At 62.8% G+C, this 57,671-nt stretch carries 47 protein-coding genes and 2 tRNA genes (2 of these 49 cut by a window edge); 19 read left to right on the top strand and 30 right to left on the bottom strand.

The annotated features are described in order from the left end of the window. From V2L18_RS18955 to thpR, 3 genes are all read left to right on the top strand, one after another. On the top strand, window positions 1-546 hold the 3' portion of the coding sequence (locus V2L18_RS18955; RefSeq protein ID WP_336179882.1) for an arylesterase. 90 nt of this gene lie to the left of the window's left edge; only the last 546 of its 636 coding nucleotides appear in the window; its start codon lies off the left edge, out of view; the stop codon is at window positions 544-546. Between the two features lie 113 nt (window positions 547-659). Beyond that, complete coding sequence (locus V2L18_RS18950; protein ID WP_336179967.1) at window positions 660-1,712, top strand: aldo/keto reductase; 1,053 nt, start codon at window positions 660-662, stop codon at window positions 1,710-1,712. 157 nt (window positions 1,713-1,869) lie between these two features. Then, window positions 1,870-2,409: an RNA 2',3'-cyclic phosphodiesterase gene (gene thpR / locus V2L18_RS18945; protein WP_336179881.1), complete on the top strand. Its 540-nt coding sequence runs from the start codon at window positions 1,870-1,872 to the stop codon at window positions 2,407-2,409. Here the strand turns inward: thpR and V2L18_RS18940 are convergent. Both V2L18_RS18940 and V2L18_RS18935 read right to left on the bottom strand, forming a co-directional pair. Next, window positions 2,391-2,747 (bottom strand): DUF6665 family protein, encoded by a 357-nt coding sequence (locus V2L18_RS18940; protein WP_336179880.1) that lies wholly within the window; start codon window positions 2,745-2,747, stop codon window positions 2,391-2,393. The genes thpR and V2L18_RS18940 overlap by 19 nt on opposite strands. Window positions 2,748-2,768: 21 nt before the next feature. Continuing rightward, the gene (locus V2L18_RS18935) at window positions 2,769-3,152 is read right to left on the bottom strand and encodes a DUF2794 domain-containing protein (protein WP_336179879.1); all 384 of its coding nucleotides are present in this window, start codon (window positions 3,150-3,152) and stop codon (window positions 2,769-2,771) included. A gap of 619 nt (window positions 3,153-3,771) precedes the next feature. Between V2L18_RS18935 and htpG the strand changes: the two genes are divergently transcribed. Next, complete coding sequence (gene htpG, locus V2L18_RS18930) at window positions 3,772-5,793, top strand: molecular chaperone HtpG (RefSeq protein WP_336179878.1); 2,022 nt, start codon at window positions 3,772-3,774, stop codon at window positions 5,791-5,793. Window positions 5,794-5,868: 75 nt separating this feature from the next. Here htpG and V2L18_RS18925 read toward each other — a convergent pair whose 3' ends face one another. Beyond that, complete coding sequence (locus V2L18_RS18925; RefSeq protein ID WP_336179877.1) at window positions 5,869-6,687, bottom strand: aldo/keto reductase; 819 nt, start codon at window positions 6,685-6,687, stop codon at window positions 5,869-5,871. A gap of 197 nt (window positions 6,688-6,884) precedes the next feature. Beyond that, window positions 6,885-6,971, bottom strand: a tRNA-Leu gene (locus tag V2L18_RS18920). A 147-nt stretch (window positions 6,972-7,118) separates the two neighbouring features. Between V2L18_RS18920 and V2L18_RS18915 the strand changes: the two genes are divergently transcribed. The 4 genes from V2L18_RS18915 (at window position 7,119) to V2L18_RS18900 (ending at window position 9,063) form a co-directional block, all read left to right on the top strand. Further along, a complete protein-coding gene (locus V2L18_RS18915) occupies window positions 7,119-7,697 on the top strand; it encodes a YqaA family protein (protein WP_336179876.1) in 579 nt (192 codons plus the stop codon). Window positions 7,698-7,714: 17 nt separating this feature from the next. Next, window positions 7,715-8,245: a disulfide bond formation protein B gene (locus V2L18_RS18910; protein ID WP_336179875.1), complete on the top strand. Its 531-nt coding sequence runs from the start codon at window positions 7,715-7,717 to the stop codon at window positions 8,243-8,245. A gap of 114 nt (window positions 8,246-8,359) precedes the next feature. Then, window positions 8,360-8,617, top strand: a complete 258-nt coding sequence (locus V2L18_RS18905) for a hypothetical protein (RefSeq protein WP_336179874.1) — start codon at window positions 8,360-8,362, stop codon at window positions 8,615-8,617. A gap of 35 nt (window positions 8,618-8,652) precedes the next feature. Further along, complete coding sequence (locus V2L18_RS18900; RefSeq protein ID WP_336179873.1) at window positions 8,653-9,063, top strand: metallopeptidase family protein; 411 nt, start codon at window positions 8,653-8,655, stop codon at window positions 9,061-9,063. Window positions 9,064-9,116: 53 nt separating this feature from the next. Here the strand turns inward: V2L18_RS18900 and V2L18_RS18895 are convergent, their stop codons facing one another. The 6 genes from V2L18_RS18895 to urtA form a co-directional block, all read right to left on the bottom strand. Next, window positions 9,117-11,819 (bottom strand): AsmA family protein, encoded by a 2,703-nt coding sequence (locus tag V2L18_RS18895; protein WP_336179872.1) that lies wholly within the window; start codon window positions 11,817-11,819, stop codon window positions 9,117-9,119. 170 nt (window positions 11,820-11,989) lie between these two features. Beyond that, window positions 11,990-12,679 carry an urea ABC transporter ATP-binding subunit UrtE gene (gene urtE / locus V2L18_RS18890; protein ID WP_336179871.1) on the bottom strand — a complete coding sequence of 230 codons (690 nt, stop codon included), beginning with the start codon at window positions 12,677-12,679 and terminating at the stop codon, window positions 11,990-11,992. A gap of 13 nt (window positions 12,680-12,692) precedes the next feature. Further along, window positions 12,693-13,445 (bottom strand): urea ABC transporter ATP-binding protein UrtD, encoded by a 753-nt coding sequence (urtD, locus tag V2L18_RS18885; protein ID WP_336179870.1) that lies wholly within the window; start codon window positions 13,443-13,445, stop codon window positions 12,693-12,695. Window positions 13,446-13,449: 4 nt separating this feature from the next. Then, window positions 13,450-14,637, bottom strand: coding sequence for an urea ABC transporter permease subunit UrtC (urtC, locus tag V2L18_RS18880; RefSeq protein WP_336179869.1), 1,188 nt, complete (start codon window positions 14,635-14,637; stop codon window positions 13,450-13,452). Next, a complete protein-coding gene (gene urtB / locus V2L18_RS18875; protein WP_336179868.1) occupies window positions 14,634-16,274 on the bottom strand; it encodes an urea ABC transporter permease subunit UrtB in 1,641 nt (546 codons plus the stop codon). The genes urtC and urtB overlap by 4 nt, the downstream gene beginning before the upstream one ends. Before the next feature lie 137 nt (window positions 16,275-16,411). Continuing rightward, window positions 16,412-17,743, bottom strand: coding sequence for an urea ABC transporter substrate-binding protein (urtA, locus tag V2L18_RS18870; protein ID WP_336179867.1), 1,332 nt, complete (start codon window positions 17,741-17,743; stop codon window positions 16,412-16,414). 334 nt (window positions 17,744-18,077) lie between these two features. Here urtA and V2L18_RS18865 point away from each other — a divergent pair, with 334 nt between their 5' ends. Further along, entirely contained in the window at window positions 18,078-21,515 is a 3,438-nt protein-coding gene (locus V2L18_RS18865; protein WP_336179866.1) for an ATP-binding protein, read from the top strand. Next, window positions 21,505-22,434: a response regulator transcription factor gene (locus V2L18_RS18860; RefSeq protein WP_336179865.1), complete on the top strand. Its 930-nt coding sequence runs from the start codon at window positions 21,505-21,507 to the stop codon at window positions 22,432-22,434. Before V2L18_RS18865 ends, V2L18_RS18860 begins: the two co-directional genes overlap by 11 nt. Window positions 22,435-22,619: 185 nt before the next feature. Here the strand turns inward: V2L18_RS18860 and V2L18_RS18855 are convergent, their stop codons facing one another. The 6 genes from V2L18_RS18855 to V2L18_RS18830 all read right to left on the bottom strand — a co-directional run bounded on the left by V2L18_RS18855 (window position 22,620) and on the right by V2L18_RS18830 (window position 28,948). Beyond that, entirely contained in the window at window positions 22,620-22,907 is a 288-nt protein-coding gene (locus tag V2L18_RS18855) for a hypothetical protein (RefSeq protein ID WP_336179864.1), read from the bottom strand. A 170-nt stretch (window positions 22,908-23,077) separates the two neighbouring features. Beyond that, window positions 23,078-24,202, bottom strand: coding sequence for a DUF1513 domain-containing protein (locus V2L18_RS18850; protein WP_336179863.1), 1,125 nt, complete (start codon window positions 24,200-24,202; stop codon window positions 23,078-23,080). Further along, on the bottom strand, window positions 24,183-25,301 hold the full coding sequence (locus V2L18_RS18845; RefSeq protein WP_336179862.1) for an imelysin family protein: 1,119 nt from the start codon (window positions 25,299-25,301) through the stop codon (window positions 24,183-24,185). The genes V2L18_RS18850 and V2L18_RS18845 overlap by 20 nt, the downstream gene beginning before the upstream one ends. Before the next feature lie 13 nt (window positions 25,302-25,314). Next, window positions 25,315-26,886, bottom strand: coding sequence for a di-heme oxidoredictase family protein (locus tag V2L18_RS18840; protein ID WP_336179861.1), 1,572 nt, complete (start codon window positions 26,884-26,886; stop codon window positions 25,315-25,317). A 185-nt stretch (window positions 26,887-27,071) separates the two neighbouring features. Then, window positions 27,072-28,358 carry an imelysin family protein gene (locus V2L18_RS18835; RefSeq protein ID WP_336179860.1) on the bottom strand — a complete coding sequence of 429 codons (1,287 nt, stop codon included), beginning with the start codon at window positions 28,356-28,358 and terminating at the stop codon, window positions 27,072-27,074. Between the two features lie 83 nt (window positions 28,359-28,441). Then, complete coding sequence (locus V2L18_RS18830) at window positions 28,442-28,948, bottom strand: hypothetical protein (protein ID WP_336179859.1); 507 nt, start codon at window positions 28,946-28,948, stop codon at window positions 28,442-28,444. A 519-nt stretch (window positions 28,949-29,467) separates the two neighbouring features. Between V2L18_RS18830 and V2L18_RS18825 the strand changes: the two genes are divergently transcribed. The 7 genes from V2L18_RS18825 (at window position 29,468) to V2L18_RS18795 (ending at window position 38,878) form a co-directional block, all read left to right on the top strand. Next, entirely contained in the window at window positions 29,468-29,974 is a 507-nt protein-coding gene (locus tag V2L18_RS18825) for a TerB family tellurite resistance protein (protein ID WP_336179858.1), read from the top strand. A 226-nt stretch (window positions 29,975-30,200) separates the two neighbouring features. Beyond that, on the top strand, window positions 30,201-30,950 hold the full coding sequence (locus tag V2L18_RS18820) for a glutamine amidotransferase (protein WP_336179857.1): 750 nt from the start codon (window positions 30,201-30,203) through the stop codon (window positions 30,948-30,950). 869 nt (window positions 30,951-31,819) lie between these two features. Then, a complete protein-coding gene (locus V2L18_RS18815) occupies window positions 31,820-35,047 on the top strand; it encodes a helicase-related protein (RefSeq protein WP_336179856.1) in 3,228 nt (1,075 codons plus the stop codon). A 44-nt stretch (window positions 35,048-35,091) separates the two neighbouring features. Then, window positions 35,092-35,493 carry an RNA-binding S4 domain-containing protein gene (locus tag V2L18_RS18810; protein ID WP_336179855.1) on the top strand — a complete coding sequence of 134 codons (402 nt, stop codon included), beginning with the start codon at window positions 35,092-35,094 and terminating at the stop codon, window positions 35,491-35,493. 244 nt (window positions 35,494-35,737) lie between these two features. Beyond that, the gene (gene fdxA, locus V2L18_RS18805) at window positions 35,738-36,076 is read left to right on the top strand and encodes a ferredoxin FdxA (protein ID WP_336179854.1); all 339 of its coding nucleotides are present in this window, start codon (window positions 35,738-35,740) and stop codon (window positions 36,074-36,076) included. A 516-nt stretch (window positions 36,077-36,592) separates the two neighbouring features. Then, window positions 36,593-37,198, top strand: coding sequence for a CarD family transcriptional regulator (locus tag V2L18_RS18800; RefSeq protein ID WP_336179853.1), 606 nt, complete (start codon window positions 36,593-36,595; stop codon window positions 37,196-37,198). Window positions 37,199-38,008: 810 nt separating this feature from the next. Beyond that, a complete protein-coding gene (locus tag V2L18_RS18795) occupies window positions 38,009-38,878 on the top strand; it encodes an RNA polymerase factor sigma-32 (RefSeq protein ID WP_336179851.1) in 870 nt (289 codons plus the stop codon). A gap of 103 nt (window positions 38,879-38,981) precedes the next feature. Here the strand turns inward: V2L18_RS18795 and V2L18_RS18790 are convergent, their stop codons facing one another. Together V2L18_RS18790 and V2L18_RS18785 are read right to left on the bottom strand one after the other, a co-directional pair. Further along, window positions 38,982-40,412 carry a M48 family metalloprotease gene (locus V2L18_RS18790; protein ID WP_336179850.1) on the bottom strand — a complete coding sequence of 477 codons (1,431 nt, stop codon included), beginning with the start codon at window positions 40,410-40,412 and terminating at the stop codon, window positions 38,982-38,984. Between the two features lie 97 nt (window positions 40,413-40,509). Next, a complete protein-coding gene (locus V2L18_RS18785; protein ID WP_336179849.1) occupies window positions 40,510-41,391 on the bottom strand; it encodes a hypothetical protein in 882 nt (293 codons plus the stop codon). A 198-nt stretch (window positions 41,392-41,589) separates the two neighbouring features. Here V2L18_RS18785 and V2L18_RS18780 point away from each other — a divergent pair. Next, window positions 41,590-41,666 (top strand) — tRNA-Arg (locus V2L18_RS18780). A gap of 25 nt (window positions 41,667-41,691) precedes the next feature. On the opposite strand, the gene V2L18_RS18775 is transcribed toward V2L18_RS18780, so the two are convergent. From V2L18_RS18775 to V2L18_RS18720, 12 genes are all read right to left on the bottom strand, one after another. Further along, window positions 41,692-43,716, bottom strand: a complete 2,025-nt coding sequence (locus V2L18_RS18775; RefSeq protein WP_336179848.1) for an ATP-binding protein — start codon at window positions 43,714-43,716, stop codon at window positions 41,692-41,694. 449 nt (window positions 43,717-44,165) lie between these two features. Next, window positions 44,166-44,900, bottom strand: coding sequence for an ABC transporter ATP-binding protein (locus V2L18_RS18770; protein WP_336179847.1), 735 nt, complete (start codon window positions 44,898-44,900; stop codon window positions 44,166-44,168). Window positions 44,901-44,929: 29 nt separating this feature from the next. Then, complete coding sequence (locus V2L18_RS18765; protein WP_336179846.1) at window positions 44,930-45,688, bottom strand: ABC transporter ATP-binding protein; 759 nt, start codon at window positions 45,686-45,688, stop codon at window positions 44,930-44,932. A gap of 9 nt (window positions 45,689-45,697) precedes the next feature. Continuing rightward, window positions 45,698-46,834 carry a branched-chain amino acid ABC transporter permease gene (locus V2L18_RS18760; protein WP_336179845.1) on the bottom strand — a complete coding sequence of 379 codons (1,137 nt, stop codon included), beginning with the start codon at window positions 46,832-46,834 and terminating at the stop codon, window positions 45,698-45,700. Between the two features lie 3 nt (window positions 46,835-46,837). Continuing rightward, window positions 46,838-47,854 carry a branched-chain amino acid ABC transporter permease gene (locus V2L18_RS18755; protein ID WP_336179844.1) on the bottom strand — a complete coding sequence of 339 codons (1,017 nt, stop codon included), beginning with the start codon at window positions 47,852-47,854 and terminating at the stop codon, window positions 46,838-46,840. A 179-nt stretch (window positions 47,855-48,033) separates the two neighbouring features. Next, window positions 48,034-49,374, bottom strand: a complete 1,341-nt coding sequence (locus tag V2L18_RS18750) for a substrate-binding protein (RefSeq protein ID WP_336179843.1) — start codon at window positions 49,372-49,374, stop codon at window positions 48,034-48,036. Between the two features lie 362 nt (window positions 49,375-49,736). After that, on the bottom strand, window positions 49,737-50,693 hold the full coding sequence (locus V2L18_RS18745) for a D-2-hydroxyacid dehydrogenase family protein (protein ID WP_336179842.1): 957 nt from the start codon (window positions 50,691-50,693) through the stop codon (window positions 49,737-49,739). Window positions 50,694-50,834: 141 nt separating this feature from the next. Then, window positions 50,835-51,473: a GntR family transcriptional regulator gene (locus V2L18_RS18740; protein WP_336179841.1), complete on the bottom strand. Its 639-nt coding sequence runs from the start codon at window positions 51,471-51,473 to the stop codon at window positions 50,835-50,837. Window positions 51,474-51,571: 98 nt separating this feature from the next. Then, entirely contained in the window at window positions 51,572-52,894 is a 1,323-nt protein-coding gene (locus V2L18_RS18735; RefSeq protein WP_336179840.1) for an aspartate aminotransferase family protein, read from the bottom strand. Between the two features lie 49 nt (window positions 52,895-52,943). Then, window positions 52,944-53,375, bottom strand: coding sequence for a universal stress protein (locus V2L18_RS18730; RefSeq protein ID WP_336179839.1), 432 nt, complete (start codon window positions 53,373-53,375; stop codon window positions 52,944-52,946). An 11-nt stretch (window positions 53,376-53,386) separates the two neighbouring features. After that, window positions 53,387-56,020: a TRAP transporter permease gene (locus tag V2L18_RS18725; RefSeq protein ID WP_336179838.1), complete on the bottom strand. Its 2,634-nt coding sequence runs from the start codon at window positions 56,018-56,020 to the stop codon at window positions 53,387-53,389. Window positions 56,021-56,172: 152 nt separating this feature from the next. Further along, entirely contained in the window at window positions 56,173-57,138 is a 966-nt protein-coding gene (locus V2L18_RS18720; protein WP_336179837.1) for a TAXI family TRAP transporter solute-binding subunit, read from the bottom strand. A gap of 117 nt (window positions 57,139-57,255) precedes the next feature. Between V2L18_RS18720 and V2L18_RS18715 the strand changes: the two genes are divergently transcribed. Continuing rightward, window positions 57,256-57,671, top strand: partial view of a MurR/RpiR family transcriptional regulator gene (locus tag V2L18_RS18715; RefSeq protein WP_336179836.1) — the beginning only. It continues 466 nt past the right edge of the window; 416 of the gene's 882 nt are visible here — the first part of the coding sequence; it begins with the start codon at window positions 57,256-57,258; its stop codon lies beyond the right edge, outside the window.

Genomic DNA, 57,671 nt, shown 5'->3' with positions numbered 1-57,671 from the left:
GCCTTCGGAGACAGCCTGACGGCCGGCTACGGCCTCGATCCCGGAGAGGGCTTTCCCGATCAGCTGCAGCAGGTCCTGAGGGCCAAAGGTCATGACGTGAACGTGATCGACGCGGGCGTTTCCGGCGACACGACCGCGGGCGGCCTGGCGCGGCTCGACTGGTCCATCGGCGACAATGCGGACGCGGTGATCCTGGAACTCGGGGCCAACGACGCGCTGCGCGGGGTCGCGCCTGAGGAAACCCGCAAGAACCTTGCCGCCATGCTGGAGAAACTGAAGGAGCGCGGCCTGCCCGTGCTGCTCGCCGGCATGCTGGCGCCGCCCAACATGGGTCCTGAATACGGCCGCGCGTTCAATGCGATCTACCCCGACCTTGCGAAAGAATACGGCGTGCCGCTCTATCCGTTCTTTCTGGACGGCGTTGCCGGCGACCCGGCGCTCAACCTTGGCGACGGCATGCATCCGACCGGCGCGGGTGTCGCCGTCATCGTGAAAGGCATCCTGCCGGATGTCGAAGCGCTACTGGCGGAGGCAAACGCGCGGTAACCCTCGCATTCTCAGACTGAAAAGCGATATTTCCTCTCCGATACGCCTCCTTTCTCTCAAACGGGACAAAGATCCCGTCCTCCCATCCGACCAACTCAGGAACTTCCCATATGATCGAAATGCGCAAACTCGGGCGAACCGGTATCGAGGTCAGCAGCGTCTGTCTCGGCACGATGACCTGGGGCGAGCAGAACACCGAGGCCGAAGGTCATGCCCAGATGGACATGGCACTGGAGCGCGGCATCAATTTCTTCGACACCGCCGAACTCTACCCGATCCCGCCGAAGGCCGAGACGCAGGGCCGCACGGAAGAGACGATCGGCACCTGGTTCAAGGCACGCGGCACCCGTGACAAGGTGATCCTCGCCTCCAAGGTGGTCGGACGGACCGGAAACACCTGGTTCCGCAACGACGGCTCGGAAGGCCGGCTGACGCGGATCCAGATCGAAGAGGCTGTCAACAAGAGCCTGAAGCGGCTCCAGACCGACTATATCGATCTCTACCAGATCCACTGGCCCGACCGCATCGTCTCGCAGTTCGGCACCAACCCGACGATCTGGCAACCGCAGGATCCCGCGCCCGACGAGACGCCGATCGAGGAAACGCTCTCCGTGCTCGCCGATCTGGTGAAGGCTGGCAAGATCCGTCATGTCGGCCTTTCCAACGAGAGCGCCTGGGGAACGATGCGCTATCTGCAGGCAGCCGAGACCAGCGACCTGCCGCGCGTCGTCTCCATCCAGAACGCCTATTCGCTGCTGAACCGCACGTTCGAGACGAACCTTGCCGAGATCCATGCGCGCGAGCAGGTTGGGCTCCTGGCCTATTCGCCGTTGGCGCAGGGCTTCCTGACCGGCAAATACCGCGGCGGCGCGCGGCCGGCAGGTTCGCGCTGGGCGCTCTTCGACCGTCAGCAGCGTTACCAGACGCCGGGAGCGGAACCGGCGGCGGAAGCCTATTTCGATCTGGCCGAAAGCCTCAGCCTGACGCCGACAGAACTGGCACTCGCCTTCGTTCATTCCCGCCCCTTCGTGACCTCGATGATCATCGGCGCCACCAATCTCGACCAGCTCGCGCAGGACATCGACGCCGCCGACATCGATCTCGGTGCGGAGGCGATGGAGCGGATCAATACCCTCTACCAGGTGCACGGCAGCCCCTGCCCCTAACGCTCTCTCATGCAAAAGCGCCGGGCCACCTCGGTGGCCCGGTTGCATCGCGGCGACAAAATGTGCCGCGCACAGGCAGCGTCTTCTTGATTGGCTCTTGCCGAATCCCTTTCGCCGCAGCCACACTGACCGAAACTCAGCAACCGGGAGTTCCGCCATGCCGCGTCTCTTCACCGGCCTGGAAATTCCAGCCGAAATCGGCATGAGGTTGTCGTTGCTGCGGGGCGGCCTTCGCAATGCGCGATGGATCGAGCCGGAGAATTATCACATCACCTTGCGCTTCATCGGCGACATAGACGACCGGCTGGCCGACGAGGTTGCCGACGCGCTCGACCGCATTCACCGCGATCCGGTCGAGATCCGTCTCGACGGCCTCGGCGCCTTCGGCAAGGACAAGCCCCACTCGATCCATGCTCATGTCGAGCTGACCCCGGCGCTGAGCGAGCTTCAGGCCGAGCAGGAGCGCATCATCCAGCGGCTCGGCCTGCCGGCCGAACGACGCAAGTTCACGCCGCACATGACCATCTGCCGCCTGCGCGGCGGCACCAGCCCGGCTGAGGTCGCGAACTGGCTCGCCATGCGTGGCGACTTCCAGGCCCCACCGTTCATCGCCGGCCGTTTCGTGCTGTTTTCGTCGAAGGCATCGACCGGCGGCGGCCCGTACGTGATCGAGGAAACCTATCCGTTGGCTGCGTGAGGCGCCGGCCGTCGGGCCGGCCCCATGCGGTTGATCACCGCTTTCGGCACCTGAAATGTCCGATAGAAGGCCGCATCCACCCGCAGACCGCACAGGTCGCGCTGGATAGCGACATACCACAGAGCCTCGCCAGCCTCCTCCAGAAGCCGCTCATGGCGCTCCGTGTTAGCCTCAGCGCTCCCTTCGCATTCCGATACTAGTGCCAGCGCGCGTTCGAGCTTGCCCTGCAGCCGGCCGAGCGTGGAGGCCTTCTCAGCCAGCACCTCGTATTCCAGTGCCTTCTCGACCGGATCCAGGTCGGAAGCGTTGGCAAAGCGTCGGGGCGGTCGCAGCGACATCAACTCAAGCCGTGGATTGCGTCAAACCAGTGTGAGGTGGCGCTTCTTCTCAAAGATGCGCAGCACCTTGTCCAGCTCGTGGCCGCGTTTCAGGATCATGCCGCCTGCGGCCACCACCGAATAGGCCCCCTGCCGGCGGGCGTTTTTCGGCTCCTTCTCGATCCGGTAAAGCGGCATTTCGGATGTGCGCCGAAAGATCGAGAAGATGGCTTTGTCCTTGTGGAAGTCCATGGCGTAATCCCGCCATTCGCCTTCCGCAACCATTCGTCCGTAGACCCGGAGGATCTGGTCGAGTTCGCGCCGATTGAACGACACGACCGCCGGGGCAGGCTTGCCTGGCGCGGCGGACAGGGACGAATAAGGGGTTCCGCCGCGCAGCGATAGACTTTCTTCGGCCTCGCTCATGACGCCTCCTCTTTCTGGCGTGTGCGTATCCAGGCTGACGTTTGCATTTCCAGGCGATGCGAAATCTCCGCAATGCGGTTTGCTCGCAGCCCACGCACAACCTGAGCCGTCGCACCAACATGATTGCGCCCATGGCGGCATGTGGCAAGCCGGAAGGTACCGGATAGCGCTCTCAGTGCGTGTTTTCTGCTCAAAAGCGCGGAATCCAACGGATTTCGGGCAGAAACCGGAACGAGTCGCGGCGCGAAGGGCTGCCTGCCGAAAATTCTTATTTTCGCCTTAATGCCGCCCTTGCGACGACACTTTGGGCATCCATATTCCCATCGTTGCCTCAGACGGCCCGGTTCCGCCGAGACTTCGGATTTTTCAGCCCCCCAGCCCCCCGGGGACTTGGCTCAGAACCGGGCCACCTGGCAGCGATTGAAGGTCGGCTCCGCCGGCCTTTTTCTTTGTCCGGCTCCCCCCGATTTTCTCGTTTCGCATTCCCTGCGCTCGCCCGTCCCCTCGCGCGATTGCCGCGGGGAGCTTGAACCTGCCCGCAAAACCACCGATATCTGCCCCGCTCCGCCGCTTCTTTTTGCATCGGAGCGAGAATTTCATTTCAGGACGGGTTGCGAACATGACGAGCAAGACGAAGAAAGCCGCCACGAAGCCCGCGGCCGACAAGGCTGGCGATGCGTCTTCCCAGACCCCCGAAAAGGAAGCCCACGAATTTCAGGCGGAAGTCGCCCGGCTTCTGCACCTGATGGTGCATTCGGTCTATTCCAACAAGGACATCTTTCTGCGCGAGCTGATTTCCAACGCCGCGGACGCCTGCGAGCGCCTGCGCCAGCGCGCGCTGACCACGCCAGACCTGATTGCCGGCGACGAGACGTTCCGGATCCGACTGGAAACGAACAAGGCCGGAAAGACCCTGACCGTCTCCGACAACGGCACCGGCATGAGCCGCGAGGAGCTGATCGACAATCTGGGCACGATCGCCCGCTCCGGCACCCGCGCCTTCCTTGAAGGGCTCGGCGAGGCCAAGGACGGCCAGGCGCTGATCGGCCAGTTCGGCGTCGGCTTCTATTCAGCCTTCATGGTGGCGGGCGAGGTCGAGGTCGTCAGCCGCGCCGCAGGCTCCGACGAGGCCTGGACATGGCGCTCCGACGGACAGGGTAGCTTCACCGTCGAGCCCGCCGATCCAGCGGGCGCGCCGGCGCGCGGCACACGCGTGGTGCTGCATCTTGCCGACGACGCGCTCGACTATGCCGAGGCTCCCGCGATCGAGCGCATCGTGCGCGAATACTCCGCACATGTTCCCGTGCCGATCGTCCTCGCCAGCGAAGTGGAGGCGGAAGAAAGCCACGCGGAGGGCGATGAGGAAAAGTCGGGTAACGATACGGCAACGGCCATCGAGGAACGCGAGATCGCCGATGGCTCCGCGCTGTGGACGCGCAACAAGTCCGAGATTACGGAAGAAGAGTACAAGGAATTCTACGGCCACGTCTCTCGCCAGTTCGACGAACCGGCGTTGACGCTGCACTACCGCGCCGAAGGCCGGCACGAATATTCAGTGCTGCTTTTCGTGCCCTCCGTTACGCCGTTCGATCTCTTCGATCCCGACCGCAAGGGCCGGGTGAAGCTCTATGTCCGGCGCGTTTTCATCGCCGACGACGTGGACCTGCTGCCGGCCTATCTGCGCTTCGTGCGCGGCGTGATCGATTCGCAGGATCTGCCGCTCAACCTCTCGCGCGAGATGCTGCAATCGAACCCGGTGCTGGACGCGATCCGCAAGGGCGTCACCAACCGCGTCCTGTCCGAACTTCAGAAGCTCGCCGACAACGAGAGCGAAAAGTATCTCCGGATCTGGGAGACCTTTGGCCCGGTCATCAAGGAAGGCCTCTACGAGGACTTCGAGCGCCGGGACAAGCTTTTGGGGCTCGTCCGCTTCAAGACGACGAAGTCGGGCGAGAACTGGCGCACCCTTGCCGAGTACGTCGCAGATCTGAAGGAGAACCAGACCCAGATCTTCTACGCCATCGGCGACAACCCGGCCGCAGTGAAGGCCAGCCCGCAGCTCGAAGGTTACCGGGCCCGTGACGTCGAAGTGCTGCTGCTCTCCGATCCGGTCGATGCCTTCTGGGTGCAGGTGGCGCTGGGCTTCGACGGCAAGCCTTTCCGCTCGGTGACGCAGGGCGCGGCCGACCTCGATGCCATCCCCCTGCCCGAGGAGGAAAAGGACAAGGACGCGGAAGACGCCAGGGACAGCAAGACGGACGTCGCATCGCTCGTCACCTACGTGAAGGAGACGCTCGGTGACGCGGTGACCGACGTGCGCATCTCCTCCCGCCTTGCCGAAAGCCCGGTCTGTCTGGTGGCGCCCGAACACGGCCCCGACCGTCAGTTCGAGAAGCTGATGAGCCGGCGCGAAGGGGCCCCCGGGGGGGCGGGATCAAAGCCGGTGCTGGAGATCAATCCGCGCCATGCGCTTGTGAAATCGCTCGCCGCCCATCTTGGCGACGACACGGCAAAGGACTTCACGAAGGATGCCGCCTGGCTGCTTTATGACCAGGCCCGCATTCTCGACGGCGAACACCCGAGCGACCCGACCGCCTTCGCCGGCCGCCTTGCCCGCGTCATGGAAAAGGGCCTCGCCTGATATTTGGCCCGGGAAAGACCGAACCTGCATTCGCAGGATTGCGCGTTCAGGGAGATCCCCTGAACGCGCGTTGCGTCAGTCCCAGTCCGGCGCGAAATCCGGATCGACGTAGCGCACATCCTTCGGCAGCGCCGCGATGAGAGCGCGGTCCTCGTCGTCGAGGCGGATCGAGAGCGCATCAAGGTTTGCCTGCTGGGTTTCGTTGCGCGACGCCTTCGGGATCGCGGCCACGCCCGGCTGGTCCATCAGCCAGGCGAGCGCGATCTGCGCCGGGCTCGCGTCGTGCTTCTCCGCGATCGCGACAAGCCCCTCCTCGTCCGCCAGCCGGCCCTGGCCGAGCGGCACGTAGGCGACGAGCGGAATGCCCTTCGTGGTCAGATATCCGAGCAGCTTCGACTGGTCGAGCTTCAGGTGGTACTCGACCTGATTGCAGGCGATCGGCGCACCGATTTCCTCAACGGCGCGCTTCATCAGATCGACCGTGAAATTGGCAACACCCATCGCCTTGATCAGCCCCTCCTCCTTCAACGCCGCCATGGTCTCGAAAACCTCCCCCATGTCCATGTCGGGCGCTGGCCAGTGCACGAGATAGAGATCGACATAGTCCGTCTTCAGCTTTTCCAGACTTGCCTCCAGCGCACCGCGAATGCCGTCCCGCGTCAGATGATCGTGCCAGACCTTTGTGGTGAGGAAAATGTCGTCGCGGGCGACGCTGGAGGCAGCAAGCCCGGCCCCCACGCCGTCCTCGTTGCCGTACATCTCGGCCGTGTCGACATGGCGATAGCCCAGCGACAGGGCATGTTCCACCGCCCTTGCGCAATCGTTGCCCGTCATGCGGTAGGTGCCGAGACCGAGGCGCGGCATTGCGAGGCCCTGTGTGGAGAGGGTTTCCATGAAATATCTCCCGATCTGAAAACGGATGCCCGGACGGGCGCGAACGTAACGCGCAATGGATCTGCGCCGCGAGATTGTGTTCAGATGGGGAAACTAGAGCAAAGAAACGGCGCGTAAACCGCCAGCGTTGCGAACCAGCCGGACGCCGTGCCGACGCCATGTGCATCGGGCGCCGTAGCCGTGAAAGCGCGGTGTAATGGTGCCCCCGGCCCGACTCGAACGGGCACGTCCGTTAAGACAACGGATTTTGAATCCGTCGCGTCTACCAATTCCGCCACGGGGGCCTTCAGCGCGGCTCGAAAGCGAGCGCGACTATAGCGACGGCACCGCGCGCGTCAATCGGTCAGACGCCCCCGAGCTCACAGGACTGTTGATCGCACTCACGATGATGGCAATGGACTTGCCTTCTCGCCCTCGCTAAAGAGCAGACCATGTTGCGCCGCCTCTACGACTGGACCATGTCTCTCGCTGCCGGACCGCGCGCCACCGTGGCGCTTGGGGCGGTTTCCTTTGCCGAGAGTTCCATCTTTCCCATCCCGCCGGATCTCCTGCTGATCCCGATGGTTCTGGCCGAGCGCGCCCGCGCCTGGGCGCTGGCATTCCTGTGCACGATCACATCCGTCATTGGCGGAGTGGCGGGATATGCCATCGGCGCACTGCTTTTCGTCCAGATCGCCGAACCGATCCTGGCCTTTTACGGCTATCTGGACGCCTTCCAGAAATTCCAGACCGAGTACAACGCCTGGGGCGCATGGGCTGTGCTCATCGCCGGCGTCACGCCGTTTCCCTTCAAGGTGATCACCATCGCCAGCGGCGCGACCGGGCTCAACCTCGGTGTCTTCATCCTCGCCAGCATCGTCGCACGCGGCTTGCGTTTCTTCGCGGTCGCCGGATTGCTCTACCTGTTTGGCCCTCCGATCCGCACCTTCATCGAAAAGCGCCTCGGCCTCGTTTTCACCGTCTTCGTGATCATGCTCTTTGCCGGTTTCGCGGCAATCAAGCTGCTCTGAACAAAACGGATCTTCATATGGCGCCGCAATACTCTCCCTCCTCTCTGCTCGCCCGCCACAGAACAGCCGCCGCGGCCGGCCTCGTCTTTCTTGGCGGAGCCGCCGTGGTGGCGGGCGCCTGGGGCTTCCAGCTCATTGGCGGCTATGTCCCCTGCAAGCTGTGCCTGGAACAGAGGGTGCCCTACTATGTCGGCCTGCCCCTAGCGCTGATCGCATTCCTGATCGCGCGCTTCGCGCCGCACCGAATGACGATTGCGAAACTCGCCCTCGTCGCATTCGCGATCCTCATGATCTACGGCGGCGGCATCGGCGTCTACCAGTCCGGTGCGGAATGGAAGTTCTGGCCCGGACCGGTCGATTGCGGCGGCGGCGGTTCGCTTGCAAACGATTCCGGAAACCTGCTCAATTCCCTGCAGAACCTTCATGTGGTGAGTTGCTCGGAAGCAAGCTGGCGGATGTTCGGCCTGAGCTTCGCCGGCTGGAACGCGGTTGCCTCTGCGGGTCTCGCCATTGTGGCGCTTTGGGGCGCGATGGCAAGGCGCCCCTGATCCTGCCACCGGGACGCCAAGCGGCCGGAGGAGGATCACGGGCACGGGAACATCTTGAGGCAGGCGGACGCAAGTCGCCCGTCCTTGACGGCGTCCTGACGATCGGGAGACGGTATGAACCGGCGAGAAGAACAGGACGAGGAGCGTCGCCGAGAGGCGCAACGCACGCTCGATCGGGCTGGCCGCGACAGCGAAACCGTCGGCGCCTCCTCCTTCGCCCGCGTCGCCCGGCGCACTCGCGATCACTTCGCCGCAAGCGACAAGCACGCGGAACATGATCCCATCGAGATATGGGGAAGCCGGGTCGGCCGGGCCGCCGGGCTCGTCTTCGCGGTGGCTCTGGTGATCTATCTGGCGGCGACCTACCTTTGAGACAACGTGTATCTCATTGCGCCGACGGGTCACCCATGAACGTTTCCGACTGGTCTTCCGCCACCGCTCCCGACCTTGCGACGTTTCGCGATATCGCACATCAAGCGTTTGCCGACCTCCCCGACGCGTTCCGTGAACGCTGCGACGGCATCGTCATCGCCATTGACGAGTTCCCAAGCGACGCGATGCTCGAAAGCGTCGGCGCCGAGGGCCCCTTCGATCTTCTGGGACTATTCGAAGGCTTAGGCCTCGCCCAGACCGGCGGCAATGTCTTCACCGGTCAGCAGCCCAACCGCGTCTGGCTCTTCCGCCGGCCGATCCTCGACTATTGGGCCGAATACGAGGACAGCCTCGGCGAGATCATCACGCACGTGCTGATCCACGAAATCGGCCACCATTTCGGCCTCTCCGACGAGGATATGGAGGCGATCGAGGCAGAGGGCTGACAACGGGCGCCGCAACAGGGAGGAGCGGTCAGGCGGAAACAGTCCCTCGCCCGCTATTCCTTCTTCTTTTTCTTGCCCAGGCCAAACAGGTTCGGCGCGACCTTGAACCCCTGTTCGATGGATTTCAGGACCGCGTCGTCGTCCGCCTCGCCGTTCAGCACCTTCTTGATGTCGATGCCATCGCCGCCAAGCTGCTTGACGGTCTCCTCCAACGCCTTGCCAGGGTTTTTCTTCATGATGTCGAGAAGCCCGCCGCTCACAGCCTGCAGCTTCTTGTAGGCCTCGCCCGGATTTTCCAGGATGCCGGCAATGTCGGGATAGATCTGCGGCTTGCTCCAGGGACCGCGGATGACGACGGGGACCCCGAGACCAACCATATCGCCCGACGCCCCCTGCCCTTTCAGGGAAGCAACGATCTGCGGCTCCACGCGCCAGTCGAGCGTGCGCTGGCCGATATCCGTCTTTCCGCCGCCGCTCACCCGCACCAGCGGGCCGACGAGCTTGAGGTCGGACGTGGTCGCGACGCCCTTTTCCACCACGAAGTTTGCCGAAAGCTCGCTGAAGTCCGTGGATTGCGCATCATCCTTCTCGCCCCAGCCCAGGAGGGTGGAGACGGAAAGATTGCGCACCATCTGCGGAATGTTGATGCCGCGTATCGAGCCGTTGGTGAACTTCACCAGCGCCTTGCCGGAAAGCGATGAGGCAAGCGCCGCCTGACTGGCGCCAGCCGCGGTGAGATCGAAGGTGATGGCGGTCTTGCCGTGCAGGGCACGGAAATCGGCAAGATCCGTCAGGAACGGATGCGCCTCCAGCCCTCTGAGATCAAGCGAGGACATGACGGCCGGCACCGGTTGCGTGCCGTCAATCGTCACGACGCCGTTGGCAGAACCGCCGTAGAGGCTGAGCGGATCGAGATCGGCGCGCAACTTGCCCCCGGCAATGGCGACCGTCAGCCGGCTCTTGTCGATCTTGAGCTTGTCCCAATGGATCTCCTTTGCGGAAAGCGTCAGATCGGCATCGATCGCCTTCAGGCCGGAAAAATCGATCGGATCCGCGCTCCAGCCGCCGGAACGCTGTCCTGCGCTTCCGGCCGCCCGAGAGGAACTGCCATCCCCGCGCGAGCCGGCGGACGCCTCTCCGCCGAGATAGGGATCGAGCACGAGCGCATCGAGAGCCAGAGAAGCGGTGATTTTCGGCACCGCACCGGCCAATATCACCTCGCCGGCTCCCGTGCCGGTCGTCCCGTCAAGGGCGATGGAGGCATCCTTGAAACCGATGCGCTGAGAGCCGACGTCTATGCGCCCGGAAACCGCAAACCGCTTCAGACCGCCACCCGGCGGCAACGGCGTGCCGGCCCAGGCGAGCAGATTGCGCAGGTTCGCCGTTTCAAGCGACAGACGCCCGTCGAACGCCCCGCTCAGAGAGCCGGTGCCATTTGCACCGAGCTTGAAATGGCTGCCGGAAACGGAGGCCTCGACCGGAGCCGGCTTGCCGGCAAGAAGCGGCTCGGGCGCGGCGGAGGCGGCCAGATCGAAGCGCTCGCCATTCCACGTCAGTCCGCCCCGTGCCGTTGCCGGCCGGCTCAATCCGTCAAGAGAAACCTGCAGGTTGACGGCTTCAATCCGTTCAGCCGCCGGATCGCCGCCGCCGAAGCCGAGACGTCCGAGATCGACGGCATCAATCCCGAGATCCGCGGACACAACCGGCTCCGCCTTGCGCGTGTCCGCCACGAGACGCCCCGTCAGGGTGCTTCCCATGGCAGATGCGGACAGATCCTCCAGCGCGATCTGGCCTCGGGCAAGATCGGCCGTCGCGGCGATCTTGTAGCCTCCGGCATCCTTGAGCCCCTTCGCGGCAACACCGAAGGCCGCCAGCGCCTTGGGCAGGGAATCGCCGGAGATACCAATGCGCAGGTTCCCGCCCAGCGGCTCAGCCGCAAGCGTTCCGGATACGGTCGCCTCCCCGAAACCCCCGGAAATCCGCGCGGAAACCTCGCTTGTCTTGTTCTGCAAAAGCCCCAGCGGCGAACCGAGTTCGGCTTCGATATCGAAAGCTGTCCCCTGCCAGACGAGCGAACCCTCCAACGTCGCCGCCTCTTCAGACGACGGCAGGAAAAAGCTCGTGTTGATCTTCTGGAGCGAGATGGCCTGTCCGGAGCGCTTATCGGTGAAGGAAAGCGATCCGTCGCTGATGGTCAGTTCGTCAATCTGGACCCGGCGCACAAGATCCGCGAGATCCTGTCCCGCCTCGTCAGCAGGAACAGGGGCCTTGGGAGCGTCTGCCTTCTCGCCCGGAACCGGAGGCAGAACGCCTGATCCCGCATCCTCACCTTCTGTCGACAGGGATTCATCGATCAGGTCGCTCAGGGTCTTGCGCGGCGCCCAGCTCGTATGCCCCTCCGCATCTGTCTCCAGCAGGATCTGCGGCTTGTGGAGCGCGATCCCGGTCACGCGGACGGTCCCGCCAAAGAGCGCACTCAGTGACAGGCCGAAGTCGATCTCCTCGACCTTGGCGAATTCGATACCATCCGCCCCGGCTTCGCCCGACAGCCCGACGTCGCGGGCACTGAGGGAGAAGGTGGGCAAAAGCCCGAGCCCGACCGGTCCGTCAAGCCGCAGGCGCCAGCCTGTCGCCGTTTCGACCTGCGCCACGATCTGCCGCTTGATCGCGTCCTTCGGCAGGAAGAACGGCACCACCAGCGCCACAACGGCGACGAGCACCAGAACACCGGCAAGGGCGATGAGGATACGTTTCACGCGAGGCTCCATCGGATACGAATCTGATGGAAGTTTACGTTAATGCTGTGCGGAAATGGTGACGAATTCGCCTCACGGGCGCAAGACTTGCGCAGGCCGAGCCGGCGGCCCGGCACGAACGGAGTACCACCGGGCAGTGCCCCCTTGCGAATGCGGCTCCCGAAGGGGCCTCACACCGTCAGATGCGCCCGCATTTCGCTTTCGATCATGCTTTCTCGCGTGCCCTGCATCACGATCTCGCCGCGATCCATCACTGCGAAAGTGTCGGCAAGATCGCGGGCGAACTCGAAATACTGCTCCACCAGCACGATCGCCATGGTGCCCTGATCACGCAGCCATTCGATGGCACGGCCTATATCCTTGATGATGGAAGGCTGAATGCCTTCGGTCGGCTCGTCTAGCACGAGAAGCTTCGGCCGGGTCACCAGCGCTCGGCCGATGGCGAGCTGCTGCTGCTGACCGCCGGACAAATCACCGCCGCGCCGGCGCAGCATGTCCTTGAGCACGGGAAAAAGCTCGAACACGCTTTCGGGGATCGTGCGTTCCTTCGTGGCGGCAAAGCCCGTCTCCAGGTTCTCCTTCACGCTCAGAAGCGGAAAGATCTCGCGGCCCTGGGGCACGATGGCGACGCCCTTCCGTGCGCGCTGGTGCGGCGCCATGGCGTTGATCAGCTCGCCTTCAAGCGTGATCGTTCCGGCCGAGACCGGATGCTGACCAACGATGGCGCGCAAGGTGGACGTCTTGCCGACGCCGTTGCGCCCCATCAGGCACGTCACCTTGCCGGCTTCCGCGGTAAGCGAGACGCCCTTCAGCGCCTGAGCAGCACCATAGTGGAGATCGATGTTTTCGACGCTCAGCACGTTGCGTACTCCTTCACCGCCCAAGATAGACTTCGACCACGCGCGGGTCGGCCGAGACGTGATCGAGCGCACCTTCGGCCAGCACCGAGCCCTCGTGCAGCACGGTGACCTTCACGCCGAGATCGCGCACGAAGGTCATGTCGTGTTCCACGACGACGACCGAGCGGGTCTTGTTGATTTCCTTGAGCATGGTCGCCGTCTCTGCCGTCTCGGCATCGGTCATGCCGGCGGCCGGCTCGTCGACCAGCATCAGCTTCGGATCCTGCGCGAGCAGCATGCCGATCTCCAGCCACTGCTTCTGGCCGTGGCTGAGATTGGCAGCGAGCTCATCGCGCCGTTCGCTTAGTCTGATCAGCTCCAAAAGCTCGTCGATACGCGCTTTCTCGGGCTCACTGCGGCGATGAAACAACGTAGAGAACGGTCCGCGCGGCGCCTTCAGCGCCAGTTCCAGATTGTCCAGAACCGTCTGGCTTTCGAAGACCGTCGGCTTCTGGAATTTCCGCCCGATGCCAAGTTCGGCGATATCGGCCTCGTCGAGCCGGGTGAGATCGACCGCACCGTCGAAATAGATTTCCCCCTCGTCGGGCCGGGTCTTGCCGGTGATGACGTCCATCATGGTCGTCTTGCCCGCCCCGTTCGGCCCGATGATCGCCCGCATCTCGCCGGGCTGAAGGACCAACGACAGCGAGTTGAGCGCCTTGAAGCCGTCGAAGGAGACCGAGACGCCGTCGAGATAGAGAACGGAATTGGAAGCCTGTTCGACCATCGTCCTACTCCGCCGCCTGATGGTTCATCTCGTCCGCGATCTCGCTTTCGCGCGGGTCTTCATCGGTCCCGGCCTCGGCGCGCGCCGAGGCCCGCCGATCGCGCAGCGCATTCCAGTGGTGGCCGATCGTGCCGACGATGCCCCTTGGCAGAAACAGCGTTACCGCAACGAACAGACCACCCAGCGCGAACAGCCAGAATTCGGGAAAGACGCCGGTGAACCAGGTCTTTGCGAAGTTGACGAGAACGGCGCCCAGAACGGCACCAACCAGCGTGCCGCGTCCGCCGACCGCGACCCAGATGACCAGTTCGATGGAATTGGCCGGCGCGAATTCGCCCGGATTGATGATACCGACCTGCGGCACGTAGAGCGCACCGGCGACCCCTGCCATCATCGCCGACAGCACCCAGACGAACAGCTTGTAATGCTCCACCCGGTAGCCGAGGAACCGGGTGCGGCTTTCCGCATCGCGCACCGCGATCAGAACCTTACCGAGCTTCGATCGCGTCACCGCCCGGGCGATGACGAAGCCGATGGCGACCGCCGCGACGGAGGCGAAGAACAGCGCCGCGCGCGTGCCGTCCGCCTGCACGGAATAGCCGAGAATGTCCTTGAAGTCGGTGAGCCCGTTGTTGCCGCCAAAGCCCATGTCGTTGCGAAAGAAGGCGAGCAGCAGCGCGTAAGTCATCGCCTGCGTGATAATGGAGAGATAGACGCCGGTCACCCTTGACCGGAAGGCGAACCAGCCGAAGACGAAGGCGAGCAGACCGGGTACGATAAGCACCATGAGCATCGCAAAGAGGAAAGTATCGAAGCCGTACCAGTACCAGGGCAGCTCCTTCCAGTTGAGGAAGACCATGAAGTCGGGCAGATCCGGATTGCCGTAGACGCCGCGCGCGCCGATCTGGCGCATCAGGTACATGCCCATCGCATAGCCGCCGAGCGCGAAGAACGCGCCGTGGCCGAGCGAGAGGATGCCGCAATAGCCCCAGACCAGATCAACCGACAGCGCCAGCAGCGCGTAGCACATGTACTTGCCAAGAAGGCTGACGACATAGACCGGAACGTGGAGCGCGTGGCCGGCGGGAAACAGCAGGTTTCCGGCCGGGATCGCCACGGCCACGGCAGCGAGAATGGCGAGGAAGACAAAGGCCTTGCCGTCGAAGGCACGCAGAAGAAACGAGGTGATCATGCTTCGACCGCCCGGCCCTTGAGAGCAAAGAGGCCCCGTGGACGCTTCTGGATGAACAGAATGATGAAGACCAACAGCAGGATCTTGGCCAGCACGGCACCTGCATAGGGTTCCAGGAACTTGTTGACGACGCCGAGCGTCATCGCGCCGACCAGCGTGCCCCACAGATTGCCGACCCCGCCGAACACCACGACCATGAACGAGTCGATGATGTAGCTCTGGCCGAGATTGGGCGAGACGTTGTCGATCTGGGAGAGCGCAACACCTGCAATGCCGGCGATGCCGGAACCGAGGCCAAAGGTCATGGCGTCGACCCAGGGCGTGCGGATGCCCATCGAACTCGCCATGCGCCGGTTCTGGGTGACGGCGCGGGTGTAGAGCCCGAAGCGCGTGCTTTTCAGCACCGTGATGAGCACGCCGAACACCACCAGCGAAAAGATGATGATCGAAAGCCGGTTGTAGGTGATCGTCAGCCCGCCGACTTCCGTCAGCCCCGACATCCACGATGGCGTACCGACCTCGCGGTTGTTGGCGCCGAAGATCGAGCGCACCGCCTGCTGCAGGATCAGCGAGATGCCCCAGGTCGCCAGCAGCGTTTCCAGCGGCCGGCCATAGAGGAAGCGGATGACGAAGCGCTCCAGAGCGACGCCGACGGCCCCCGCGATAAGGAAGGCAAGCGGAAGCGCGATGGCGAGCGAGGCGTCGAACAGCCACGGCGCGGAGGTGCGGATGATTTCCTGCACCACGAAAGTGGTGTAGGCGCCGATCATCACCATCTCGCCATGCGCCATGTTTATGACGCCCATCACGCCGAAGGTGATGGCGAGCCCGATGGCGGCGAGCAGCAGCACCGAGCCCAGCGACAACCCGTACCAGACGTTCTGCGCCGCGTTCCACAGGCTGAGGATCTGTTCCACATGGCCCTGCGCGCGGGCGGCCGCATCATGCAGGGCGGTCTCCCCGGAGCCGGCGCCTGCTTCCGCCGTTGCCGCCAGAATCGCCCGGGCCTCCTGGTCGCCGCGCGCCTTGATCACCTCGACGGCGGCGAGCTTGTCTTCTTCCGAGGCATCGGAATTGAGGATCGCTGCTGCGCGCGCCTCGCGCAGCAGCGTCGCGATGCCCGGATCCGTCTCCGCTGCAAGCGCCTCGTCGATCGTCTCGATGGCCTCCGCGTCGCGTGCCTTGAAGACCTGTTCGGCGGCACGGCGGCGCCGGTCGGGGTTCTTCGACATCAGGGTCAGTTCGCCGAGCGCCGCGCGAATGGACCGCCTCAGGCGGTTATTGATGCGGATGCGCTCCATGTCGCGCCGACCGGCCTCGCCCGCGACATCGCCGGTGAGCGGATCAATGAGCTGATAGCCGCCGCTCTTTTTCCTGACGATGAAGACCGCACCATCGGACTTGCGCGCCATCAGGTCGTTGGAGCCGAGCGCCTGCAGGGCCGGCACCGCAGCCTCGTCACCGGTCGCCGCGATCGCCGCGATCTGGGCCTCGGTGTCCTCGTAGCGGCCTTTGGCGAGTTCGTTGATGAGAGAGCGCAGATCGCCGGCCCCTTGCGCGTTGCCCGCCGCGTGAACGAGCGGCAGCGCGAAGAAGGCAAGTGCCAGGACGAGAAGGGTGGATCTCAAACGGGACATGGCTGCGCAGCTTTCGTCGAAAGCAAATGGGAAGGTATCGGAAAATTCGGGGACAGACTGCGCTTCGCGTCGGCCCGCTCGCGTGGCGGCGCGGAGGAAAAACCCGCGCCGCCGAACGGTTCTGCCTTGGGCGCGACCTATTCGCCCTTGCCGCCGCACTTGCCCGTGGCGACGTTGAAGTTGCCGCACGACATCGGGGCGCGCCAATCGGCGATCAGGTCTTTGGAGTCCGGCAGGTAGTCGGACCAGGCATCGCCGGCGACGAGACCGGGCGTCTCGTAGACGGTCTGGAACTGGCCGTCGTCCTGGATCTCGCCGATCAGAACGGGCTTGGTGATGTGGTGGTTCGGCATCATCGCGGAGTAACCGCCGGTCAGGTTCGGCACGGAGATGCCGACCATGGCGTCGATGACCGCGTCGGGATCGGTGGTGCCGGCCTTCTCGACCGCCTTCACCCACATGTTGAAGCCGATGTAGTGAGCCTCCATGGGATCGTTGGTGACGCGCTCGTCGTCCTTGGTGAAGGCGTGCCAGGCGTCGATGAACGCGGCATTGGCGTCGGTGTCGACGGACTGGAAATAGTTCCACGCGGCGAGGTGGCCGACGAGCGGAGCGGTGTCGAGGCCGGCGAGTTCCTCCTCACCCACGGAGAAAGCCACGACCGGGATGTCCTCGGCCTTGATGCCCTGGTTGGCGAGTTCCTTGTAGAAGGGAACGTTGGCGTCGCCGTTGATGGTGGAGACGACGGCCGTCTTCTTGCCGGCGGAGCCGAAGGTCTTGATGTCGGACACGATCGTCTGCCAGTCGGAATGACCGAACGGCGTGTAGTTGATCATGATGTCTTCGTCCGCGACGCCCTTGGACTTCAGGTAGGCCTCGAGGATCTTGTTTGTCGTGCGCGGATAGACATAGTCGGTGCCGGCCAGAACCCAGCGCTCCACGCCTTCCTCGTTCATCAGGTAGTCGACGGCCGGAATGGCCTGCTGGTTCGGCGCGGCACCCGTGTAGAACACGTTGCGCTGGCTTTCCTCACCCTCGTACTGGACGGGGTAGAACAGGATCGAATCCAGTTCCTCGAAGACCGGCAGCACGGACTTGCGCGACACCGACGTCCAGCAGCCGAAGACCGCCGCAACCTTGTCGACCGAGATCAGCTCGCGCGCCTTTTCCGCGAAAAGCGGCCAGTCGGACGCGGGATCGACAACGACCGGCTCCAGCTTCTTGCCGAGCAAACCGCCCTTCTTGTTCTGCTCCTCGATGAGCATCAGCATGGCGTCTTTCAAAGTGGTCTCCGAAATCGCCATGGTGCCGGAAAGCGAATGCAGGATGCCGACCTTGATCGTGTCTTCCTGCGCCGCCGCGCCGGTGGTGAAGCCCGCTGTGATCGATGTCGCCATCATGCCGGCGATCGCCGCACCGCCGATCGCGCGCCGGACCCTGTTCATGCCTGTCGCAACGCTTGTTGCCATTTTGGTAGTCCCCCATGTCGGAATGCGGCAGCTCCGGACTGCGGGTGCAAAAACACTCTTGCGGGACGCCTGGCTGCCATCGCCCGCGATGGTCGGCGGTAATCGCGCGCGGCCCTATACGTCGATTGACGTAGACGCCTGCGCGATTTGTGCAGCTGGATAAAAGCAGGCGGGAGCGCGCGATTAATTCGGCGGCACGAACCCTGCAAAGGAAATGCGCAAAACGTATCGATTACTCGGGAAAAAGCCGGGAAGAGCTGAACCTCGGCTCAGCAGTACAGGCGCGCAGCCTAATTATGAATCATTTGCACAGAAACCAGGCAGAAATGAGCGGATGACCGCACGCCAGCGAATCATGCCTATCAGGCGCAAGTACAATCAGTGGGTCGCCAACCAGACTTTGGAGGACTACGCGCTGCGGTTCACCGCGAAAGCGGCCCGGCGGTTTTCCAGCCAGCGCATTTCCCAGACTGCCATCGGCGCGATTTCCTTCCTCGCACTGGAGGCGATCGGCGGCGCCATCACCTTGTCCTACGGCACGATCAACGCCTTCGCCGCGATCCTGGTCGGCAGCCTTGTGATCCTGTTCATCGGCCTTCCGATCGCCCGCTACGCCACCCGCCACGGCGTCGATATCGATCTGCTCAGCCGCGGCGCCGGTTTTGGCTATATCGGCTCGACTGTCACCTCACTGATCTACGCGAGCTTCACCTTCATCCTGTTCGCCATCGAAGCCTCGATCATGTCGAGCGCACTCGAATATGCGCTCGGCTTGCCGCTTTGGGTTGGCTACATCGTCTCGGCCATCGCCGTAATCCCGCTCGTCACGCACGGCGTTACGCTGATCAGTCGCTTCCAGCTGATCACCCAGCCCTTCTGGATCGTCCTCAACATCGCGCCGTTCCTGTTCATCGCCTGGACGGACCGGAGTTCGTTCGGCCAATGGCTCGATTTCGCGGGCGCGCATTCCTCGCCCGTTTCAGGACCCGGGGCGATCGGGACCACCGAAACCTTCGCCGGGCTCGACCTGCTGAAATTCGGCGCCGCCTCCGCCGTCATCCTCGCGCTGATGGCCCAGATCGGAGAACAGGTCGACTTTCTCCGCTTCCTGCCCGCGCAGGACGTCGTCAAGACCCGACACCGTCTCGCCCGCTTCCTGGCGGGTGCCGGCTGGGTGGTCCTTGGCGCACCGAAGATGCTGGCCGGATCGTTTCTCGCCGTGCTTGCGCTTTCAGCCGGCGTGCCGGCCGATCATGCCGCCGAACCCTCGCGCATGTATGCGGTGGCCTTCGGTTACATGTTGCCCTGGCCCGCAGCGGCGATGCTGCTGATGGCCTGCTTCGTCATCGTCTCGCAGCTCAAGATAAACGTCATGAACGCCTATGCGGGCTCGCTCGCCTGGTCGAACTTCTTTTCCCGACTGACGCACAGCCACCCCGGCCGGGTGGTGTGGCTGGTCTTCAACGTTTCCATCGCGCTCTTGTTGATGGAGCTCGGCATTTATCGTGTGCTGGAGGAAACGCTGGGCGTCTTCTCGATCGTCTCGATGGCCTGGCTTTCCGCCATTTCCGCAGACCTTTTCATCAACAAGCCTCTCGGCCTTTCGCCGCCGGGCATCGAGTTCAAGCGCGCCCATCTCTACGATATCAACCCGGTCGGAACCGGCTCGGTGACGCTTGCGACAATCGTCGCGCTGACAGCTCATACCGGACAGTTCGGCCCCACGGCCGCTGCCCTTTCCACCTTCATCGCCATGGGCGTGGCCTATATTGCAGTTCCCTTCATCGCCTTCGCCACGCAAGGACGCTATTACCTGGCGCGAAAATCGCGGAGGCACTGGAAAACGCTTCCCGCGCTCACCTGCTCCATCTGCGAAAACGCCTTCGAGCCGGAGGACATGGCCTATTGCCCGGCCTATCAGAAGCCGATCTGCTCGCTCTGCTGCTCACTCGATGCGCGTTGCCATGACCTTTGCAAGCCGGATGCGCGGCTCGCCCGTCAGATTGGAGCTGCCGCTGACAGGCTGTTGCCCGCTTGGCTGGTGAGCCGGCTCGGGACCCGGCTGGGGCGCTACACACTGACCTCAACGCTCGCCATTGCCGCCATCGGTCTTTTGCTTCTGGTGATTTTCGAGCAAACAACAGCCCACCGGCCCGACGAGGCGCCTCTGGTGGGCGAAACGGTAACGCTGATCTTTTTCGTCTTCGCTGTCCTTGCCGGGATCGTCACCTGGTTTCTGGTGCTGGCTCACGACACACGCCACGTGGCGGAAGAGGAATCGCTGCGCCAAAACGCGCTGCTCCTGAAGGAAATCGAGGCCCATCGGCAGACGGACGCTGAACTGCAGCGCGCCAAGGAGGTCGCCGAATCGGCCAACCTCGCCAAGAGCCGCTATGTCGTCGGCCTCAGTCACGAATTGCGCACCCCGCTGAATGCTGTGCTTGGCTACGCGCAAGTGCTGGAACGATCCGACGGAAATCCCGCCCCCACACGGGAGGGAATCATGGTAATCCGCCGTTCCGCCGAGCACCTGTCCGGCCTGATCGACGGCCTTTTGGACATTTCCCGCATCGAGGCAGGCCGTCTGCAGGTCTATTCCAACGAAATCAACATCCGGGATTTTCTCGATCAGATCGTCGACATGTTCCGCCCCCAGGCCGCCGCCAAGCAACTTGCGTTCGACTACGTGCGCTCCCCCAACCTTCCCGTTTTCGTGCGCACGGACGAAAAACGGCTCAGACAGATTCTGGTCAACCTCCTTTCCAACGCGATCAAGTTCACGGAAGAAGGCCGCATCGCCCTGAATGTCGATTATCGCTCGCAGGTGGCGAGCTTCACCGTTTCCGATACCGGCCGCGGCATCGCCATCGCCGATCAGGCCAAGGTATTCGAGCCTTTCGGCCGCGGCGAGGAAGACGGACGGTCCCGGACCCCGGGGCTTGGCCTGGGCCTCACCATCACCAAGCTTCTGGCGGAAACCCTGGGCGGCGAAATTTCGCTTCAGAGCGAGCGCGGAAAGGGCAGCACGTTCCGGGTGCGGCTGATGCTCTCCTCCATCGCCACACCGTCAAGGGTCGCGGATCGGCCTATCACGGGCTACGCGGGGCGGCGGCGCACCATCGTCGTGGTCGACGACAATGCCGATCACCGCGACCTGATGCAGGAGATCCTGCAACCGCTGGGCTTTACCGTACTGACCGCCGACGACGGCCCCAGAGCGCTGGAGCTGGTCTCCGGCATCCGGCCAGACGCCTTCCTGCTCGATATCTTCATGCCCGGCATGAGCGGATGGGACCTCCTGTCCCGCCTGCGCGCCCTCGGTCACACGGCTCCCGCCATCATGCTCTCGGCCAATATAGGCGACGGCGCCTCCGCGATAGAGGAAGACGCACGCCACGACGATACGCTCGCCAAGCCGTTCGACATGCGCCAACTTCTCGACAAGCTCGGCAAGCACATGGGGCTGAAGTGGCTCGACACGGATGACCTTTCCGAAGGGGAGGTGGCAGATATGCCCGGCGAGCCGGTTGTCGACGCGGAACGCACGCCGACGAGGAACGTACCCGCCAGCCATGGATTGAGCGCGCGCGCCGTGCGCGAACTTATCGGCCTTGGCGAGATAGGCTATGTGCGTGGGATCGAGGCCAAGCTCGACGAATTGTCAAAGACACCCGAGAACGAGGCCGTCGTCGCCATGCTGCGCGATCACATCCAGGCCTTCGACTTCGCCAGGTACACCGAAACGCTGGAGGCCCTGCCCCATGCCGACTAGTGCGCCCCGCCAGCGCGACATCGTCCTCGTCGTCGACGATTCCCCGGAGGCACTTGGCTTCCTGACGGCCGCGCTGGAACAGGCCGGCATCACCGTACTTGTGGCAACCAACGGCGAGGCGGCACTGACGATCTCCTCCCGCGTGACGCCCGACATCGTGTTGATGGATGCGGTCATGCCCGGCCTCGACGGTTTTGAGACCTGCCGCCGCATCAAGGCCGACGGCGCGCTCGCCCATGTGCCGGTCATCTTCATGACCGGCCTGACGGAGACCGAGCACGTGGTTCATGCCCTGGAATCGGGCGGCGTGGATTATCTGACCAAGCCCATCAATATCGATGAACTTCAGGCCCGGATCCGGGTCCATCTTGCCAATGCGCGTTCCGTCCAGAACGCCCGCATCGCGCTCGACGCCGCCGGACGCCACCTGCTTGCCGTGGCCCCATCGGGCCGCGTGGAATGGGCGACGCCGCAGGCCCACCAGATGCTGAAGGAACTGACGGGCCGCGAGGATGAGCTCACCCGGATGGGACCGGAACTGGCGACCTGGATCGCTTCGGGTACGGAGGCTGCTCCGGCCGGACAGACGGCGACGATGACGGTCGCCCTCGGCAATGGCACCGAGGTCCAGCTCCACCATCTCGGCTCGATCGGTGAGGAGGAATATCTTTTCCGTCTGACCGCCGGCGACCGCCCGGACCAGGACGCGATCCTGCGCGAGCATTTTGCCCTGACGGGTCGCGAGGCGGAGGTTCTATTGTGGATCGCCAAGGGCAAGTCCAACCGGGACATCGGCGAAATTCTGGGGCTCAGCCCACGCACGGTGAACAAACACCTGGAGCAGATCTACGCAAAGCTCGGCGTGGAGAACCGCGCATCGGCCGCGGTCCGCGCGGCACATGTCCTGCACGAACTATAGCTTGCACGAATTGTCAAAAGCCGGGGACTGGCGGCGGTCGACAGATTAGGCTATCGGGATATAGCGATACCGATAGCCGCTAACGTTCCGCTCGCCGCGCTCCCTTAGCCACCGGAGGAGGGGCAGCGCCAAGTCAGCCCCTCCTCCGGTCTGAAGGTCCGTTGCCTCGCCGTGGCGCGGGACGCTCAGACCTTGCCGGTATCCAACTCTTCCGTCCAGCTGCGGAATTCAGACACGAGCGCAGAGGAATCGAGCTCGAGTTCGCTCTTCGCCGCCTGCCAGAAATCATGATCGTGAACAGCCTTCTGTAGCTTGGCGCGCAATTCGGCCTGCCGTTCCTGCAGATCGCCAGCGTAGGCCTCATGCCGGCTCGTCAACTCGCCGCGCTCGCCGAGCTGCTTCACTTTCTCATCGATTGCGCTCGACAGGAGGGCGAGGCGCTCTTTGATTTCCATCTTCTTGCTTTCGGACATGGTTTCCTGCCTGACCATTGGTGTTCGCCGGCTCCGGCACGCGTCAAGCGGATCGACCCGATCCGATGAGCACACGTCCCGGCAAGACCCGGAGCTACGTTTGCGCCCCGATAATGGAAACGTCGTGCCGTTCAGCCTCAGGATCAAGAGGGGACCTGTCGCAAGGTTGCCTAAATCCGGAAGCCGACCATGTGATTGTCCCACGAAACCCGGGAATTGCGGATGACGAGCGAAGGGTTTCCGCCATCGGCCGGTCCGGCCGCGAGCAATTCGCCCGCACCGTCGGAGATCAGGAAATCGTTGCCTGGCCTTGGCGCCACGCCGCACACGTCCACCACCCGGTCGCGTCCAAGGATCGCCCCGCTCTCCGCATCCCAGTAGACGACCTGGCCGCCACGGGGACTGGAGGTCGCGATCGTCTTGCCATCCCGGCTGGTCATGACAGAGCCGATGTAATTGTTGAACCCGCGCAGGATCTCCATCGGGCTCGACAACAGTTCCGGTTCTCCGCCCCGCGAAAGCCGGCCGACGAGTTGCGGCCGCTTCGTCTTGTCGCCCTGGAACTGACATCCGAACCAGACGGCGCCTTGCCCGTCGATGGTCATGTGCCGGATGGAGGAGAGACGCTCGCTCTCGCCCAAGTCGTGACAGGCGATGATATCGCCGGTCAACCTGTCGATCAGTGCCAACGTCGGCTTCATCGTCGGCAGATTGAGGATCGTGCGGCCATAGTCGGGATGGGTCTCCATGCCGCCATTGGCAACGACGAGCGTGCGCCCGTCGAGCATCAGGAGCACCTCGTGCGGACCGACCCCTCCGGAATCGAACTCCGCGATGCGGCGATGGCCGTCGGTCGTATCGTAGACGCCGAGATAGCCGCGACCGTTCTCGAAATCGTTCTCGGTCGCATAAAGCAGCTTCCCGTCGGGCGAAAACACCCCGTGGCCGTAGAAGTGGCGGTTCTCGGGCGAGGCGAAGAACGTCGGTTCCCGCCTCCCGAAGATATCGAACGCAGCGGCAAACGTGCCGGGCCGGCGCGCGAAGGCGACGGCACGACCGCTCGGCTCATGGAGCGTCACATCATGGCCACGGCCCGGCAGGGGCACGCGGACGATGTCCTTTCCCTCGGGCGTGAAGACCACCACGGCATAGGATCCGTCGGCCTCCTTGCGCGCGGAGAGGAAGAACGTGTCCGTCTCCTCCATGGCCGCGAGCTGCCGGGAAGCAAGGCCGGCAAGCAAGCCGGCACCGGCGCCGGCCAGCAGCGCTCTGCGATCAATCTCCATCAAGGGCATTGAACCCGACCTGTATCTTCAACGCGATGGCGAGCTCCTCGCTCGCACTGTCGCGGACACTGTTCAACACGACATCGATGAAAGCGAGCTTGTCGTAGGCCTCAGGATTGCGAAGGGTCTTCGTCAGCGGCTCCTTCAGCTCGCGAAGCTTTTCCAGCACGTTGGAAAGCTCGAACTGCAGCGAGCCATTCAGCCAGGCGTCCTGTTCGTCGAGCATCGGCGCGATGTCGAGCGCGGCGAGATAGTCTCTCAGGCCGCCCACGGCGGCTTCGATCATGACCAGGGAATTACCGGAGCGCCGGAAAAGCGCCATCCGCGGCTTCGGTCTGTGAGGTCCGGAACCGAGGATCGGACCGATCCACTGATCGCGTACGATCTGCAGGCCTGTCGTCAAGGCGCCCAGCACCTGGCTGGCCGCCTCCTGATCGGAACGATAGGCAACATTGTCCGGCCCGGGCTGGAGAAGAAGCGCGGCATAGCCATCAGGTGCCGCCCACTCGGCTGCGATCGAATCCGACATTTCGGCAAGATTGGCACCGATCACGCCGGCATAACCGCACCGGAACGTCGCATCGTCGCCGCCGGAAAGCAGGGCCTCGCGTGCCTCGTCGAAAAGCACCGGCTCCAGCGCCAACAGCCCCTGCATCGCGACGCTCTTGCCCTGCAGGCTGTTCAGCGTCAGGACGCTTGCGTCATGTTCTGCCACGGCCTGCTCGGCCTGCCTGCGGCCGGTGGACTTACGGTCCGGCCAGAACAGGATCCGTTCAAGGCGGTGATCCTCGATCAGCGGCCCGAAGCGCAGGAAACCGATGCGGGCAAAGCCTGCCAGCGCATCGCTGTAGGCGCGTGCCATCTTCTCGTACCCGGCTGCATCGGGGGCGGCGCAGAAATCGCCGATTTGCGCATCGAGTACATGCAACAATCGCGAAAAGTGCCGAAACTCCGGCCGGATATAGCCATCGATCGCGTTCGCGACGAAACGGTGGTGATCCTCTGCAACATCCGCGCGCGCAGTCCCTCCGGGCACGAAAGCACCCGCGAAAACGATGCCGAGCCAGACGAGATTGGCCCGAACGAAGCTGGCAAGATATGTCCGCATCAAAGCGTCTCCGTCAAAGCGATCCAAGGAAACGCAAAAGCGCGGTTCGTTCGTCAGGCTCCATGGCAACGACAGCATCGCGCGCACCTTGCGCTTCCCCGCCGTGCCACAGGATGGCTTCCAGCGCGTTGCGGGCCCGCCCGTCATGCAGCATCATCGTGTGGCCGTTGACCGTCTCCGTGAGCCCCGTACCCCACAGCGGCGCTGTGCGCCATTCGCGTCCCGTAGCGTCGCCCACGGGGCGGCCGTCCGCAAGCCCCTCTCCCATGTCGTGCAACAGCATGTCGGTGTAGGGCCAGATCAGCTGGAAGCGAAACTGCTTTTGCTCCGCCTCGCGGCTGGTGACAAATTTGGGTCGGTGGCACGAGGCACAACCCGCTGCGTGAAAAAGCTCCTTGCCGGCCAGAACTTCGCGGTCGTCCACGTCACGACGCATCGGCACGGCGAGATTACGCGAATAGAAGGCGACCAGCTCCATCACCGGGTCGGGGGCTTCGGTGTCGCCGAGATTGGCCTGGATACCGGAAGGCATGGCGCGGCAGGCCGCCTGAGCGGGGGTGCAGTCGCCCCAGGGCTCGGGATGAGAAGGCGTGGCGATACCGATGTCGCCGGCAAAGGCATCGGCAGCCTGGGAATACACCGTCGGCATCGTCGCCTTCCAGCCGAACCGGCCGATCATCGGCTCGCCCGTCTCAGGATTTCTGTTCCAAGACACCTTGCCGGAGATGCCGTCGCCGTCCGCATCGTCGGGATCGGCGCCCGCGATGATGTCTCCGGGATGGATCGCCTCCAGAAGCCCCAGCCCGATCATCTGCGGCGTGACGCGCGGCGAGATCATGACTTCCGGGTCCATCGGGCCGTAGCCGAGATCGGTGATCGTGTAGGTGGGCTTGCGAAGCGTCACCGTTTCCCCGCCATTGAGCGCGACTTCGATCGCCTCGTAGGTGATGCGCAGATGGCCTTCCGGGGGCAGGTCGCCGACGGCGAATTCCTGAAGCTGGCCACCGTAGGTCGGCTCGGGGATGCGCATCATCGCCTTGGTGGCGATGGCCTCGCGCTCGGCCTCGGTTCGCGGCGGCACGGAAAGACGCAGGAACATGGACGAGGCGATCTCGCCTGGTCCCGGCGGATGCCCGCGCCCATCCTTCAGATGACAGTTCTGGCAGGCGCGCGAATTGTAGAGCGGTCCGAGACCATCGGATGCCTGGGTTGAGGATGGCGAGGATACCCAAAGCTTGCGGAAGAGCGCATTGCCGAGCTTGAAATCGCGTTCCTGCTTGAAGGTCAGATTTGCAGAAAACTGGGAAAAGGCATCGCGGTTAACGAGCTTGCGCGAGGTGGCCGCCCCACCCTGCATCGTCTCGAAAGCTTCCGGCTTTGAGAAGTCCTCAGAGGTCTGGACCACCTTGGCGACGCGCGCGCGGTCCTTCGGTGTCAGATCGTTGCGCCAGGAAAGAACGCCGTCCGCACGGACCGGTTGCCAGGATATGGCGAGGGTGGCGGAGGCAATGACGGTCAGCGTGGCGGCGAGAACGGGAACACCCCGCAACAAGCGATCGGCTGGGCATGACCGGAACAGGATCATGTGGTTGGGCTTCCTTGTCTTGCTCTTCTTGATGTCGCAGGCGCGCCGCCGAGGTCTCCTCCTCTTGAAACGCGCGAAATCCAGCGCATCCCCACAACGCGGAGTGGCTACGTCCCGTCCGTGAGGAGGCTGGCGAGAAAAGCGAGCGGCGATCCCACCGGAACCATCCGCTCGCACTTCAGTCGCTATTGGAAAACGGCGTTGGGGTTGTCGAGGCTGTCGGAGCCTTCGACTTCCAGCGCTTCCAGGTCGAGGGCCGCCACGGCCCGCTCGATCGACTTGGTCTGGTCGATCAGCGCATCGATTGCGGACTGGACGACGGCATTGCCCTCGTCATTGCCCTCGCCGATCATCTGATCGTAAGCCTCGACCGTCTCGCCGCGCTTCTTCAACTCTGTGAAGGCGGCGTGGGTCGCATCGAGCTTGGTACCCAGTTCATTCGCCACCGCCGGATCCGCTTCTTTGACCAGATCGGCGACGCTCGGCCCTTCCACGACAGATCCGTCCACGCGCTCGTACCGGCCCCGGTAGACATTCCTGATGCCGAGGGCGTCGTAGTAGTGCGAGTTGAAAGTGTTGTCAGAGAAACAATCGTGTTCCTCTTCGGGATCATGAAGGAGCAGCCCGAGCTTCATGCGCTCGCCCGCCAGTTCGCCGTAGGAGAGCGAGCCCATGCCGGTGAGGATGGTACGCAGCGCGCCGGCCTCTCCGCTTTCCGCCAGCGCCGTGCGCGCCGCGCCGCCGCTCTTCCAGTTTCCGACCATCTCCTCAAGATCGGCGACCAGCAGATCCGAAGCGGACGACAGGAACTCCGCCCGGCGCTCACAATTGCCACCGGTGCAGTTGGCCGGATCGAAATCGGTTGCCGGACGGGCCCCTGCCCCCGGCCCGGTGCCGTTCAGGTCCTGACCCCACAACAGGAACTCAATCGCGTGGTATCCTGTGGCGACATTTGCCTCCACGTCGCCGGCTTCCTGCAGCGTGCCGGAGAGAAACTCGGGCGTGATGGCGGAGGCGTCCACCTCCTCGCCATTGATGGTGATCTTCTTGTTGGCGATCACATTGGCGGTGTAGAGCTCGTTCTCGTCCGATTCTGCTCCATAGGCACTCGCATCCACGTAGTCGATCAGCCCCTCGTCGAGCGGCCAGGCATTCACCCGCCCCTCCCAGTCGTCGACGATCGCATTGCCGAAACGGTACGCCTCGGTCTGCTGGTAGGGAACGCGAGCGGCGAGCCACGCCTGCCGGGCGGCGGTGAGATTGGCCTCGGTGGGCTCGGCGATGAGCTTTTCGATTGCGGCATCGAGATCCTTCGCGGTCGCCAGCGAATCCTCGTAGCCGGCAAGCGCGATGTCCGCATAGGTCGAAATGACATCCGCCGGCTTCGTTTCCGCCAGCGTGGCCGTTGCACCCGTAGCCACCGCACTCAATGCCAAAATCGCGGCCGCAGTTGTCGTTCTCATGAACTTCATGAGCCTGTCTCCCCTTGTGACGTTTCGAATTGCGTTGAGGCTCGCCCGAAACGTCGCTGCGGGACGAGCCTGAAATCTTCAGTTCAATGGAAACGCTCTCGCCCCGGCCGCATCGCGATATCCTCGATCACCGGCCTGGGAACCGGGATCAGATGCTGACCGATGCTGTCGAGCATTTCGCCGAAGCTGCGTGCGGTATCGACCGTCTCCTCGATATGCTCGCAGCCGATGAGCTGGGTCGCCGCAGCTACCAGCGCATCGTTGTCGCGGTGCTGCACACAGGCGACCATCGAGACCGCCATGCATTCGTCCCGGCACAACTTCCCGCACCCATAGGGAAAGAGACACATCGAACGCGCCGAACTTGCCCGGATGGCGCGCACCCAGCACGACAGCTCCGCCATGGCCGACCGGGCCTGTTTGGGACCCAGTGCCTTGGCATAGAGGTTCCACGCCAGTTCCCAGCACTGGATATCGCCGGTATCGTAGCCCGCCATCCAGCGCCGGAATCCTTCCACGACAAGGCGTTCGGGAAGACGGTCGAGATAGCCGCAACGGGCGGCGGCAGGCCCCTCATTGCCTTTTGCCATAGTCCTACCTCCCTCGCACAACACGGGCCATCACGCGCCGGCCCAGGCATGCGCCTCCGCTTGCTACGGCGCTGACTGTCGAAAGACAGTAAAGACGAAACGAAACTTTGCGGCGCCGAGCGCCACGCGAATGTAATAGTCCAGCCATTGCGACCCCCAATCGACGGGGTTCAAGGCCCCGCTATCAAAGGATGAATGCCACCTGCCCCAAGGGCTTCAGGCGTTGCTTACAATGCCCACACCCGGATGGGTGTCAATGAAAACTTGAGCCAAAACCTCAATTTAGAACCGATAAAAACTAGCAATACGAAATATATATCAAATATGCGAATTGTATATTTTTATGATTTTCAGTCACATGCTTATTATTATTTAAACAATACGTAATTTCAGAAGAATGCACCAGGCTCATCGAGAGATTTTCGAACCATTCGCTCGTCTCTACGTTGATACAGCCGTGGGAAAGGCGCTTTGCCAAGCTCTTTCCATCCATTAGAATGAGCTGAGGCAAAAGTCGAAATGGCAGCGAACATGCTGAAAAATTTACGTAAATTTCTCCGGGAGATGACTGTCGGGGACGACGTCGGGAAAGAATTCGGCCCTGACGATCATCGTCTCTGCGCAGCTGCACTTCTGGTCCACATCATCTCCGTGGACGGAGTCGTCGACGATTCCGAGAAAGACAAGCTGCGCCAGGTCCTGAAGAACAGCTACGATCTGGACGAAGACGGCACGTCGGAGCTGATCGCACAAGCGAACAAGCGCAACGTAGAGGCGGTGGACCTTTACGGATTCACCAGCGTCCTGAAGCGCCGACTTGACGTCGACGGCCGCCGCAAGGTGGTGGAGATGATGTGGGAAATGGTCTTCGCCGACGGCGAAGTCCACGAATTTGAGGACAATACCGTCTGGCGCGTGACCGAACTGCTCGGCCTGCCGGCCTCAGATCGCCTCGCCTTGCGCCGGCGGGTCGCCACGCGTGCCAACATCCAGCTGGAAAGCGACACCATTGAAAGCGATGACTGACTCGGCCGGCAAGCCTGTGGTACTGCCGCAAGGTTCCGTATTGACCGTCTCGTCAATCGGCATACTTATGAAGGCATACTCCCAAACGGATATCCGCCTGTTTCAGTGATGACCCGGGCGAGCGTTGCCAGGAAATGCAAGGCCCGCGTGGTGGGAGTGTGACGTCGCGAGGCCGGTGTGCCGGTCCATCTCTGTCACTGGAATAACAAGATCCAAAGCAAAGGCCATGCCCTTCCAGATGCCCTCCTCCGCCTGCTCGCCGAAAGTCCTAATCGTCCTGCACCAGGAGACATCCACCCCCGGTCGCGTTGGACAGTCTCTGCGCCGACGGGGATTCGATCTCGATATCCGGCGCCCCCGTTTTGGCGATGCGCTGCCTGAAACGATGGCCGAGCATGCCGGTGCGGTCATCTTCGGCGGACCGATGAGCGCCAACGATACCGATGCTTTTGTCCATCGCGAAATCGATTGGTTCGACGTCCCCCTGCGCGAAGCGGCCCCATGCCTCGGCATCTGCCTCGGCGCACAGATGCTGGCGCGCAATCTGGGGGCAAACGTCAGCCCCAACTCCGAAGGTTATGCGGAGATCGGCTACTACCCGATCACGCCGACGGAGACCGGCAGAGCCTTCATGACGTGGCCGGAGAAGGTCTACCAGTGGCACCGCGAAGGGTTTGAACTGCCGTCGGGTGCCGAACTTCTGGCCACGGGCAACATCTATCGCAATCAGGCCTTCCGCGTCGGCCCGGCCGCCTTCGGCATCCAGTTCCATCCGGAACTGACGCTTGCCATGCTCTATCGCTGGACCACACGCGGCGCACCGCGCATGGAACTGCCCGGCGCCCAGGACCGGCGCGATCATTTTGCCGGACGGGCGGTCTTCGATGCCGCGCTCAAGCGCTGGCTGGAGGAATTCCTGGATCGCTGGATCGGAACCGCAGAAGAACCCGCAGAGGTCGCTGCCGCCGCCGAATAGAGCGAACGGGATCCTCTCTCTGTTCTTTCACGCCTGACGCGACCTGTCCGCAGAGCGCAGCTTCGTGCGGCGACGATGTCGCTCTACATGCTCCGAAATGGGACGAAACGGTTAACCGCGCTCTTGCCGGGCGCCTCGCCGAGGATGCGAGCACGCCTGCATGTTGGGACGCGGCAACCCCGGCCACTATATCTCGTAGGAACGAAGATGGAACATCGCGCGATCAGCGATTCGTGCATTCACTGTTCTCTCTTCCTTCGATTCCTTACGGAAGTTTCGGCCCGGATACCGGCACGCCTTAACGGAATTTTTCAGCTTGACGCGAATCTGTACCTTTACGGACCCGCAACAAGAACCTCCCCCTAAGATTCTGACGAGATTCAGCATTTGGTATCGTGTCGACAGATCGCCCCACGATCTCGTATGGAACAAATCCTGAATCTGTCCGTGTCATCGATTCGGTCTTTATTTGTTCAAGAGTCGTTCCCCTTTGCCTCGTGCACGCCCCCGGAACCATTGAGGTGACGGCCGCCGCGCCTGCTTCACGAAGCCGCTTCATTCTCTGCGTAAAAGAATGCGACAAGAACGCGACGCCTGTGCTAGATCAACGCGCCGGCAACCGCTCCCCCTGCCCGCAAGCCGTTGCCCGCTCAATTCCTGCCAGGCGCGGCAAGCAAGGGAACACGGAAGCAGAACGGCAGGTTAAGTCGGCCCGGCTGTGAAGACACACCGGGCAGCAATAGTCGAGCCGAAAGGGCGATTGGATCCGCACCAGACGAAGCGCGCCAGACCGCATTGGTCCGTGATGGACCGGGACAGGCGAACCCGCGACCACCAGATCTTCAAGTTTCATGCTCCGCAACCTGCAAATGCCGCTCCCGCCGGCCGTGCGTGCCCGTACCGTTACCGCGGTACTGGGCCCGACCAACACCGGCAAGACACACCTCGCCATCGAACGCATGCTGGCGCATCCGACAGGCATGATCGGCCTGCCGTTGAGGCTGCTCGCCCGCGAGGTTTACGGGCGCGTCGTGGCGCGGGCGGGTGAAGATTCCGTCGCCCTCGTCACGGGCGAAGAAAAGATCGTCCCGAAAAATCCGCGCTTCTGGGTCTCAACCGTGGAGGCGATGCCTCTCGACATCGAGACGGATTTCCTGGCCATAGACGAGGTGCAACTCGCCGGCGATTTCCATCGCGGCCACGTTTTTACCGATCGCATCCTTAACCTGCGCGGCAGCCACGAGACGCTGCTCCTGGGGGCGGCCACCATGCGGCCCATCCTGGAAAAACTGCTTCCCGGCCTCAACGTGGTGACGCGCCCGCGCATGTCAGTGCTCACCTATGCCGGTTCGCGCAAGATTACCCGCGTGCCGCCGCGCTCGGCCGTCGTTGCCTTTTCCGCTGACGAAGTCTACGCGATTGCCGAACTGATCCGCCGCCAGCGCGGCGGGGCGGCAGTCGTGCTGGGATCGCTGAGCCCGCGCACGCGCAATGCCCAGGTCGAGTTGTTCCAGTCCGGCGACGTCGATGTTTTGGTTGCGACCGACGCCATCGGCATGGGCCTGAACCTCGATGTTGACCATGTCGCCTTTGCGGCCGACCGAAAGTTCGACGGCTACCAGCACCGCAATCTGACACCCGCCGAAATCGGACAGATCGCCGGCCGTGCGGGCCGCCACATGCGCGACGGCACGTTCGGCGTCACCAGCCGCGTCGCCCCCTTCGACGACGAACTGGTCGAGCATCTGGAAACGCACCGTTTCCAGCCGGTCAAGATGCTGCAATGGCGCAACGCGGCACTGGATTTCGGCTCGCTGGAGGCCCTTCGGAACAGCCTCGACAAGGTTCCCGCCGAACCGGGGCTGACGCGCGCACCGGCAGCGGTGGACCAGATCGCACTTGAATTTTTGACCCGGGACGGGGATATCCGCGCACGAGCGGACCGTCACGAGCGGGTTTCGTTGCTTTGGGATTGCTGTCAGGTCCCCGATTATCGCAAGATCGCGCCGGCCAATCATGCCGATCTGGTTTCGACGATCTTCGCGTTCCTGATCGACGAAGGGCGGATCCCCGACGACTGGTTTGCCCGCCAGGTCGCCCATGCCGACCACATGGACGGAGACATCGACACGCTTGCCAACCGGATTGCACATATCCGGACCTGGACCTTCGTCGCCAACCGGCCGGACTGGCTCGGCGACCCGGCTCACTGGCAAGGTGTCACACGAGACGTGGAAAACAGGCTGTCCGACGCCTTGCACGAACGCTTGACCCAGCGTTTCGTGGACCGCCGGACCAGTGTATTGATGAGACGGTTGAGAGAGAACGCGATGCTCGAAGCGGAAATCACCGCAACAGGAGATGTGCTCGTCGAGGGCCAGCACGTCGGCCACCTCCAGGGGTTCCGCTTTGCACCGGACGCAGGCGTCGAAGGCAACGGCAGCCTGGACGCCAAGGCGCTTCGGGCAGCGGCATCCAAGGCGCTGGCGGGAGAGATCGAGGCCCGCGCGGAGCGCCTGTCGCAGGCGCCCAACACCGACTTCGCTCTCGCTTCCGACGGTGTCATCCGATGGAAGGGCGAAGTCGTCGCCAAGATCCTGGCCGGCGAGGACGTGCTGAAACCGGGCGTGCTTCTGCTTGCCGACGAATTGCTGGCAGGCCAGGGGCGGGAAAAAGTGCAGGCGCGCCTCGACCTGTGGCTAAAGACCCATGTCGAAACCCTGCTCAAGCCGCTTTTCGACCTGCGCGACGACAGCGAGATCGAGGGCATCGCCCGCGGTGTCGCCTTCCGTCTGGTGGAAGCGCTGGGCATTGTCGAGCGCCCCGAGATCGCCGAAGAGGTCCGCCAGCTCGACCAGCCGATGCGCGCGGTGCTGCGCAAGCTCGGCGTCCGCTTTGGCGCCTACAATATCTACATTCCGGCCCTGCTGAAGCCGGCGCCGAGCCAGCTCATCGCGAAGCTCTGGGCGCTGAAGAACGGCGATCTGGACATGCCGGGACTGGCGGAGCTGCCGCAGATGTCGGCCTCCGGCCGCACATCGATCCCGGTCGAACCGACCTTTGCAAAGCAGCTCTATCGGGCGGTCGGGTATCGCGTCTGCGGCGAGAGGGCCGTGCGCGTCGACATCCTGGAGCGACTGGCAGATCTTATCCGGCCGCTGATTTCCTGGCGCAAGACCGCGGCGGAAACCCAGCCGCCCCGACCCGAAGGGACCATCGATGAAGGCGGCGCGTTCACCGTTACCGTCGCGATGACGTCGCTTCTCGGCTGCTCGGGCGAGGACTTCAATTCGATCCTGAAGTCGCTGGGCTACCGCCTGGAACGCCGCGAGATCCCCAATCCCGCGCTGCAGCCGGCCGAAACCGCAGTGGTGGACGAGGCGAACACGCAGACCCAAGCGGCCCCCGAGGCGCCCTCCGCAGACGCAGCCGCCGCACCAGAGAGCGTTCACGCCGAGACCGCGCCCGATGGTCAGGCCCATGAAGTCGCGAGCACGGAAGGCTTGCCCGACGGACGGGCTGAGGAGCCTGCCGCGACTGCAGACGAACCAGAGCCAGTATCGGTCGCGGAAGCTGCGGCACCCGACGAAGCCGCACCAGCCTCTGACGCGACGACAGAAACCATGACGGAGCCGGCCTCGGACGGCGAAACAGCTGAAGCGGCTGCCGCCGCAGCCGAAGGGACTGTCGACGCCGAAAAGGCGGACGAGGAAATTCCCGCGACGATTACGGTCGAGATCTGGCGCCCGGGCCGCGGAGATCGGCGCCGCCATGGGGGTCGCCCGCAGCAACGGGGCCGCGGCGCCGAAGACGGGCAGGCCCAGCAGGGCCGCCCGAACCGGCGGAACGGCGACGGCAAGCGTCACGGCAAGGGCGGCCAGGGACACGGCGCTTCTGGCCAAGGCAATCAGGGCCAGGGCGGCGGACAGGCGAGAAGCGCTGGCGAAGGCCGCGGCCGACCCGGCAAGCCTGCCGGCGGAAAGCCGCACGGCGGCCCCCGCGAGGATCGCAAACCCCGCCGGATCGATCCCGACTCGCCCTTCGCCGCACTGGCGGCACTGAAGGCGAGCATGGAGAAACCGAAGGACGGGAAATAGGCTCAAGCCAACCCGGAAACAGCCCGGAAGCAGGAGTTGGAGAGATGGCTGGCACTGCGGAACAGGGCCGGCTGCGCATCGACAAGTGGCTATGGTATGCGCGCGTGACCAAATCGCGCTCGCTGGCCCAGAAGCTCGCGGCCTCCGGCCACGTGAGGCTCAACAAGGAACGTGTCACCGGTGCGGCACAGCAGGTGCGCATCGGTGACGTTCTGACGATCGCACTGGAGCGCCGCGTTCTCGTGCTGCGCATCCTCGCTCTCGGCAACCGCCGGGGGCCGGCACCGGAAGCGCGCCTTCTCTACGAGGATCTAAGCCCTCCGCCGGCTCCGCGTGCCGAAACGCCGCCGTCACCGGCCGTGCGCGAGGCGGGGGCCGGGCGACCCACGAAGAGGGATCGTCGGCAGATCGAGCGGTTTTTCGACGAGGGCGGGAGCGGGAATTGAAATCCGCGCCCGAAGGGCAGGCTCGCAGGTTGATCTTAACGTTCAAAACCGCTAGAGCGGCTTCGAGACCGGACAGGCCTCGGTATCCTGCCGATAGTTCCACCCGGAACCGACAAGAACCAACACCGGAGCCAGGGAATAAAACTCTCCGGAAACGGTATCTGCGAGCAATGTCTTTCTGGCGGTTACCGCCGTTTTCGCCGAAACATGCGGACCATGAGCCGCCGCCGAAGAGAGGGATGCGATGACCTACGTCGTCACCGACAATTGCATCAAGTGCAAGTACACGGATTGCGTGGAAGTTTGCCCGGTCGACTGCTTCTATGAAGGCGAGAACATGCTCGTCATCCATCCTGACGAATGCATCGACTGCGGCGTCTGCGAACCGGAATGCCCGGCGGAGGCGATCAAGCCCGATACCGAACCCGGGCTTGAGAAATGGCTGACGGTAAACGCCGAATACGCGGACAAGTGGCCCAACCTCACGGTCAAACGGGACGCGATGCCCGAGGCCGAAAAATTCGACGGTGAAACCGGAAAATTCGAAAAATATTTCTCCAGCGAGGCGGGCGAAGGGGACTGATACCACAGTCGCGCGAACTCGCGGCTGGCACGGTGGAGCCGCAGTGCAGGCTCCGCTGGTTCCGCCGCAAAGTCAGCCGCACGCATGCCCATCCTTCAGGATGCGCGACGTCATGACGCAGTCACAGGCTAGCGTTAACGATTTTGGCGCTGAACCTTTGTATTTTTCCAGATTCGTGCTATATAGGGGGTCTAGTCGCCTCGCCCTCGGATCATGTTCCTCCTAGCGGAGGTTTTTTTGTGGTCGTAATCCGAACCTGGTCAGACTGCCTTCTCGGTCTGCCGTATCATGTTCGGTTGGTCCTTGCCAAGCGGCCGCGTCAAAAGAACACGTCGTCATAAGAACTCATCTGGGAACGAGACGAATTTGATCACCCCATGGCACACAGTGCGCGCCCATCCGGGCTCCCTGCCCGGTTTCGACGCCATGTGCCTGTCCGTAGGAATTGATGCCCGCAAGGCGGCGCATCCCGACGCGCCTGTTCAAGGCCGTCTCTGCGCAGGAGTATAAGAGCGTATGGCAACCCCCGCGAAAAAGACCGCGCAGCGTCAGGGATTCAAGACCGGCGAGTTCATCGTCTATCCGGCTCACGGCGTTGGACAGATCACCGCCATCGAGGATCAGGAAGTCGCCGGCCTCAAGCTGGAACTGCTTGTCATCAACTTCGAGAAAGACAAGATGACCCTGCGCGTTCCGGTCGCCAAGATCGCTTCGGTGGGCATGCGCAAGCTCGCGGATGCTCCTACGGTCAAGAAGGCGCTGGAGACGGTTCGCGGGCGCGCTCGCGTGAAGCGCACCATGTGGAGCCGTCGCGCGCAGGAATACGAAGCCAAGATCAATTCCGGCGACCTGATCGCCATCGCGGAAGTGGTACGCGACCTCTACCGTTCCGACAGCCAGCCGGAGCAGTCCTATTCCGAGCGCCAACTCTACGAAGCTGCGCTGGACCGGATGGCGCGCGAGATCCAGGCCGTCAACCGGTCTTCGGAGACCGAGGCGATCCGGCAGATCGAGCAGAACCTCGCCAAGGCGCCCAAGCGCGGAGGCAAGGCCGAGGAGTCTGCTGAAGCCGAGGCGTCTTCCGAAGACGGCGACGACGTCGAACAGGAAGAAGCGGCCTGATCTTTCAACGGTTCGACCGAAGCGCCGATCCGGGCGGCATTTGACCAATGAATCGTGCCGGTTCGATGAAAGGCGCGTGAGTTGCGAGCGGCGGGGGCAGCACCTCCGCCGTTTTCTATTGGAAAAGGCCGTTGCGGCGGCGGATCCGAATTGGATCACAATTTCGCGAAATCACGTCCACAAACAAGGTTTTTCCTTAACTACGGCATTTCTCTAAAGCTACATTTTCTTGTTCCCGCCGCATTTTCGCTTAACCTGAAGATCACCCGCAAGTTGCGATCAACGTCGATCGAAAATGCGGCGAGTCATGGCTGAGGCGCCCGTATCAGAGGGGCCATACGGCACCGAAAGCCAACGGATCGAACGTCAGCGGGCCACAAGCCGGCGGCAGAAGATCCGCCCGCCTGAGAACTCCGACGCTGCCGCGTCAAGCCACGGCCGTGCATCCGGATGCCGCGAGCAATCGCCCGCCCCGTCCGCCCGCCAGTTCCCGGCCATCAACCCCGGCTCCATGGCCCGCGAATGTTGCCCGCGCATATTCAGCTCTGCGGGAAGCAACCGCGCCGCCAAATGTCGAATGCAGTGGAAACGATTCCACGTTCTGAGAGTTTGAGATGTGAGTTGATCCGTTTTGTCGCGTTCGAGCGCGCGCGGCACCCGGTTTTCTGACATTGGCTTCGGACCGCCGGGCCCGGCCGACTTGTGAAACTCATGACGCGCTGCCCCCCGCTCAAAGGCATCGCCGCACTCCGGATCACCGGGGACATGCGACGGGTTTTTGGGGCAAGTCAGGACCTACGGAGAACTGGAATGCAACATCCGGTCAGTCCTCGGCGACAATTCGTACGCGCAGCCATGGCCGCGCCCTATCTCACTCGCGAGGAAGAACACGCGCTCGCTCTGCGGTGGCGAGACGAGCAGGATACGAACGCGCTCGACCGCCTGACGACGGCACACATGCGCCTCGTCATCGCACTTGCTGCCAAGTTCCGCTACTTCGGCCTGTCCATGAGCGACCTCATCCAGGAAGGGCATGTCGGCCTTCTCGAAGCAGCCGCCCGGTTCGACCCAGACCGAGAGGTCCGCTTCTCCACCTATGCAAGCTGGTGGATCCGCGCATCCGTGCAGGATTTCATCCTGCGGAACTGGTCGATCGTACGCGGCGGCACCTCGTCCACGCAAAAGGCGCTTTTCTTCAACCTACGTCGGCTGAGGGCGAAACTCGCCACGGGCGCGGAAGGCAAGTCGGGCCAGGAGCTTTATGACGAGATCGCCGAAGCGATGGGTGTCGATTCCAAGGACGTCGCATTGATGGATTCGCGTCTCTCTGCACCGGACACTTCTCTCAACGTGCCGGTGCTTGACGACAGCGGCACCGGAAGCGACCGCCAGGATTTCCTCGTCAGCGAGGAACCATTGCAGGACGAAGTGGTGGGAGGTGCAATCGACGAAGAACGCCGCCGCGCATGGCTGACGAAAGCCCTCGGCGTTCTGAGCGAGCGCGAGCTGAAGATCGTGCGCGAACGCCGGCTTTCCGAAGAAGGCGCCACCCTGGAGTCACTGGGCGAAAAACTCGGCATATCGAAGGAACGCGTGCGCCAGATCGAAGTGCGCGCGCTGGAAAAGCTTCGCGCGGCGCTTGTGGCGGATCACCCCGGCATCGTCAGTACCGCGAGTTGAACGCCTATCACGGGCAGGGAGACCGAAGGCGCGGCCGGGCACTCTCTCCCGATCGATAAAATCGAGCCGGCCAGACGATATGTCGGCCGGCTCGCGATCGGTCTCAATCCACGATCAGCTTCACCGACTGACCGATCGTCAACCGCGTATCCTCATCAAGCCCGTTGAGCAGCGTGAAAAGTTCCACGCGCCTTGACGGATCGACGCCGCTCATACGCCGGGCGAGATCGTGCACCGTCTGCCCGCCGGAAACCGTGACGATCCTGATCGTCAGGGGTCGCAGCCGCGCCTGTTCGGTCAGGCTCAATTGCCGGAAGCTCTTGAACGTCTCCTCAAACGAGGCAAGAAAGGCTTCCGTCGGCTCTCTCGTCGCAAGAATGAATCGGTAGACCGTTTCTCCCTTGCGCACGAGACCGATGCGGAATGACCATCCCTCGGCCAGCGCGGTGGCGGTGATCGCCGGCAGGCCATTGACCGTCGTCTGCCGGATCGAATTTTCGACCAGCCCGTTTATCCAGCCTGAACTTATGTAGTCCGAAAGGCTTTCCGAGGATGCCAGTTCGGCGCCGTCGAAACGCAACGCCGTTCCCTTTCCGTCACTGGCAAGCACAGCCTGCGGCGTGTTTTCCAACGTAAACCCGTCCGGGACGGTGAAGCCGATGCCCAGCGCTTTGTGCAGGAAGGAACGGCCGCGCACGAAGCCCTGCAGCGGATCATCGCCGTAGAGCATGCCGTCGAGCTTGGAGAGATAGGCATCGCGATCCTGTTCGCCGATGCCGGGGGCCCCAAACTGCCGCGCTTCGCGGACGGCACGCGCGATGCGGCTCGGCGTCGCGGGATGCGTGGAGAGAAAGTCCGGCGCCGCCTTGGCGTCTCCCCGTGCGCTCGTATAATCGGCAAAGCGACCCATGGTCTTCAGGAATCGGGCCGCAGCATAGGGATCGTAGCCGGCTTTCCCCAAGGTGCGCACGCCGATGGCATCGGCCTGGAGTTCCTGCACCTGTGTGAAACGGGCGAGGGACCGTTGCGACGACTCAACCGCGGCTTCCACCTCTTCCGGATCGTCAACAATGTTCGTGACGACCTTGCTCGCAAGAGCGGCCGCCTCCTCCTGCTGCTGACGTGCGGCACCATGGTGGGCCGTGACATGCGCCATTTCGTGCGCGAGCACGGCTGCGACTTCGGAAGTGTCGTTGGCCAGAGCGAGAAGACCGCGCGTGACATAGAGGTATCCCCCTGGCAGCGCGAACGCATTGATGGCAGGCGAATTGAGGATCGTGACCTTGTAGGCCTGGGACGGATCCTGTGAAGCGGCGACCAGACGGCCGACCGCCTTCGCAACGGCCTCCTCCGCTCCCGCATTCTTGTAGACGCCACCATAGCTCGCCACGACGCGCGGATGCTCGCGCGCGCCGATTGAGGATTCGGCGTCGGACCCGAAGAAAACGCGGGTGTTGTTGTTGAGCGGAATCTTGCTGGAACTGGTCAGCTGGCAACCGGCAAGGCCCGCCGCCAGCACAGCGACGAAAATCATGCGCGCACAGGACCGCAAACGGCGAGGGAACCCCGCCGCCGATACATGCGTGCCCTGTCCTTTCCCCGGCCACCGGCCTTTCAACTGAGCCGAAATCCTAGCCACCTCTTCCAATCACTTCGATCGCATCCGGAAACCGGACGTCGATGACCGCACCATTCCAGCGTTCAAGCCAGCCGCGCACGCGAATGTAACGCCCAACGAGCGCTTCGGGATCCCTTCCGGCCGCGCGAAACACATCCGCCTTGTCGGCAGGAATTGTTACCGTAAAATCGCGTGACCAGTCGCGTCCGAAATTCAGATAGTACCTGCGCGATGTCGCGCCAACGGAAACCACAATTCCGGCGACAATACGATAAGCTCCTGCCCGTTCGGCAAGTTTAGGATCCCGTGCAGACAGGATACGGTGCCCGGGCTTGCGCCAAAGCCCCCGACCGGCCCGCCGCGCAGTGTTCTCGTCACGATAAAGCGCAGCCGCGCAGCCGGTGGCCGAGCCCTCGGGCATCACACTTGCCGCACCTGTCGCGATCAACTCTGCCTGCAGCCAGGCGGGCATCTGCCGGTTGACCATATGCGGGACGGAAGCCGTTCCGTTCGGTGCCTGTCCTGAGTTTGTAGACCGGGCTGTGAGTTCGACATGCGCGACAAGACGTTGCCACCGATCCGTTCTGTTCGAGATCGGATGCAGCAGCACGGATTTGCCCATCCATCGCCGCACAACCTGATCCAATGAGGCATCCTGTTCCCGAACCGGGACTGCGACGTCGGCGAGGCGAACGTTAACGGTGCGACCGGCCTGCCTGTCGTCGAAGACCTTGAGACTTCCGTCCGGGTTCAGGCCGGCAACGACGCCTGCCCTTGGCGTATCGATGCGACATGGCTCCGGCAAAGGTCCAGCCACCGCCGTCAACGAAGAAAACCCGATCGACAGCAACACGGTGCAGGCGCCTGGCTGTATGAAACGGCGCGGCAATTCCATGAAACAAGACCCGATGCTGCTTGCCTCACCTCCTGAAAGCGAAGAATGCGGAGATAAAGCCGCCTGCGAAAAAACCTCCGGACGCCCCCTCGCGGAAAGCTCTGCAAAGTGCTTCCCGCCACGTGCAACGTTCATCCAAACATGCTACACGGGATTTCAAAATCCCGACGCTGGCATCATCCGCCGGTCGTTTCTCGGGGCCCCGTAGCTCAGCAGGATAGAGCATCAGATTCCTAATCTGAGGGTCGCGCGTTCGAATCGCGCCGGGGTCACCACCCTCCCCCCCTCGACGAAACACGATCAATTCGCAGTATTCGTCTTGACCGGTCCGAGTTCGAATTCCGGAATGTGGACCGTGAACGTCGCCCCCTCGCCTGGCCGACCTTCGGCAACAAGCCGCCAACCGTGTCGGCGGGCAACCATGTCGCAGATTGCAAGGCCAATGCCGCTGCCGGGAATCTCCTGACGCCGATGCAGCCTGCGAAACGGCTGCAGAATGGTCTCCGCATATTGCGGCTCAAATCCGATGCCGTTGTCATCGATAGCGACCTGGAGGCGGCGTTTTTCCCCCTCTCCCACCCGCGCGCAGATCAAAACGCGTGGCGCACGCGCCGAGGAACGGTATTTCAAGGAATTGCCGATCAGATTGCGAAACAGCTGCATGACAGCCGTTGGGTCGCCCGAAATCACCACCTGCGGAATGTCGATCATGATTTCCGCGTCGTGCGCCGCCTCTTCCTGACGGATTTCCTCGACGAGCCCTTCCACCATACGGCCCAGATCGATCGGCTCACGCAAGAGACTTTCGCTGCTGGAGCGAGAGAACGTCAACAGGTCGGAAACGAGGCGGGAGGCGCGTCGGGAAGCGCTTGCCAATACCTCCAGCGCATAATCGACATCATCCTGATTTTCTTCGACCAGGGCCCGTTGCAGCATTTCCGAGAAATACCGGATCTTGCGCAACGGTTCCTGCATGTCATGAGACGCGATCGATGCGAAATTCTGCAAGTTCTGGTTGAGGAGTTCCAGTTCGGTATTGCGTTGTTCGACGCGGGAGCGCGCTTCGTTGCGTTCTCCAAGGTCCGTCACCGCAACGATCACACGGGCATAGGGTTGACGAATGATGGCGATTTCGACGTCGATCGGCCGGCCCTGCCGCGTCGACATCACCAGCGGGATTCCCCCGGTGCGCGCGAATGCTCCCCCGACGGGATCTGTCGCGGCGTCGGCCGCCTTGCGCATCTCCTGCGGCACGAGTTCGTGGAAGGAGCGCCCGACCAGTTCCAAACGCCCATATTCGAAATGGCGCAGGAACTGATCCGTCGCATCGCCGATGACACCGCGCCAATCAAGCATCAACAGCTTCGCCGGTGCGACGCGAAAGGCTGCCTGATAACGATCTTCGGCCGTGATTTCGCGCTGTCGTTCCCGACCACGCCGGTCCGCTTCCGTTGCCGCAACGGCCGCCACAGCATCACCGCGCTGTGCCGATAGCCCACCGGGAGGAATATGACCGGCAATGATCTGCGCAATGGCCGACAATCCAATCCGCGAAGCCGCCTCAAAAGGACGTATCGTCCCGGACCTGTTTCCAAAAAGCACCGTCCCGCCTGCTTGCCCCGGGATACGAACGGGCGCTGAAACGAACCGCCACATGCCCTGATCCCCTCCCGAGGAGGGCGGACTATCCCCCGACGGGCGGGCTGATTTCGCAAGTGAGCCGGCAAGCCCCACGACTTCCCGTGCGAGGTCCTCCATCCGCGTCCGGTCCTCGCCATGAGCATCGGAGACCTGTCGGGAATCCAGACAAACCTCAAAACGCCCCGTCCCATCTGGCAGGCACAGTGCGCCGAAATCCGTGCCGAAATAGTCGCTTCCCAATGCCAGAACGGCGGCGATCCACGATTCGATCGGCTCATTTGCCTCAATGCTGCACGCGTCGATAGCATCCAGGAAATCGAGCAGCCTGGCACTTGTCGCCCGCGGCTGGACATGACCGAGCTTGCCGAGGCAACGACCTTCGTCATCCATGATATTGAAGGACGAGATAACCGTATCGAGCGTGCTGCGCCCATTGCGGCGCAACTTCCCCGGGACCGGCGGCGACCATCCCGACGGCAGCAAGCCTCCGGTTTCCGGCCCCGGCAGCTCCGGCCACCCGACGAAGTGCGAGGCGTCTTTGCCAATCAATTCAGTCGGCGCAAAGCCCGAGAGCTGTTCGAACAGAGTATTGGTAAAAACGATGAGACCCGCAGCATCGAGGACGACAATAGCGTCCGGAAAATTCTGGAACGCCTCAATGTACCACTGAACATCCCTGGACACGTGGGCTCCCCGGTGCAGGGTCACTTTCTGATCTTGTCCATGTTAACATTTCAGGAGAAAAAGAGTCCTACGCAGGAATACGCAATGTCATAATTTCATAGGAGGCCGACGAAAAACTCAAGGGAATGCGCGAGAGAAAACCTTCCGAGCGAGAAATTTTGCCGACGAAAGTTCGGATTGAGGACATCCGCGACCAAAGCGCCGCGGGCCTCAATTCCATATGGCTCCAGATCCACACCGTGCGGGCATGCCAACCGGACCGTTCCGACCCTTTCCGCGGACGAACTGACGTCGGAACCAGAGATATCGGCCCCCCTCCTGACGAGACGCTGATGCGCGATACCGCAACGACCGAATCGACTTGGCGAAGCGCCAAGGCCTACCCCCGCCCCAATGCGGGCCGCGATCGCCAAAGAACGTTGCGGCCCGCATCCTGCAAGTCCCGGTCGTCACACTGCCAGGTATTCGTGGCGCAGCTCTTCGTTCTCGAGCACCTCGCGCGCCGCACCTTCGAAGACCACTTGCCCCATATCGAGAATGATCGCCTTGTCGGCGAGTTTCAGAGCCGCAACCGCATTCTGTTCGACGATAATCGTGGTAATGCCGAGATCTTTCACCCCGGAAACGATTTTCTCGATCTCTTGAACGATCACCGGTGCCAGCCCTTCATAAGGCTCGTCCAGCAGCAGCAACTTCAGATCCCGCGCAAGAGCCCGAGCAACCGCGAGCATCTGCTGCTCGCCGCCTGACATGGTGACGGCCTCCTGCCGACGCCGCTCGGCGAGACGCGGGAAATGTTCGTAGATGCGCTCGATCTCCCAGCCTCGCGGCTCGGCAACCTGCGAGAGGATCAGATTCTCCTCGACAGTCAGCCCCGAAATAATGCGGCGGTCTTCCGGAACGAGTTGCACCCCGACGCGCGCCGCCTCATGCGACTTCATCGGATGAAGGGCATGACCCGCAAGCCAGATTTCGCCACGCTTCAGTTCGGGCGCGTCGGTGCGCGCGATCGTGCGCAAGGTGGACGTCTTGCCGGCACCGTTGCGCCCGAGAAGCGCGACGATTTCCCCCTCGGCGATATCGAAGGACACGCCCTGCACGATATAGCTTTCACCGTAGTAGGAATGGACATCCCGCACCGAGAAGAACGGACGAGCCGCCGCGGCGGGCTGCGCCTCGCGCATGGAGGAGGCTTCTGCGGTTATCGCGCTCATTACTGTGCCTCCCCGAGATAGGCTTCCTTGACCTTCGGATCGTTGCGGACCTCCTCAGGCGTCCCTTCGGCGATGATGCGGCCTTGCGCAAGGACCGAAATTCGATCGGCCAGACTGAAGACCACATGCATGTCGTGCTCGATGATGACCTTCGTCATACCGCGTTCCTTGATCTTCTTCAGAAGATCGATAGTCCGGTTGGTATCGTGCCGCGACATGCCGGCGGTCGGTTCGTCGAGCAGCAGAAGACGCGGATGCTGGACGAGCCCCATGGCCAGTTCCAGCCGACGCTTGTCGCCGCGTGACAGGCTCGCCGCCTCCTGGTCCTTCTTCTCGATGAGCCCGATATCTTCCAGAACGCTTTCCGCCTCCGCGCGGATCCCGCTTTCGCGGGCAAGACCTGACCAGGCGTTCAACCTGAAGGCCCCGTCCCGCTTTGCGAATGCTGGAATCATCACGTTGTGGAGCAGGCTCAGATCGGGGAAGATCTCCGGGGTCTGAAACACCCGGGCAACGCCAAGCTGGTTGATCTCGTGCGGCTGACGTCCGGTGAGCGCCTTGCCATTAAAGATCACGGCGCCGGAATCCGGCACGATGCGGCCCACGCAGACATTCAGCAATGTCGACTTGCCTGCTCCGTTCGGCCCGATGATCGCGTGCGTCTTGCCCTCCTCAATCTGCAGATCGATGTTGGAGAGCGCCCGCAAGCCGCCGAAACTCTTGTCGACGTCCGCCACATGCAAGACGATGTCGTTCATGATCCCCCCTCATTCCGCCGGTTGCGCCGCGCGCTCCGGGCTTTCGGGCCCTTCGCGACGGAACAGTTTCAACAGCCGGCGGAAGCCTTCCATGACCCCGCCGGGCAGGAAGATGACGACCAGCATGAAAAGGAGCCCGAGCGTCAGTTGCCAGCCTTCTCCGACGAACAGGCTGGTGACCGACACGACGAAGTTCTCGACGCTGTCGGGCAGTCCAGAGAAAATCTCATGCAGCACCCGCTCGTTGTAAGCTGAAAAGATGTTCTCGAAATACTTGATGATGCCGGCACCGAGAAGCGGTCCCAGCAGCGTGCCGGCACCGCCGAGGATCGTCATCAGAACCACCTCGCCCGATGCCGTCCACTGCATGCGTTCCGCACCCGCGAGCGGATCGGTGACGGCGAGCAGAGAGCCAGCGAGCCCCGCATACATGCCCGAGACCACGAAGGCGGCAAGCGTGTAGGGCCGGGTGTTGAAGCCAGTGTAGTTCATCCGGTTCTGGTTCGACTTGATTGCTCTCAGCGCCATGCCGAACGGCGAGCGGAAGATCCGGAGCGCAAGGAAGAACGCGATGATCAGTACGACGGCGCAGACATAGAACCCGCTCCATCCGATCGTCTCGATGCCGAAAAACGAGGGCGCCGGAAGGCCCGATTCCGCGATGCCGAGCGCATGGTCGATGACGCGCGGATCGTTCTGCGAAAGCTGCAGGCCCGTTTCGCCGTTGGTTATAGGCGTCAGCACAGAGTAGGCGAGATTGTAGGACATCTGCGCGAAGGCGAGCGTCAGGATCGAGAAATAGATGCCCGAGCGGCGCAGCGACACATAGCCGATGAATAGCGCGAACAATCCGGCGATTACCACACCGAAAAAGATGGCCGGCACCACGTTCATGCTGAGGAGCTTGAACGTCCACACGGCAGCGTAGGACCCGACGCCGAGGAAGGCGGCATGGCCGAAGGACAGATAGCCCGTCAGGCCGAACAGGATGTTGAAGCCGATGGCGAAGATCCCGTAGATCGCGATCTTCTGCAGAAGATCCGGATAGCCGGCGCCGATCGGGGCAAGCCAGATCGGCATGGTCAGCACCACCAGGGTGAAGACCGCCATCAGGACCATGTCGTTACGCAGGAAATTGCTGTTCATGGCTTAGCTTTCCATCACCCCGCGACGTCCCATCAGACCGCGCGGCCTGACGAGCAGGATCACGACGGCGACGAGATAGATGATGATCTGGTCGATGCCCGGCAGAATGTCCTTCACTTCCGTCATCGAGGCGAAGGACTGCAGGATGCCAAGAAGGAAGCCGGCGGAAACGGCGCCAGGCAGGGAGCCCATGCCGCCGACCACGACCACGACGAAGGACAGCACCAGGAATTCCATGCCCATGTGATAGTCGGGAGGCAGGATCGGCGTGTACATGACCCCGGCGAGCCCGGCAACGATGGCAGCGATGCCGAAGACCACGGTGAACCGCCGCTCAATGTTGATGCCAAGAAGGCCGACCGTCTCCCGGTCCTGCATGCCAGCGCGCACCACCATGCCGTATGTCGTGAACTGCAGGAACGAGAAGACGGCCGCGATCACCAGAAGCGAGAAGGCGAGATAGATGAGCCGCCACCACGGATAGACCACCGCCGCCCCGAGCCCGATCCATTCGCCGATGCTTGCGCTCCCCGCCACCGCTTCCGGAGCGCCGGTCGGTATCGGGTTGGCGCCGAATGCCGTCTTCACGATCTCCTGCAGCACGATGGCAAGCCCGAACGTGACGAGAATCTGCTCGGCATGGCTGCGCTTGTAGAAAAAGCGGATTAGGCCGCGCTCCATCACCAGACCGATCACCAGCATGACGGGGATCGCAAGGAGGATCGACAACGGCACGGCGTAATCGATGATCGCCTTGCCCGTGTCGCCGAACCAGACCTCCAGATAGGGGATCTCCTTGTAGGCGTCGAAGAAGGTCACCCCCTCGTCCTTCACCTTCACGGAGAGCGTGAGCAGCTTCTGCAACGTCACCGCGCAGAAGGCGCCCAGCATGAACAGGGCACCGTGGGCGAAGTTGACGACGCCGAGCGTGCCGAAAACCAGAGTCAGACCAAGGGCAATAAGGGCGTAGGCTCCGCCCTTGTCGAGACCGTTGAGAAGCTGGAGTACGAACGCATCCATAGGGTTACGCCGATATTTGGTGGATGTCGGGAAGCGGCCGCCATGCGCAGGACCTTGCGGATCTGTCCGCACGCAAGTCCGGCATCAATCGCGGAGCACGTGAGAGCCGGCCGCCCCGCCACCTGCCCGCCCCATGGGAACAGGCAAGCGCCGGCAGGCGGCCGGCCGCCTTCGCATAATCAGCTGCAGGTGCCGAGTTCGCCGCCGAAGATCGTCGGATCGTAGGTGACGGCCTCCGCCGGCACTTCCTTGACAACCTTGAGGAGATCGAACTGGCTCGACGGGTTCTCGTTGCCGCGCACCACCAGGACGCTCTTGAAGCACTGGTGATCGGCACCGCGATAAAGCGTCGGGCCGTTGCCCATGCCGTCGAACTCGAAGTCTTCAAGCGCCTTGATGACTTCGCAGGGATAGAACGTCCCGGCCCGCTCGCAGGCGTCCGCATAAAGCAGCGTCTGGACGTAGCAGGTGTGCGCGGCCTGGGACGGCGGGAAACCGTATTCCTGGCCGAACGACTTGACGAAGGCTTGCGAGGCGGCGTCCTGCAGCGACCAATTCCAGTTGGTGGTGCCGAGTATTCCCTTGATCGCGTCACCCGCGCCCTGCGCCATCAGACGCGAGAACAGCGGCACGATGATCTCGAACTTCTTGCCGTTGACCATCTTGTCCTTGAGCCCGAACTGAACGGCCTGGGTCAGAGAATTGACCATGTCCTTGCCGTAGTGGTTCAGGATCAGAACGTCGGCGCCGGAATTGAGCACGGGCGTGATGTATTGCGAGAAATCGCCGGCACCGAGCGGCGTGCGGACGGTTGCGACCGTTTCCCAGCCGAGAGCCTCGGTGGTGTTCTTGATCGACTCTTCCTGCGTCCAGCCCCAGGTGTAGTCCGCCGTCAGATGATAGGCGCGGCGATCGGTGCCCATCTCTTCCTTCAGCACCGGACCGAGCGCGGCGCCCGACATGTACGCGTTGAAGAAGTGCCGGAAGCCGTACTTGCGCTTGTCCTTACCCGTGGTGTCGTTGGAGTGGGTCAGGCCAGCCATGAAGATGATGCCCATCTCCTGGCAAAGCGACTGCACCGCGACCGCGACGCCCGACGAGGAGCCGCCGGTGATCATGATCGCGCCGTCCTTCTCCACCATGCGCTTGGCGGAGGAGCGCGCCGCATCCGACTTGGTCTGGGTATCGCCGGTGACGTATTCCACCTTCTTGCCGAGCACGCCGTTGCCCTTCAGCGCAAGCGGCTTCATCGTCTGCAACATGCCGCCGTCGCCCTCGCCGTTGAGGTGCTTCACGGCAAGCTGGTAGGCGCGCAGCTCATCTGCGCCTTCATCGGCATAGGCGCCGGTCTGCGGCACGTTGAAACCGAGCGTGACGGAGCTCTTGTTGGTCGGATCGTTTGCGAAGTTCTGCGCCCAGGCGCCGCGCGAGAAGATGGTCGGGGTGGCAAGCACGAGGCCGGACGCCGCGGTCGCCCTGAGAAGGCTACGACGGTTTATGGAAGTAGTAAGGTCTTTCATGAATTCCTCCCGAAAGGCTCAAAAGCCGAATTCCGCGCCTCGCTGCCGTGTCGTTTCCTCCAAACGTCACGAGCCGGCCCCTCCAGACCACGGCGCAGAGGCATAATACATAGAGAATTGGAACGGCCGCGTGCAATACGACCTTTGGCGCGGAGAAAGTCGAATTACACTTCCCGAATGTCTCAAACCGATTAACATTTCAAGAAATTCACATATATCCTACCGGCACATACCGCATTGCATCAAAAACGTAACAAGTAACCCAAAACCGTAGATTTAGACTTTTGTATAAGGCTATTTCATCAATAGGTTTGCGCGATGAAAAACCGAAGGTTGTTCCTACCCTTACCGTATCTTTCCGGTCATCGGGCGGACAGCAAACGGATCGGAGCACCTTCGAGATAGGCCTCCAGATCCTCGACCGTCTCACGATAGAAGACGGCATATGTTTCGCGCGTCACGTAGCCCAGATGCGGAGTCATGATCAGGTTCGGCGCCGCGTGAAGGGGATGACCTGCCGGCAGCGGCTCCTCATCGAAGACATCGAGCCCCGCACCACCAATCTGTCCCGCGAAAAGCGCCGCCATCAACGCCATGGTGTCAACGATGGGCGCGCGCGAGGTGTTGACCAGCACGGCATCCGGCTTCATCAGCGCCAGTTCAGCAGCGCCAATCAGCCCTTGTGTGCGTTGCGAAAGACGCGTGTGGATGCTGACGAAATCGGCGCGCGTCAGAAGATCGTCCACACTGTCCGCCCGCTCCACTCCGACTTCTGCGCAGCGTTCGTCCGTGAGATTTGCGCTCCAGGCGATCACGTTCATTCCGAAGGCTTTGCCGAACCCCGCGACCTGCGCCCCGAGCCGACCTAGACCGATAATTCCGAGCATTGCGCCACGCAGATCCCGCCCGACATCGACCTGCCAGCCGCCGCCGGCAATCGAACGCACTTCAGGTAACAGCTTACGCGCCAGCCCTATGATCAGCCCGAAAGCGAGCTCGGCGGTTGCATGCCCAGGCGAATGCGTGCCGCAGACGATCACGCCGCATCTCTCGGCCGCCTCCATGTCGATGGCCGCGTTGCGCATTCCGGTGGTGACCAACAGCTTGAGATTGGGCAGGGCCTCGATCACCGAAGCGGGAAAAGGCGTACGCTCACGCATGAGGCAGATGGCGTCGTACGGCTGCAATTCGGCCACGACGTCTTCTTCGCCGCCCAGCGGCGCCGAATAGACGGTGACATCGGCCTTGCCGTCGACACCGCCCCAGTCGGCATAAGTGCGGGCAACCCGCTGATAATCATCGAGAACCGCGATGCGCATGTTGTCCAAGGGCTCCGGATCGCTTCAATTTCATGACGGGATGCACCTGGACCAAGGCAACGGGACCGCAGCCCGATCACCCATTATGCCAATTCTCTTATTCTCACGTTGCAGTCCAAGCGGGCTTGTACCGCGACGCGGTCAGGTTAGCAGCATCGAAACCCGGTTCTGATATGCGGTGGCCACGTGGCGCCGGGTCGCCTTTTCGGCGGCGTCCGGATCACGGGCCGCGATCGCCTCCACGATGGCCTCGTGTTCGGCAATCGACTGGGCCCCGCGTTCGGGCAGCGACAGGGTCGTTCCCTCGATCAGCGCCATGTGGACGCGCATTGTGTCGAGAAGCTGGTTCAGATAGCGATTGTGTGAAGAGCGATGGATGATCCGGTGAAACCGCCGGTTGACGACCGCCAGTTCGACCGGCTTGTCGACCATGGCGCGCCCCTCTTCCACGAGCTGGCGGAGCAGCGCGATTTCCTGCGGGGCGGCATGGAGCGCGGCGCCGCGCGCGGCCGAACCCTCCATCACTTCCCGCGCCGCGTAAAGCTCGCCGATCTGATCGTAATCAAGAGCCGCGACGACGCAGCCCCTGTGCGCGTTGTGCGTGACCAATCCCTGTGCCTCAAGCCGCCGAAGCGCCTCCCGGACCGGCGTGCGCGACGTTCCGAACCGTTCAGCCAGGCGCGATTCGCGCAAGGCGTCGCCGGGCCCGAGTTCCCCCTGCTCGATCGCATCGATCAGGCGGTCGTAGAGGCTTTCAGGATTGGCAGGCGTGCTTTTCATACGGGACAATGTATACGATTGTTCTCGAATTCGCGAATGGAATACGCTGCAAACAGCGCCGCTGCACCCGCTCTCGGCGGATCCCAACGCGTGGGCTGTCAGGTCACTCTGGACATGGCAACGCCGAGCTTGTCGACAAGTTCTCCGATCTGATCGTCGGAGATGATGAACGGCGGGGCCAGCAGCACATGATCGCCGCGCCGTCCGTCGATGGTGCCGCTCATGGGATAACAGATCAGGCCCGCCTCGAAAGCAGCCTTCTTGATCGCCGCAGCGACCCCGCGCGCGGGATCGAACGGCTCTCTTGACGCCCTGTCCGAGACGATCTCGACGCCACGAAACAGGCCGCGGCCGCGAATGTCGCCGACATGCGGATGCTGGCCGAACGCGGCGTGCAGAGCCGCTTCGAGCTTCTCGCCCTGCTCCCTGACCCGGGCGACGAGGTGGCGTTCGTCGAGGGCCTTGACCACCGCCCGCCCCGCCGCAGCCGCCAGCGGATGGCCCATGTAGGTATGGCCGTGCTGGAAGAAGCCCGACCCGGCCGCGATCGCATCGTAGATCCGCCCCGAACACAGCATCGCTCCGATTGGCTCGTAGCCGGCGCCGAGCCCCTTCGCAATGGTGAGGATATCGGGCCTGACGCCGTCCTGCTCGCAGGCAAAGAACGACCCCGTCCGCCCCATGCCGCACATCACCTCGTCAAGGATAAGAAGCACGCCGTGACGGTCGCAGATTTCGCGAATGCGGCTGAAATACCCCTCCACCGCAGGGACGGCTCCGAGTGTTGCACCGACGACGGGTTCCGCGACAAAGGCCATGACCGTCTCAGGTCCCAGACGCTCGATCTCGGCCTCGAGTTCATCGGCAACGCGCCGGCCGTAATCGGCCTCGGCCTCGCCGTCATTGCACCCGCGATAGGCGTAGCAGGGCGATATGTGGGATGTTTCAACCAGCAACGGCGCGAACTGGGCACGCCGCCAGGCATTACCGCCAGCCGCCAGCGCTCCCAGCGTGTTGCCGTGATAGCTCTGACGCCTCGCGATGACCCGGTGACGACCGGGCTCGCCGGTCTCCACGAAATACTGGCGCGCGACCTTGATCGCCGCTTCCACCGCTTCCGAACCACCGGAGACCAGATAGACGCGTTCGATGCCTTCCGGCGCATGATCGATCAGAAGATCGGCCAGCTCCTCGGCAGCATCGGAGGTAAAGAAGCTCGTGTGCGCAAAGGCGATGTCATCGAGTTGCGCGCGAATAGCGGCGGCGACATCGGCGTCGGAATGACCGAGACACGAAACGGCAGCGCCCCCGGAGCCATCGAGATAGCGCTTGCCCGACCTGTCGATGATGTAGCAGCCATCGCCCTTGACTGCCACGGGCGGAGACAACCGCGTGGAGCGCCCGAAAATATGTCCGGTCATACTGTCTTGTTTCTTGATCTTGTTCGGTCTCTGTCGATCTGACAGAGCATTAACTGGTTGCGCGCACCACGAAGACCGACTGGTTGGCGTGGCGCACGACCCGCGCGGCGTTGGGGCCGAGCAGATAGTCCTTGAGCTCGGGCCGGTGCGAAGCCATGACGATGAGATCGCAATCGAGCTTGTCGGCGGCCTTCATGATCTCATCGTAAATGGTACCGTGGGCGACATGGCCTTTCGCCTCACTGGCCTTTGGCTGCTCTGACATGAACTCGGTCATGGCGGAACGTGCGGCCGAAAGAGCCTTCGCCTCGTAGTTATCAGGAAAGAACGATCCGACGATCGACATCGAATAGGTCGGGACAACCGTGAGCAGATGCAGCTCTGCACCGGCCGCCGCGGCGATGTACGCCGCCTCTTCGAGGACCTGGGCAGCGACAGCCTTGTCCTGCAGGTCGAGGGGAACGAGTATCCGCTTGTACATTCGGCCTCTCCTCAGAATGCCGGAACGGTCTGGCGTCTACGCTGCAACATGACCACGAAGGCCAGCAGCACCAGAGCAGGAATATAGAACAATTCCTTCGGCATCCTTTCCGCCTCGGTTTCGATTTTCGATACCTGCACCGGCGTGTCCGCGTAGAAATCGTAGTTCGAGAGTTTCTGGAAGAACGCCGTTCCGGGGAACGGCTCCTCCAGGAGCGCCTTTCCATCCGCCTCGTTGACAACGAGGCCCGCGCGCTTCAGCCGCTCAGCCCCCTCGCCCGGCGCGCCGAGATCGACCCGAACCGTCAGCGTGTCCGGCTTGCCGGTGTCGAAATCCGGCCCCGTTATCACGAACCGTATGGACCCGTTCGCAGGTGCATCGCCGGCCATCTGCAGAAGTTCCGTGCCGGGATGCTCAACAAAGGGCGCCTCCAGATAATCGAGCCAGAAGCCCGGTCGGAAGAGGGTAAAGGCGACGAGCAGCAATGCAGCCGATTCCCATAGCCGGCTGCGCGCCAGGAAGTAGCCCTGCGTGGCAGCGGCAAACAGCAGCATAGCCACAACGGCCACACAGAAGATGAAGACCGCCTTCAACGGCGTGACATCGATCAGCAGCAGTTCGGTATTGAACACGAACAGGAACGGCAGAAGCGCGGTCCGGATGTCGTAGGCAAAGCCCTGGATACCGGTGCGGATAGGATCGCCACCGGATATTGCGGCCGCGGCGAAGGCTGCCAGCCCGACAGGTGGCGTATCGTCCGCCAGAATGCCGAAATAGAAGACAAAAAGATGCACCGCGACCAGCGGCAGAAGCAGCCCCGAGCCTTCGCCCACAGACACGATCACCGGTGCCATCAGGGAGGAGACCACGATGTAGTTCGCGGTGGTCGGCAGACCCATGCCAAGCAGCAGGCTCATGACGGCAACAAGCAACAGCATCGCCATCAGGCTGCCGCCGGACAGGAACTCGACGAATTCGCCCACGACCTGATGCAGACCGGTCAGCGACACCGTGCCGACGATGACGCCGGCCGCCCCCGTGGCGACGCCGATGCCGATCATGTTGCGCGCACCCGCGATCATGCCCTCGACGAAATTGTCCCAACCCTGCTTGAAGCCCTCCGCGAACGCCCCCTGCCCACGCATGAACTGCTTGAGGGGGTGCTGGGTCAGCACGATGAAGATCATCGCCACCGTGGCCCAGTAGGCCGACAGCGTCGGCGACAGGCGCTCGATGAGAATGCACCAGATCAGAATGACGATGGGCAGGATGAAGTGGAAGCCCGTGATCGCCACATCCCAAGGACGTGGCAGCACGTCGATCGGCGCGTTCGGATCGTCCGGTTCCAGATCGGGGTGGCGCGCGGCGGCCGATAGCAGCGCCAGATAGGCGATCAGGAAGAGAACCGTCGCACTCCAGAACCCCATTCCGGGCAGGACCACCTTAATCCAGCCGAGCCCGTAATAGACAACGATCGCGATAACCGCGACGAAGAGGAAGCCGAACAGCATGTTGGCGAGCCGGCTTGCGAGCGTGCCGACCGGCGTCGGCCGATCCAGCCCCTTCAGGCCGAGCTTCAGCGCTTCCAGATGCACGATGTAGACGAGTGCGATGTAGGAGATGATGGCGGGCAGGAAGGCGTGCTTGATGAGTTCGGGGTAGGAGACACCCGTGAACTCGGAGATCAGGAACGCTGCGGCCCCCATGACCGGCGGCGTCAGCTGGCCATTCGTCGAGGACGCCACTTCCACCGCGCCTGCCTTCTCCGGCTTGAAACCGGTGCGTTTCATCAGCGGAATGGTGAATGTACCGGTCGTCACCACGTTGGCGATGGAGGAGCCGGAATAAAGGCCCGACAGCGCCGATGCGACGACCGCCGCCTTGGCTGGCCCACCACGCAGATGGCCTAGCAGCGCAAAGGCAAGCTTGATGAAATAGCTGCCCGCGCCCGCCTTCTCCAGCAGGGAGCCGAACAGCACGAACAGGAAGATCATCGACGCGGAGACGCCGAGCGCCACGCCGAAGACGCCTTCCGTCTGCATCCAGTAATGCCACAGCGCCTTGGAATAGGAGGCCCCCTTCCACATCAGAGCTTCGGGCATGAAGGAGAGATGACCGAAGAAGACGTAGAGGACGAAGACGGAGGCAACGATCACCAGCGGCAGCCCCAGCGCCCGGAACACCGCGATGGCGAGCGTCAGCATCCCGATCGTGGAAAAGACCAGATCGGCCGTCGTCGGCAAACCGGCACGCCCGGCGATATCTTCCTTGAAGACCAGGAGATAAAGGCACGAGGCGCCCCCCAGAAGCGCCAGCACCCAGTCCTGAAACGGCACACGATCACGCGGACTGGACTTGAACAGGGGATAGGCCAGCATCGCCAGAACGAGGGCAAAGGCCAAGTGGATCTGGCGCGCTTCCTGGTTGTTGAAGACCAGATTGAGACCGGTCAGCTCCGTGAGAAAGAAGGGAACCGACGAGGCGATGTAGAGCTGGAAGCAGGACCAGACGAACGCCAGCGCCAGAATGGCCTTGCCCGCAAATCCGGCAGCGTGGCGCGCACCGGATTCGACCTCGGCGACCATCAGGTCCACATCGGGCGACCTGCGCGACGGCTCCTGCCGATCGGTGGTGTCGTGGCTCATGAGTGTCCCTCCTCGCGCCGATCGGAAGCCAGCCTCCGCCCGACCGCCAGCCCGGACCGGCCTGTGCGGGCTGGCCTATACGGACCGGTAATGCCTCAGTTCAATGAAAAAGCCTCCCGCGACTGACCGGCGCGGGAGGCTTGAGGGGCGGCTTACATCCAGCCGCGTTCCTTGTAGTACTTGATCGCACCCGGATGGAGCGGAGCGGACAGGCCGTCCTTGATCATCTCCTCCTCCTTCAGGTTGGCGAAGGCCGGATGCAGCTTCTTGAAGTCTTCAAAATTGTCGAAGACGGCCTTCACGACCGTGTACACGACGTCATCGGGAACGTCGGCGGAAGTGATGAATGTCGCGCCGACACCGAAGGTGGTCACGTCCTCGTCGGTGCCCTTGTACATCCCGCCGGGAATCGTCGCGATGCGGTAATAGGGGTTGTCGGCGACCAGCTTGTCGATCGGCTCGCCCTTGACCGAGACCAGCTTCACGTCGCAGGTCGTGGCCGCTTCGGTGATGGCGGCGGCCGGATGGCCGATGGTGTAGATCATCGCGTCGATCTTGCCGTCGCACAGCGCCTGGGCCATTTCGGAGCCCTTGAGTTCGGCAGCGAGCGAGAAGTCATCCATCGTCATGCCGAAGGCGTCCATGACCACTTCCGTGGTCGCACGCTGGCCCGAACCCGGATTGCCGACGTTCACTTTGTGGCCCTTGAGATCGGGGAAGCTATTCACGCCGCTATCGGCGCGCACGATCAGCGTGAAGGGCTCGGGATGCACGGAAAAGACCGCGCGCTCTTTTTCGAACGGCCCCTGATCGGCGAATTTCGAGGTGCCCTTGTAGGCATGATACTGCCAGTCGGACTGGGCGACGCCGAACTCCAGTTCACCCGCACGTACGGTGTTGATGTTGTAGACGGAACCACCTGTGGATTCGGCCGAACAGCGAATACCGTGCGTCTTGCGCTCCTTGTTGACCAGACGGCAGATGGCACCGCCCGTCGGATAATAGACACCCGTGACACCGCCGGTGCCGATCGAGATGAAGCGCTGGTCTGCCGCGTGCGCTCCGCCTGCCATTGCGAACGCAAGCACGGTCGCAAACATAGCCTGACGTCGGTTCATCGTTACCTCCGGAATTGTTTATCGGACCGAAATCGGTAAAGCTCCATAGAAACAGACGCATTCCTTTTGTCAATCTAGCAGGGCATATGTTTCACAGGTCGGGGGATATCCTTGAGCGTGCCGAAACGATCCGCGGAGGAATTACGGGCAGGACTATGCAAGATCCTCGAGGAGGGGCCACGGCAGCTGTCCGTCTTTGCAGCGTGGACACTCGACAACTACCAGGAAGTGGCGTTCCGCTCGCTGCGTTCGGCGGCAAGGGCGGCATCCGTAAACCAGAACTCTGCGGTAAGGCTCGCCAAGGCGCTCGGTTATCCGGGCTACGCTCCATTCCGAAACGACATCCAGACGGCATTGCGCGACGGTTTCGTGCCGTATTCCGCGCGTGCCCGTGCGCTCAACGAACGCGACGACAAGAATACCTGGCAGGAGCTTCGCGCAGCCAGCGAAGCCAACATTGCGGCGGCGTTTTCGCCCGCCATGCATGCGCTTCTTGCCACATGCGCTAAGGAGTTGGTGGCGGCCCGCCGGAT

The organism is Breoghania sp. JC706 (assembly GCF_037026715.1).
GTDB lineage: Bacteria > Pseudomonadota > Alphaproteobacteria > Rhizobiales > Stappiaceae > Breoghania.
This window is presented reverse-complemented; position numbering and strand designations above follow the sequence as displayed.

Bases quoted from the DNA above. Each gene is read 5' to 3' on its own strand.
- V2L18_RS18785 (WP_336179849.1), bottom strand. From the start codon at position 41,391: ATGGAATTGCCGCGCCGTTTCATACAGCCAGGCGCCTGCACCGTGTTG.
- V2L18_RS18740 (WP_336179841.1), bottom strand. From the start codon at position 51,473: ATGAAAAGCACGCCTGCCAATCCTGAAAGCCTCTACGACCGCCTGATC.
- V2L18_RS18825 (WP_336179858.1), top strand. From the start codon at position 29,468: ATGGCAGCGAACATGCTGAAAAATTTACGTAAATTTCTCCGGGAGATG.
- V2L18_RS18925 (WP_336179877.1), bottom strand. From the start codon at position 6,687: ATGGAAACCCTCTCCACACAGGGCCTCGCAATGCCGCGCCTCGGTCTC.
- V2L18_RS18720 (WP_336179837.1), bottom strand. From the start codon at position 57,138: ATGAACCGACGTCAGGCTATGTTTGCGACCGTGCTTGCGTTCGCAATG.
- V2L18_RS18745 (WP_336179842.1), bottom strand. From the start codon at position 50,693: ATGCGCATCGCGGTTCTCGATGATTATCAGCGGGTTGCCCGCACTTAT.
- urtD (WP_336179870.1), bottom strand. From the start codon at position 13,445: ATGGTCGAACAGGCTTCCAATTCCGTTCTCTATCTCGACGGCGTCTCG.
- V2L18_RS18820 (WP_336179857.1), top strand. From the start codon at position 30,201: ATGCCCTTCCAGATGCCCTCCTCCGCCTGCTCGCCGAAAGTCCTAATC.
- V2L18_RS18850 (WP_336179863.1), bottom strand. From the start codon at position 24,202: ATGCCCTTGATGGAGATTGATCGCAGAGCGCTGCTGGCCGGCGCCGGT.
- V2L18_RS18905 (WP_336179874.1), top strand. From the start codon at position 8,360: ATGAACCGGCGAGAAGAACAGGACGAGGAGCGTCGCCGAGAGGCGCAA.
- V2L18_RS18800 (WP_336179853.1), top strand. From the start codon at position 36,593: ATGGCAACCCCCGCGAAAAAGACCGCGCAGCGTCAGGGATTCAAGACC.
- urtC (WP_336179869.1), bottom strand. From the start codon at position 14,637: ATGATCACCTCGTTTCTTCTGCGTGCCTTCGACGGCAAGGCCTTTGTC.
- V2L18_RS18750 (WP_336179843.1), bottom strand. From the start codon at position 49,374: ATGAAAGACCTTACTACTTCCATAAACCGTCGTAGCCTTCTCAGGGCG.
- V2L18_RS18765 (WP_336179846.1), bottom strand. From the start codon at position 45,688: ATGAACGACATCGTCTTGCATGTGGCGGACGTCGACAAGAGTTTCGGC.
- V2L18_RS18935 (WP_336179879.1), bottom strand. From the start codon at position 3,152: ATGAGCGAGGCCGAAGAAAGTCTATCGCTGCGCGGCGGAACCCCTTAT.
- urtB (WP_336179868.1), bottom strand. From the start codon at position 16,274: ATGTCCCGTTTGAGATCCACCCTTCTCGTCCTGGCACTTGCCTTCTTC.
- V2L18_RS18845 (WP_336179862.1), bottom strand. From the start codon at position 25,301: ATGCGGACATATCTTGCCAGCTTCGTTCGGGCCAATCTCGTCTGGCTC.
- V2L18_RS18755 (WP_336179844.1), bottom strand. From the start codon at position 47,854: ATGGATGCGTTCGTACTCCAGCTTCTCAACGGTCTCGACAAGGGCGGA.
- fdxA (WP_336179854.1), top strand. From the start codon at position 35,738: ATGACCTACGTCGTCACCGACAATTGCATCAAGTGCAAGTACACGGAT.
- urtA (WP_336179867.1), bottom strand. From the start codon at position 17,743: ATGGCAACAAGCGTTGCGACAGGCATGAACAGGGTCCGGCGCGCGATC.
- V2L18_RS18725 (WP_336179838.1), bottom strand. From the start codon at position 56,020: ATGAGCCACGACACCACCGATCGGCAGGAGCCGTCGCGCAGGTCGCCC.
- V2L18_RS18830 (WP_336179859.1), bottom strand. From the start codon at position 28,948: ATGGCAAAAGGCAATGAGGGGCCTGCCGCCGCCCGTTGCGGCTATCTC.
- V2L18_RS18910 (WP_336179875.1), top strand. From the start codon at position 7,715: ATGGCGCCGCAATACTCTCCCTCCTCTCTGCTCGCCCGCCACAGAACA.
- V2L18_RS18790 (WP_336179850.1), bottom strand. From the start codon at position 40,412: ATGATTTTCGTCGCTGTGCTGGCGGCGGGCCTTGCCGGTTGCCAGCTG.
- V2L18_RS18855 (WP_336179864.1), bottom strand. From the start codon at position 22,907: ATGTCCGAAAGCAAGAAGATGGAAATCAAAGAGCGCCTCGCCCTCCTG.
- V2L18_RS18735 (WP_336179840.1), bottom strand. From the start codon at position 52,894: ATGACCGGACATATTTTCGGGCGCTCCACGCGGTTGTCTCCGCCCGTG.
- V2L18_RS18815 (WP_336179856.1), top strand. From the start codon at position 31,820: ATGCCGCTCCCGCCGGCCGTGCGTGCCCGTACCGTTACCGCGGTACTG.
- htpG (WP_336179878.1), top strand. From the start codon at position 3,772: ATGACGAGCAAGACGAAGAAAGCCGCCACGAAGCCCGCGGCCGACAAG.
- V2L18_RS18770 (WP_336179847.1), bottom strand. From the start codon at position 44,900: ATGCGCGAGGCGCAGCCCGCCGCGGCGGCTCGTCCGTTCTTCTCGGTG.
- thpR (WP_336179881.1), top strand. From the start codon at position 1,870: ATGCCGCGTCTCTTCACCGGCCTGGAAATTCCAGCCGAAATCGGCATG.
- V2L18_RS18940 (WP_336179880.1), bottom strand. From the start codon at position 2,747: ATGTCGCTGCGACCGCCCCGACGCTTTGCCAACGCTTCCGACCTGGAT.
- V2L18_RS18795 (WP_336179851.1), top strand. From the start codon at position 38,009: ATGCAACATCCGGTCAGTCCTCGGCGACAATTCGTACGCGCAGCCATG.
- V2L18_RS18915 (WP_336179876.1), top strand. From the start codon at position 7,119: ATGTTGCGCCGCCTCTACGACTGGACCATGTCTCTCGCTGCCGGACCG.
- V2L18_RS18810 (WP_336179855.1), top strand. From the start codon at position 35,092: ATGGCTGGCACTGCGGAACAGGGCCGGCTGCGCATCGACAAGTGGCTA.
- V2L18_RS18760 (WP_336179845.1), bottom strand. From the start codon at position 46,834: ATGAACAGCAATTTCCTGCGTAACGACATGGTCCTGATGGCGGTCTTC.
- V2L18_RS18730 (WP_336179839.1), bottom strand. From the start codon at position 53,375: ATGTACAAGCGGATACTCGTTCCCCTCGACCTGCAGGACAAGGCTGTC.
- V2L18_RS18865 (WP_336179866.1), top strand. From the start codon at position 18,078: ATGACCGCACGCCAGCGAATCATGCCTATCAGGCGCAAGTACAATCAG.
- V2L18_RS18840 (WP_336179861.1), bottom strand. From the start codon at position 26,886: ATGATCCTGTTCCGGTCATGCCCAGCCGATCGCTTGTTGCGGGGTGTT.
- V2L18_RS18835 (WP_336179860.1), bottom strand. From the start codon at position 28,358: ATGAAGTTCATGAGAACGACAACTGCGGCCGCGATTTTGGCATTGAGT.
- V2L18_RS18860 (WP_336179865.1), top strand. From the start codon at position 21,505: ATGCCGACTAGTGCGCCCCGCCAGCGCGACATCGTCCTCGTCGTCGAC.
- V2L18_RS18900 (WP_336179873.1), top strand. From the start codon at position 8,653: ATGAACGTTTCCGACTGGTCTTCCGCCACCGCTCCCGACCTTGCGACG.